Raw genomic sequence first — 57671 nt, 5'->3', positions numbered from 1 at the left:
CCGAGTGCATTTTAAGAAAATTTAAAAAGTAATTATTCATGCTTGTTTTATTGAATTTCTTGCCAATAGTATATGCAGTAATAGTTTTTAGTCTAATAATTCTTTTGCTTTCTTTCATGCTTATAGCAGCTCGCAAAAGATTAGTACCCCAAGGGGATGTAAATATAGTTGTCAATGGTGATAAAGAGAACCCCATAAAAGTACAACCCGGTACGTCACTATTATCTGCTTTGTCTGATAAAAGCGTTTTTTTACCTTCTGCTTGTGGTGGTGGTGGAACATGTGCTATGTGCCGCTGTAAAATTTATGAAGGTGGTGGGGACGCCCTTCCTACCGAGTTAAACCATTTGTCAAAAAAGGAAGTGAAAAATCACGAAAGATTGGCATGCCAGGTAAAAGTAAGAGACAACATGGATATAGGAATTCCCGAAGAGATTTTTGGTATAAAGAAATGGGAATGTGAAGTTGTTTCAAATTATAATGTGGCTACTTTTATTAAAGAGTTCGTAGTTAAATTACCGGAAGGTGAGACTTTGGATTTTGAGCCCGGTGGTTATATTCAAATTGACGTTCCTAAAACTACAATCGATTTTAAAAATTTTGATATTGCACCTCATCCTGATGATCCGGCTGGCAAAGAAAAGTTTAAAAGTGAGTGGGACGATTGGAAATTATGGGACCTAAAAATGGTAAATGATGAGGAAGAGTTCCGTGCTTATTCTATGGCCAACCATCCTGCTGAAGGTAATATTGTGATGTTGAATATTCGTATTGCTACACCGCCATGGGATAGAAATGCTAATAAATGGAAAGATGTAAATCCCGGAGTGTGTTCTTCTTATGTTTTTGATAAAAAGCCCGGAGATAAGGTAACGATTTCAGGTCCATATGGAGAATTTTTTATTAAGGATACAAAGAAGGAAATGATTTATATAGGTGGTGGTGCTGGTATGGCTCCTTTGCGATCGCACCTGTTTCATCTATTTCACACCAAACATACAAGGGATAGAAAAGTATCATATTGGTATGGTGGGCGGTCAAAGCGTGAATTATTCTACACGGACCATTTTAGAGAACTAGAGAAAGAATATGATAATTTTGCTTATAATATAGCATTATCTGCTGCATTAGAAGAAGATAATTGGAAAGTGAAAAAGTCCCTGGATGATCCTGAAGGAGACGGATTTACTGGATTTATCCATCAGGCTTTATATGATAATTATTTGAAATTCCATAAAGAACCTGAAGAGATTGAATATTACTTATGTGGCCCGGGACCAATGTTGGATGCGTGTATGAAGATGTTTGATGAACTGGGAGTTCCAGAGGAGAATATAGCATTTGATGACTTCGGGTAACAACGAATCGAGATAAAAATATTTAAGCCGGAATATCATTTATTCTGGCTTTTTTTATAGCCGTAGATGAATTTCCAACGTTGAAGTGCTGAAAATTCATCACATTTCTCATTTTGGCTGAAATTTTTGAAGGGATATAATGGCTATAAATGTAATTTCTGGTTGAGTCTTGATCATTCGCCGGGGCCTGAATAGATTCAGAATGTCAAAATATGGATTGTGTTAGAAATACAATATATATGATCATTTTTCCATTTTAGATCATACCCCGGTTTAGTTGAGAAGCAATTTGTACTGGTCAATCGTGATTAGGTGAGATTGATTGTAAATTAATTATTTATCATTGATTTACACCATTATTCCTCTGAAGTCCTTTTGAATAACCATGAATTAAATGGGGTACAAGGTTAAAATACAATGGTCTTATTCCCATTTACAAATACTCTTTGTTCCAGTACTAACTGTAAAGCTCTGGCTAATACAAATTTTTCAACATCTTTTCCGGCCTTTGACATAGATTTCGCATTATAACCGTGGTTAATTTTTATTATGTCTTGCTCTATAATGGGGCCTTCATCGAGATCCTCATTAACAAAATGGGCAGTAGCACCAATTATTTTCACCCCTCTTTCAAATGCCTGATGATATGGACGAGCCCCTTTAAATGCAGGTAAAAAAGAATGATGTATGTTAATGAGCTTGTTCTTGTATGTATTGATAAATGATGGTGTGAGGATACGCATATATTTAGCCAGAATGATATAGTCACAATCGTGTTGATCTATTATTTCCTTTATCAATTTTTCGTGGTCTTCCCTTGTTTTATTTTTGTGATCAACATAATAGAATGGAATATCAAATCTTTTGGAAAGAGACTCAAGTTTTGTATGATTTGAAATGATACAGGGGATTTCAGCTTTTAGATCTTTTGAATGGCAGCGTATCATTATGTCGCTGAGACAATGATATTCTTTACTTGCCAATAATATAATCTTTTGCTTTTTGTTGCCGAAAAGTTTAACGTAGGCATTATCCGGTAATACTTTTTTAATATCAGTTAATAAATCCTTTTTATCTAATGGTGTATCAAACTCTGTTCTCATGAAGAATTTTTCGTTAGTAATGTCAACGTATTCATCATTTTTGATCACATTGAGATTATGCTGGTAAATTACACCGGTTATTCTGTGAACTAACCCCTTTTGATCGGCACAAGCTATTTTAAGAATCAATGGTTTCGGGTTTCTTGATTAGGTTCAATATTGATACAATAAAAAGAGTGTTGAAGATAATAGTTTTTACCTATTTGTGCTCTGCAAGTGTTTGCTAATTAAAAAAAATCCTGCCGGAAATTTCTTCCGACAGGATCATGTAAGATTATTCCTATTTTCCTTACACTTTGCGTAATAGTCTAAAGATTAGGGATATCACTAATAAAACCAGGAAAATGTAGAATACGATTTTTGCGATTCCCGCGGCAGCTCCTGCAATTCCTCCAAAACCCAATACAGCTGCAATTAATGCAATTACTAGAAGAAAAATTATTAGCCGTAACATAGTTAAGTGTTTTTGATTAAGTGATATCTATAAAACAAGTTTATCTAGAATAATATTTTAAATATTTTGTTAAAAATAATTTTTAATATCTTATATGTGTGTAAATTATTGCTTTCATTTTATTTTCTAACGGGTGGTTTTGTGTGTAAAAAGATCTTATAATATATGGTCTTAGATCTGAGGTGTGTGGTGTTCATTGATAAAAAAAATATATGTGTATTTTGCTGAAAAATAATAATATATAGATTAATATTTCAATAATTGTAATTGTTAGTTAACTAGCAACCTTATAGAATAAAGTAATTAGTATGAACCGGAATTGATGGTTATGAAAACCAAATGTAAAATTTGAAGTTATTATTGATTTTATCAATTAGCAAAAGCAGAAAATAGGTAAATTAGAATTACTTCGCCATTTCTTTTTTGAGAATAGTATGGTCAATATAAAAAGTCCCAAACGGAATAAATGAAGAAACTAATATTTTAAACGTTTTTGAAAAAAATTTCCATTTACGCTCTATTGCAATAAATATAGTGTAACAAATAAAAAGCAGGAATAAGAGCCCGTGTATCATACCTATTATTTCGACAAGAACAGGATTATCCCAAATGTATTTTAGAGGCATTGCAATAAATAATAAAACTAGTAGAGAAGAACCCTCCAGGAATCCTAAAATTCTAAGCCTGCCAATGTGAGTATTTATCATAATTACGACGGTATTGATGGCGTAAATATATGCTAAATCCCAGAATCTAATGAAAAATCCGGGGTGTTTTGCACCCCGGAATCCAATCTAATTTGTAACCCTAAATAAATTAAGAATGGAAATCTTTTCTAAGATTAAATAAAACAAATCAAGTTATTGACTAATGAAATATACCGTCAATTTCAATACATACGTATAGAGAGTTTAATTGGATTTTTAATGGTGATTTTTTTATCCTTTCTTTTCCTAAGATTAGAAACAGTCCTGATAATACCCTTATTAAGGATTGTAATAAATATCTGATTTTTAATAATTTAGGGTGATAGTGTCATTCTGTTTTATTATATTTAATTGCAATCGTATTTCTAATGGATTTAATTCAATCTGGTTATGAGAACTACTTTTATTTTAAATGGAAGGCATATTGAAGTGGACGCCGATGCAGATTCAAAACTTTTGTGGCTTCTGCGCGACCAATTAAAATTAACGGGGACGAAATATAGTTGTGGGTTAGCCCAATGTGGTGCTTGCACAGTCCATCTCGATGGTAATCCGGTAAGATCATGTGTAGTCCCGGTTTCATCATTAAAGGATAAAGAGGTTCTAACTATTGAGGGGTTGAGTAATGGAGAATTACACCCGGTTCAAAAAGCCTGGATTGAAGAACAAGTGCCGCAATGCGGTTATTGCCAATCCGGGCAAATTATGCAGGCTGCCGCATTACTAGAAGTAAATAAAAACCCAAGCCGAGAGGAAATTTGTAGTCATATGGACGGTGTATTGTGCAGGTGCGGTGCGTATACCCGAATTGTCACGGCCATTCAAACAGCTTCAAAAATAATGGAAGATGAATAATCCAAATTCAAATAGTCGTATTTCACGAAGATCTTTTTTGGGCAGGGCTGCAGGTTTTACTTTTATATTGGCTACTGGTGTAGTTGTCCCCAATATTGGGGACAAAAATAATGATCAGAAAAAGGGTAAAGAATTATCTATTTGGGTGCATTTGGCTCCGGATGGACGTGTAAGGATATACAATCCATCTGCTGAAATGGGGCAGGGTTCAATGACAGCATGTGCAGTGTTAATAGCTGAAGAAATGAATGTGGATTGGAAAGATGTTATTATTGAATCCAGTCCGGTAGATCCCGAAAATTACGGTCTTCAATGGGGTGGTCAATTGGGAGGACCTATGATGACGGTTGGATCGCGTACCGTCCGGGGGTATTTTAATGCCTTGAGAGAGGCTGGAGCCCGTGCTAACTATGTATTGAGATATAGTGCTTCAAGAATATGGGGGGTTCCTACAGGTCGGGTAAGTACAGAAATGTCTAAAGCCATCCATTCCGATTCAGGAAAGACCATAACATTTGGTGAATTGTCTGGTAAAATCGCTTTACCTACAAATCTCGATAATATTAAAGTTCCACTTAAGGACAACGAGGATTTTACTTTAATTGGTAAGGATATTCCCAGGTATGATATCCCGGGGAAAGTAACGGGTGAAGCCCAATATGCAATGGATATCTTTTTACCTGAAATGTTATATGGGGTAATGCAACGTGCACCTGTAAACAAAGGACGTCCGGTGCTGAATAATAAGGAAGAAGTTTTAAAAGGTCACGGAGTAGTCGATGTATTGGTAATGGATTATGGGGTGGGAGTGGTAGCCGATTCTACTGAAACTGCATTAAAAGCAAAGGCCCGGTTGGACATAAGTTGGTCTGATGCTGAATCGTCTGATTATGATAGTATCCTTGCTTACCAGGAATATGAACGTTTAGCAAAATCAGATCAAAAAGGACGTTCGATTTCAAGTAAAGGTAATGTCCTCCGGGCATTTGAAACAGCAACTGAGGCGATGGTTTGTGAGTACAAGAACGATTTTGCCTATCATGCGCAGATGGAACCATTAAATGCTGTAATATCCGTATCTCCGGATGGGAAAAGAGCTGAGGCATGGGTGGGGTCTCAATCCCCTGATAATGCACGACGGACAATTGCGAATGTATTGGGTATAGACTTTTACGATGTAAATTACCACGTATGTTATTTGGGCGGCGGTTTTGGAAGAAGGTCAATGTCTGATTATGTGGAAGAAGCCACCATTTTAGCTAATCACATTCGTAAACCACTAAAATTTATCTGGACGCGCGAAGATGATGTGGGATATGGTGCTTTTCGGCCGATTAGTTTACAACGAATGGAAGCGGCAATAGGAGGTAATGGAAATATCATGGGTTGGAAGCATATTATTGCCGGAACCGGTGGAGGGCTTTTGGCTTCAGGTGCTGAAATTTCTTATTATGATATTCCCACTCAGCTAATTGAGGTCCGGAGTATTGACCACGGAGTTCGTACAAAGCATTGGAGATCAGTAGGACATGGTCCTAATAAATTTGCAATTGAGTCTTTTTTGGATGAAATTGCCTACGCCCAAAAAGAGGATCCTTATTTGTTAAGAAGAAAACTAATGCATAAAAGTCCAAGAGAATTGGCTGTTTTGGACAAAGTTGCTGAAATGGCTGATTGGGGAAATAATTCTAGTAATGGCCGCGCCAAAGGAATAGCTTTTGCAGAAAGGAGTGGAGCGTTGACTGCTGCAGTAGGTGAAATATCCCTTGATTCATCGACAGGGCGGATCAAAGTACACAGGTTTTGGGTTGTTATGGATGCCGGCCTGGTGGTACAACCAAATAATGCAATTGCCCAATTGGAAGGAGGAATAAATTTTGGATTGAGTAATGTTTTGCATGAAAGTATAACCTTTAAAAGTGGGCAGGTACAACAATCCAATTTTCATGACTACCGCTTACTGCGAATTTCGGAGGCACCAGAGAGTATAGAATGTTTTATCATGCCTTCGGCTGAAGAACCGGCAGGGGTTGGGGAGGCGAGTACCCCGATTGTAGGAGGTGCAATTGCGAATGCATTTTTGAAATTGACAGGGAAGCCATTGCGGCATATGCCATTTACGGCAGAAAAAGTAAAGGAAGTACTGGACCAAAGTATGTAATATGGGGATTAAGTATTTCGCCAATCCCATACTACGATATGCCAGGTATTTTTATCGTCGGTATAGGTGTGAATTCTTTTAAATCCCAGATTTTTATGCGCCTTTAATGAACGGACATTACCAGCCTCAATTTCGGTAATACAAAGATCATATAGTCCTTTCCATTCATCCCGCATGCAATAATATAGTCTTTTCAACAGTCCTTGGCCACGGTAGTATTTTGCAACACATGCCTGACCGCATACAATGTATCGATATTTGGCTAAAATAATTTCTTCATATTGTATTTTTTCTAATGTTTCGAACATTGAAACGAGTACCGGAATATCTTTTTTGGAGTTGCTGGTCATGGATAATATATAACCCACCACTTCCCGTTGATGGATAGCAACAAACTGTGGGGCATGCTGAACAAATTTTTTCAGTTGTTCGATCGTATGTACTACAGTAACAAAGCCTTGTTCTTCTTTTTCTTGGGGAGTTATATTTTGGGCTAGATTCTTTTGTTGTAATTGCAATATTCCACGAAGGTGGTTAATTGATGTAGTGGGCGTATTGGTTATAGCATTAAAGTCCATGTGATTTCATTTTGAAAATTCATTTTACGCATTTCTATGAGGCATGATTTTACTTTTTTGATGATAAGTTACTTTCCGATACAGAAATCCCTGAAAATCCGATCTAATAAGTCATCTGTAGACACTTCTCCAGTGATTTCACCTAGGGCAATCAATGTATGCCGGATATCCATAGCTACAAAATCTCCGGTAATACCGGATTGTAAATTGCTAAGCGCCTGGCTAAGATGGTGTTCGGCAGTGACTAAAGCTTCAAAATGACGGGAATTAGATACGATGACATCGGATTCCAAAGAAGATGATTTTACTGCCTTACGGACCATCGTGTCCTTTAGATGGGGAATATTCATTTCGTTAATGGCAGACAGTGTTACAAAATTGTCCGTGTCAATTTGTGGAGAATAATAGGCTGACGGTTTTGCATATGGATTTGTATCCATTTTATTCGCCACGACGATAATATTCTTATCTATTAAGTCAAATTTTTTGAGATCTTCCCAGACTTCTTCAGGTGAAAGTTTATTGATATCAAACATGTAAATAATGAGTGCTGAGCTTGTCAGCTCTTTCATAGTTCGTTCTACTCCAATTTTTTCAATTACATCCCTGGCATCTCTAATTCCGGCTGTATCGATGAGACGGAACCTCACCCGGTCAATATTAATATAGGACTCGATGGTATCACGGGTAGTGCCTTCTATATCACTGACAATTGCCCTATCTTCCTTGAGAATAGCATTTAACAAAGTAGATTTACCGGCATTGGGTCTACCTACTATTGCCGTGGCAATCCCGTTTTTCATAACATTCCCCAGTTGAAAAGACTCTTTTAATCCCCGGATAAACACCAATATTTTGCGGATGAGATCTTTGAGATCATCCCGGTCAGCAAATTCTACATCCTCTTCGGAAAAATCCAATTCCAGTTCAATCAAACTGGCAAAATGAATTAATTGTTCCCTAAGTCTTGCAATTTCCTGGGAGAATCCACCACGCATTTGCTTGATAGCTAAATCGTGTGCGCCTTTTGATTCGGATGCAATTAAATCTGCAACGGCCTCTGCCTGGGTAAGATCCATTTTACCGTTGAGAAAGGCCCTAAGCGTAAACTCCCCGGCCTTCGCCATTCTTGCACCGTATTGGATACATACTTCCAGCACTTTTTGCAGAATGTAGGAAGAACCATGACAACTTAATTCTATGACTTCCTCCCCGGTATAAGAGTTTGGTGCCCTAAATACACTAACCACCCCTTCATCAATAATTTCTCCCGAAAGGTCTGTAAAACACCCGTAGTGTAAGGTATGTGAATTTACATTTTGAAGATTTTTATTTTTAAAAATTTTGTTAGCAATTGAAATTGCCTCTCTTCCACTTAGTCTAATGATCCCAAGTGCGCCTTCTCCTTGAGGTGTGGCTATTGCCACAATTGTATCCTGATTATCAAAATTCATTTAGCACATTTAAAAATTCAGTGCAAAAATACACATGAAATAATAATTACTCAATAATGATAAGGTGGTATTTAGAGGAGAGGTGTACATGAAAGTAAGTCCGGAATACTATTATGGGGTATTTATATTAATTTATTGTAATTTCATCTTTTGCGATATGTTTTTAGAATGTAAGCTTTGACTATGAGAATATATATTGTTTTGGTCTTATCGGGGATTATACTCAGTTCGTGTTCTACTTCTCATGAACCTGATGCACCCAGTGGACATATTTCTGAAGATTCTTTGCGACAGTATACCAAAATGTTGTCTTCTGATGAGTTTATGGGAAGGATGCCTTTTACAGAAGGGGAAGAGATTACAGTTAACTACCTGGTTAATAAAATGAAGGAATTTGGACTGAGTCCAGGAAATGGTAATAGTTTTACCCAGGATGTACCACTAGTCGATATTACCGGAGAGCCCGATCAAAAAATGAATATCCAAACCAAGAAAGGGGATATGGATTTGCAACTCGGTAACGATTTTGTAGCATATTCTCAGCGAGAGGTGAATGAAGTGGGGCTTGAAAACAGTGACTTGGTATTTTGTGGTTATGGTATTAATGCACCTGAATATAATTGGAATGATTTTGAAGGATTGGACCTGGAGGGGAAAACCATAATAGTTTTGGTTAATGATCCGGGGTTGAGTAGTAATGATTCTGCTTTTTTCAAAGGTAATACCATGACGTATTACGGACGATGGACTTACAAGTACGAAGAAGCTGCACGGCAGGGAGCAGCGGGAGTATTTATCGTTCACGAAACTAATATGGCCGGATATCCCTGGTTTGTCGTGAGAAATTCATGGGCTGGCTCTCAACAGGGATTGCAGTCGGAAAATAAAGGAGCTGATAAATGTGCGGTTCAGGGATGGTTGTCTTTTGATGCTGCTCGGGAATTATTTGAATATTCGGGCTTAAATTTTTCAGAAGTTTTTAAATCGGCAGCAAAACCTGGGTTCCAACCCATTGCCCTGGAAGCTCAGGCATCAGTGGCTGTTAAAAATACAATGAAATATAATGAGAGCAGAAATGTGGTTGCTAAAATTCCAGGGACGTCTGACCGGGAAAATATCATTTATTCAGCTCACTGGGATCATTTTGGGATCAGTACTCCAGTAGATGGAGACAGTATTTACAATGGTGCGGTAGATAATGCAACGGGGACTGCGACATTAATGGAAATTGCAAGGACTTACCAGAAAAATAATTTTACTCCACAAAGATCAATAATATTTTTATTTGTGACCGCAGAGGAACAAGGATTGTTAGGCTCGCAATATTATGCGGAAAACCCTCTGTATCCACCTTCTTCTACCGTGGCAAATCTCAATCTGGATGCACTGGAACCCATTGGTCCCATGAAAGATATTACAATGATAGGTTATGGACATGCTACATTTGATGAAATTGCTGAAGAGGAAGCGAAAGGTCAAAATCGTTATGTGATACCGGACCAGGAACCAGAAAAAGGATATTTTTTCAGGAGTGATCATTTTAACTTTGCAAAAGTCGGTATCCCGGCTTTCTATGCAAAAGGAGCTTATGAACACAGGGATAAGGGGGTAGATTATGCAAAAGAGAAGATGGACTCCTATACATCCGGTCGATACCATCAACCTTCTGATGAGTATTCTGATTCTATGGATTTTGGGGGAATAGTATTGGATGCGCAATTGTACTATAATATTGGTTGGAAGATTGCTTCGGGAGCAGTAACACCTGAATGGAAGCCCACATCAGAATTTGCCAAATAAAAAAATGAGACTACCTTCATGTAAGATAGTCTCACCGATTATATATGGAAATGGTTGAAAAGATGATCTTATAGATTGATTATATTTTTTATTTCTGAAGGTTTGTTATTTCTAAGAATAGACTTATGAGATTTTATATCCAGTTTTGGATTTTTAATTTGAAAATCAAGGTCGTCGTATTCATAAATAGTCCATTCACCATCGAAGTATTCCAGGGATGTTAAATTTTCTACCCAGTCACCTGCATTCATATAAATGGTTTTTCCTTTGGAGGTAGAAATGTTTTTGATAACAGGGTGATGGATGTGCCCGCAGATGACATAATGATATCCTTGCTGTATGGCCTTGCTGATAATGATTTTTTCAAAATCATTGATAAATGTAATGGCTCTTTTCACTCCGGATTTTACAGATTTTGATAGGGAAATACGCCCTTTTCCCATTTTAAGGCGCCATTTATTAACCAATCTATTGAATTTGATTAGCCAATCATAGCTTATTCCTCCAATTTTAGCAAGAAGTGGTGTTATGGTAATGGAAGTGTCAAATACATCTCCATGGAAAATCCAATACTTTTTTTGATCTACATTTAGGATTAATTTGTCCCGGAGGTTAATGTTCCCCATCGAAAAGCTTGACAATTGTCGAAGTACATCATCGTGGTTCCCGGTTATATAGTAAATTTTTGTCCCTTCATATGCCATTTGAATAAGAGTGTCTAATATCCTAATGTGTGATTGCGGAAAGGTACTTTTTTTCAGTGACCAAAAGTCAATAATGTCACCATTGAGTATTAAAGTTTCTGGTTCAATACTTTCCAGGTAATTTTGAAGTTCACGTGCATGACATCCGTATGTTCCGAGATGGATATCTGAAAGTACAACGATTTCGGGTTTCCTTTTATACATATATTTGAATACTTGTATATAAGTACAAATATGTAAAAGGCAAATTATTAGCTTGTTAAGTGATTGTTATTAAAATATTAATTCCTATCACTGCTACCCTGTTGACTAGCCGGATCATCTTCAGGAAGGGTGTACTCTTTTTGTTTTTTCCCAAATACACTGACATTGACATATCTTTTGGGATTGAGTCGGAAGTCCTGGAGCAACAAATCCAGGTTTCTCATGGTAGAATTTAATTCTGAGTAAAGAGAATCGTTTTTAATGAGGCGTCCCATAGTCCCATTCCCTTCTTTTATATTATCCAGTATACTGTTTAATTTTTCTGTAGTTTGGTCAAAACGGGAGAGAGAAAGAGTAATCTGTTCGCTTGTTTCACCTAAATTAGCAATGGTTTTATTGGTTGATGAAATGGTACTGTCCAGTGCCGATCCAGCTACCTGGGAAGTAATGGATTCTATGTTTTGGATAGTCTTATTGAGACTTTCCTGATTGGTAGCGATTCCACCGGTTATTTCATTGAGGTTGGATATCATTTGATTCATTGCCTTTGAATTCATCATTATCATGGTGTTGAGATGATTGGTAGCACTCTCCAGATTCGAAATGGTATTTTTAATATTCATGGTTACTTTACCCAATTCAGAATCTTTGTACTCTTCAGAGGACATTAAATTATTTACCGTATCGAGAACACCACCTACACCTTGCTTGAGAGCAATCATGTATTCATCCAACTCATTCGGCCTGAAGAAAGAATTAATAAAGCTCAGTTTTTCTGCTTTCAAAAAACTACCGTTGGTGATACAATCAGCATCACATACCCCAGTGTATTCCAGACGGATAGCCATATCGCCCATAACTCCATCAGAGTACAATTGAGCCACCGTGTTTTGGGGGAGCTTTACCTTGGGGTCTACTTCCAGTCCAACTATGATATTTTGTAGGTTCGCAGGGTCAATTTCGATAGTTTGAACATTGCCTACCTGATATCCATTTATATAGACAGGGGAAGAAACCTCAAGGTTTTGGATATTATCGTATTTAACGTAATACGTAGTTTGGCTTTTAAATATATTTTCTCCTTTCAAAAAATTGTACCCCCAAATCAACAATCCGAGACCTACGATTGTCAATATACCAATTTTAATTTCTTTACTCATCTACCGGTTAGGTTTTCAAGGTTATATTATGAGCACAAATATATAATTTAATGGGACATGCTCACTGCTTCTGAGATATTTACTCGATCTCCATTGCTGTATGCAACAATAAATGCCCCGTTAAACCCCCTGGCTCTCATTTGTTTTTTAATATCTGAAGCTTCATTATAGCTTTCGATAGCTGTAACTTGATATTTATACATATTGTTTTCAAAACGTATGGATAAATTTTTAATATTTTTCCATTGGCCCGATTTTATATTTTCTTTTTTTGGTGTTGCCGCTAATTGGACGCAAAATTCTAGTCCTGATTTTACTTGGCTGGTTGAAATTTGGGAAGTGGGCATTTGTTTTTCCTGAATCGCTGGTTTAGAATCCGTGGCGTGAGAAGTTTTGGCAATTTCAGGTGCTTTTTCCTCAACTTTCTTTTCGACCATTGATGCTGAAGTTTTTTGCAGTTCCGGATTTTTTTCTAACTTCTTTTTGTAGTCTTTAATAGCCAGGATTAAACTTTCTACTATTTCATTTTGTCCTTTTTCGGATAGTAAATACTTTTCCTCGGTTGGATTTGAAATAAATCCTGCTTCGAATAATACACTTGGCATAAATGTATTTCTCAGAACCAAGAATCCAGCCTGTTTTACTCCTCTGCTTTTTCTTTGATTTCTTGTTCTTAAGTTGGTTTCAAAACTATTCGCCAATGCGAGACTATTATCAAGATAAGCATTCTGATACATGTTCAGGATTATATGAGAGGCTTCCGAGTTGGGGTCAAAACCATTGTAATTTTCCTTATAATTTTCTTCCAGGAGAATTACACCATTTTCCCTTTTTGCTACTTCCAAATTTGATTGGTTTCGAGCTAGACCCATTACATACGTTTCCGATCCATAAGGGCTTGAACTGTTTACGGCATTACAATGTAGGGAAATAAATAAATCTGCATTTGCATTATTGGCTATTCGAGCTCGTTCGTGTAAATCAATTTTAACATCAGTTTTTCTCGTATAGATAACTTCAATTTCAGGAAAGTTCTGGCTGATTGAATTACCTAATTTGAGAGTCAATGACAATGCAATGTCTTTTTCTTTAGATCGTTTTCCAATAGCTCCAGGGTCAATTCCTCCGTGCCCGGCATCCAGTACGATTTTTTTTACTTTATTTGCATCACCAATGGGATCACCACCATTAATCATATTAGTAGAAAATGATAAATTTGTGAACAGGCATAAAGACAAGAAGGTGAAAAAAATCGTTTTAAGTCTGATGTAACCGTTTGTAGTAACCATGATGTTTCGTTTAATGTTTTGAACTAATTAGTATTATTATTAATATGTAGCAAAAATCAAGCCAATTTAGATTTGAAGTCAAGTAAATATATAGTACTATTTTTTTTAATATTTAAGGCGGTATATCTTTTCAGCCAGGATACTACTTCTATAAACGCTACTGATACTATCCCTGGTACAATGGATACTATTAAAGCACCGGATATTCTTTCAAAAGTAAAAGTTTCTGAAGATGCTTTCTCGACGGGTGTGAATTACGGTGCTGATTTCAAGACCTTTTTTGACCGCAAAAAGAACTTGGTATATCTATATGGGAATGCTTTTGTAGAATATGAAGAGTATTCAATTCGGGAAGCGGACTATATAGAAGTAGACCTTGATAAAAATATTGCTACCGCCCGCCTCCTTCCCGATAGTATGAAGCATCTGATAGGTAATACCGTATACGATACTGTGGTCGTAGTCGACACTGTGAACCGGGAAGAAGAGGTTGAGGAAGAAAACCTATTTGAAGAAGAAGGTATTATTGGACAGACACAAATCGATCCCGTCACCGGAGAACCAATTGAAAATAACCGGGAGCGGAACGCTGAACCGGTCAATCCCGACGGTACTTTACCGGGTAAAGAACCAGGTACCCCATTGTTTAGTGATGGTACCAACGAATTTTCTGCCCGGGCTATGCGGTATAATTTCAATACAAAAAAGGGAAAGGTGTACAATGCTGTGACCTTTCAGAATAATCTCTATATCCATGGTACTCAAACTAAATTCATTGAGAAGCTAAAACCACAGGATACACTGCAGACTATTTACAATCAAGGGGCTCTGTTTACAACTTGTAATGCTCCCGTCCCGCATTTTGGTATCAGGAGCAATAAGCAAAAGATTGTACCAAATAAAGAACTGATTATTGGTCCTTCGAACCTGGAAATAATGGGTATCCCTACGCCGTTGGTTTTGCCGTTCGGATTTTATCCCATTGTGCCTGAAGCCAAGGCAGGGCTAGTAGTTCCGAGCTACGAGTATTCTCAGAATTGGGGGTTTGGATTACGTGGATTGGGGTATTATACTCCCGTAAGCGATAATATGAACCTGACGGTTAAAGGGGATATTTACTTTAATGGTAGTTGGATGGTGAACGGGCAATCGAGATATACCAAAAGATATAAATTTAACGGAGGGTTTTCGATGAGCTTTTCCAATCGATTACAAGCCATTGATGGTGAAATTGGTAAGAGAAGTAATAAATCTTTTTCTTTACGGTGGAATCATTCCCAGGACCGGTCCGCACATCCTTTTCAAAATTTTGGAGCTAGTGTTAGTTTTACCACTGGTGGATTTGATAAAATCAATTACAATCAAGCTGATCGCGTGTTGAATAATAATACGAGTTCGAATATTAGTTACCGGCACGAGTTACCGGGAACTCCTTTTAGTTTATCGGCCAATGTATCGCATTCTCAAAACTCTAATACCCGATCCGTAAGTTTGAATATGCCTTCGCTCGATATCAGAATGCGTTCACTCCAACCTTTTAAGCGCAAAAATTCTACAGGGCTGGATGAGAAATGGTACGAAAAAATCCTGTTGACCTATAGCAGTCAGTTTGATTATAAAGTACAGACTACGGACACTACTGTGTTCCAACCCGATAAGTGGAAAAGCAATCGATATGGTGTCCAACATCAGGGCGCTTTGAGTTCTTCGTATCAATTGTTCCGTTATATCAATGTGACACCCAGTATAAATTTCAATGAGCGCTGGTATTTTGACCGGGTCCAGAAAAGGTTCGATGCTACCCCCCGGATAGAATATGATACGATTACTACGGTGGATGGATTGCAAAGTATCGTAGCGGATACGCTGAGTTATGGAGAAGTAATTACCGATACTATACAGGATTTTAATGCTGTGCATGGTTTCAGTGCCTCCCTGAGCATGCAGACTTCTTTGTATTTGACAAAACTTTGGAAAGGTAAAATTCGCGGATTTAGACATGTTATGAAACCATCTGTATCGGTTTCTTTTACCCCTGATTATCAAAAGCTGGGGTATGTGGATACTTTACGAACGATTAATCAAAGGGCCGAATACGAAGTGGAAAGGTACTCTTATTATGAAAACGGAATTTATGGCGCTCCTTCTACAAGCCAGGGGAATTTGAGCCTATCTTATAGTGTGAGGAACATTATGGAAGCAAAGTTTTTTAATAAGAAAGATTCTACGGAAAATAAAATTTCATTGTTCAAGACATTTGATTTTAGTGGGAATTTTAATCCGTATGCGGATTCCTTGCATTTTAGTCCGATAAACTTTAATGCGAATACTTCTCTATTCAATAATTTAACGTATTTCAGGGTGCGGGCAATGTTCAGTCCTTATGCAGCTAATGAAAGGGGGAATCCAATTGACCAATATTATTATGAAACAGGAAATGGAATATTGAGGTTTGGTGGCCTCAATGCTTCGTTAAGCACTAATTTGACAATTGGCAGAATCCGGGAATTGTTGTCAGGAAGTAATAACCAGGAAGATAATTCGTCCCGTAAAAAAGAACAAAATGCCAATTTATTTGACAATTTCAGAGTGTCTCATGAAATCCGTTTTGTTTGGGATCCTACACGGGATATTGATATCTTTCGCCTGTCAACGAATAATATCCGTCTTTCTGGAAATATAGATCTTACCAAGAACTGGGGAATTCGTGTAGGGAATTTTGGGTATGATTTTGAAAGAAAACAATTGACGTATCCTGATTTTGGATTTAGCAGGGATCTTCACTGTTGGGAGATATCGTTTAGTTGGCAACCAACCCGTAAGACTTTTTTGTTTAATATTCGTGTGAAAAATGCGCCGTTAGACTTTATAGATATACCTTACAATCGCGGAATTCAAGATAGTGGTTATTCTCCATTCTAATAGGTATTGTTCAGGGACAAGATATAATGGTTATTTGAAATCATTTTAAATTTGTTATTTTGAATGTTGACTCAGGGTTAAAATACTTATCTTAGAATTTATAAATTTTCGACCTGATTGAGTAAATTGTTAATTGTTCACCATATACAATCCTGAGAAGAAATGTCTGGAAAGGAGTTAATAAAGACCCTAAAACTAGAGAAGGTAGGGGAGAGAGCGTTCTGCGGTAGGAATTTTGATATTGGAACAAAAGCCATATTCGGAGGCCATGTTTTGGCCCAATCCATTATAGCTGCTTATAAGACGGTTCCCGAAGGCCGCTTTATTCATTCCCTTCATTCGTATTTTATTCTACCTGGTGATCCTTCTGAAGATATTATTTATCGGTTAGATGATATACGAGATGGGGGAAGTTTTAGTACCAGACGTGTATTAGCCGAGCAAAAAGGAAAGACGATTTTTATAATGGCTGCATCGTTCCAAAAGGAGGAAAAAGGGTATGATCACCAGTCTACAATGCCCGGGGTTCCCAGACCGGATACACTAAAGAGTTTTGACGAGCTAAAAAAGAATTTATTGGGTTTGTTGCCCAAACCGGCCAAGAGACTGTTGGAGGTAGAATTTCCGTTTGAGTTTAAGCCGGTTGATTTATCTAATCCCATGCTACCGGGGAAACACGATCCGGAACGTAAAATCTGGATACGGTTTCGGGAAGGAAATGATATTGACCGGGAAACATGTGAGGCTTTATTAGCATATGTCTCAGATTATAATCTATTGGCCACGGCTATTTTGCCCCATGAAAGAGCAACATTCAGCAATACTATTATTGCGACGATAGATCATGCCATGTGGTTTCACCGGCCTTTTGATATTGGAGACTGGATATTGTACGATGTTCTTAGTCCGAATGCTATTTCAGCCCGTGGATTTGCTACCGGACAATTATTTGACCGGAATGGAAAACTGGTTGGTTCTATTGCCCAGGAAGGGTTGATTCGTCCGGTAACTTAAAATGACGGAAGTTCAAAAAATAAATATCAGTAGAAAAAATTCAGCGATCAAAATTATTTTGTAACAAGTAAATTAGTAATATATTAGATTCTTTTTGTGAAAAACCACAATACTAAAAATAATAATTTATGTCTTTTCAAATAAAAGAACAAAGTAAAAAGTACGATGTGTGTATCGTAGGTTCGGGTGCCGGCGGGGGAATGGCAGCGAAAATTTTATCGGAAGCAGGGCTTAAAATAGCCTTATTGGAGGCAGGGCCTGATTTTGATCCTGCTAATCCCGATCAAATGACCCAACTCAAATGGTCCTATGAATCACCGCGGAGAGGTGCTTCAACGAAATACCGTAATTTTGGAGATTTTGATATGGCTTACGGTGGATGGCAGTTGGAAGGAGAACCTTACACTACAAAAGATGGAACGAAATTCAATTGGTTCAGATCCCGTATGCTAGGAGGGCGGACCAACCACTGGGGAAGAATTTCTTTGAGGTTTGGTGAATTGGATTTTAAGAGAAAGGATTTTGACGGGAAAGGTGATAATTGGCCCATTAGTTATAATGATATTGCTCCGTATTACGATCGGGTTGATAAATTAATTGGTGTATTTGGTACAAAGGAGGGGATCTTTAATGAACCGGATGGATATTTCCTCCCACCACCGAAACCGAGACTGCACGAATTGTATCTAAAAGATGCGACCGGGAAGTCAAAAATCCCGATGATCCCCTCACGACTTTCTATTTTGACCCAGAAAGTTAATGATAAAAGGGGGGCTTGTTTCTTTTGTAGTCAATGTAACCGATCTTGTTCTGTATATGGAGATTTTTCATCCTCTTCCGTACTCGTAAAACCCTCACTGGAAAGTAATAATGTCGATTTGTATGTCAATGCTATGGTTCGAGAGGTTTTGACAGACAACAATGGTTTGGCTACGGGAGTCTCTTACATAGATAAAACGGATTTACAAGAATATCAAGTAAAAGCTAAAGTGGTGGTATTGGCTGCAAGTGCTGCTAGTTCAGCCCGGATTTTGTTGAACTCTAAGTCTGCCAGTCATCCCAATGGATTAGCTAATTCAAGTGATCATGTAGGACATTATATACATGATTCTACAGGTGCTGGAAGATCCGCTATTGTTCCTGCTTTAATGGATCGAAAGCGTTATAATGAAGATGGCGTTGGCGGTATGCATATGTATACTCCCTGGTGGTTGAATGATGAAGTCAAAAAGAAAGATATGGGTTTTACCCGAGGATACCATATTGAATACTGGGGCGGTATGGGAATGCCTTCATATGGGTTTGGATTTGGTGTCGAAAATTATAATACCATGGCTAGTGATGATTCTTCCAAAAAGGCCGGAGGATATGGAGCCGGCCTTAAAGAAGACATTCGACGGTACTACGGGGCTACAGTAGGATTTGCCGGAAGGGGTGAATCGGTTCCACAGTGGTCGAACTATTGTGAAATTGACTCCGACGTGGTTGATAAATATGGCATCCCGGTTTTGAAATTCCACTATAAATGGACAGATGATGAAGTAAATCAAGCCAAACACATGGCTGATACTTTTGATGAGATCATTCATAATATGGGGGGAATTCCAACGGGACCAAAACCTGGACCGGAGTCCAATTACGGTCTTAAAGCACCGGGTGAAATTATTCACGAAGTAGGAACGACAAGAATGGGAAATGACAAAAATACAAGTGTAGTTAATAAGTATAATCAGGCTCATGATGTGAAGAATTTATTTGTCATGGATGGAGGTCCGTTTGTATCCCAGGCGGATAAGAACCCGACCTGGACAATTTTGGCCTTGGCCTGGAGGGCCTCAGACTACCTGGTGGATGAATTGAAAAAAATGAATATATAATAACAACATATAAAAAATAAAAAGATGGATCGGAGAGAGACAATAAAAGCACTAATGGCCGGATCGGTAGCATCTTCATTTGTTATTACCAGCTGTGGGCCTGACGAGTCTACTATGAAAAATGCAAAAGTAGGAACGGAAAATGGTGAAGGCTTTTCCACTATAGAAACAGGTGCTTTTGATTTGGATAAAGAAGGGCATGGATATGGCCGGACGCCGGAAGAAGAGGCCTATGACGTTAAATTACTATCGGATACCTTTTTCAATGAGCACGAAATGGCTACAATAGCTATATTAGCTGATATCATTATTCCCGCGGACGATGTATCAGGATCAGCTACGGATGCGGGGGTTCCCGAGTTTATAGAGTTTATTGTAAAGGATATGCCATATCATCAAATTCCCGTCAGGGGAGGTTTGATGTGGTTAGACCATGAGAGTAATAAAAGATTTAATAAGGTCTTTAAGGATTTGTCTGACCAACAACGCATTGATATTGTTGATGATATTGCTTATCCAAAGGATGTAAAACCTGAATTTACCCAGGGAACGAAATTTTTCTCACATATACGTAATTTGGTAGCTACTGGTTTCTTCTCCAGTAAAATGGGTATAGAGGATATTGGATATGTAGGGAATACTCCCAATGTGTGGGACGGTGTTCCGGAGGATGTATTGAAAAAACACAACAAATCTTACGACGAAAAATATATGGATCAGTATATAAAACCTGACCAACGCAATGAAATTGCCTCCTGGGATTGATCAATAACTTTGATTTTGTAAAGAATTAAAAAATCCGGTAGCGATTCAATTAATATTGCTACCGGATTTTGTTGTTTATAAAGGGTGTAAGTTGTTTTGAAATAACCAGTTGTGGTGGAATTAATTTATTCCTTCCCGGTTCCATTTTTTACAGCTTCCTCAGAAGGTTCTTGGCTGTCACCTGAAGAATTTCCATCACTACTATTCTTTGTGCCCAGATATTCCGGTAAATTCATTCCCGCCATATCGAATAAATCATGCATAGGGGGTACGGAACGATACAATCCTGAGATAAATTTAGAAGTTGAATTCTGACCATTTCCCTGGCTGTTTTCATTACCTCCTTCCCACACGGTTACTTTATCAATTTTGATATTTTTGATAGCCTCGACTTGCGTTTTAACTAATTCTTCCAGTTTGTCAGCAATGACCATTAAGACTGCATCCCTGGTATTACCATTTGCTGCTTTGACTATTTTATCAAATCCTTCGGACTGTTTTTCGAGGATCTCCAGCATACCGCGGGCTTCCGCCTCTTTTTTCATGAAAATAGCATCGGCTTCCCCTTTAGCTATTAGCCTTTGTCTTTCTGCTTCAGCTTCAGCAGCAATAGCGATTTTCCTTTTTTCTATTTCTGCATCTACGATTTCGTCTGCTTCTTGCTTGGCACGTTCTCGGTTTGCCCGGGCTAACTCAGCTTCCTGTTCTGCAAGGTAGGCTTCTTCAAGCGCCTTGGCTGCTTGAATTTTTTCTGAAGCCGTGGCTTTTCGCAACGCTTCAGCCTCTCTTTCGCGGCGTATGGCATCGGAGGCGGCAATTTTAATCTTAGCGTTATTCTCCCCTTCTATGGCCAGGGCATCGGCTTCAGAAATTCTGATTCTTTCCATTCTTTTGGCATCCGCTTCACCCGAAACTGCTTCGGCTTCATAAGATGAAACTTTTATCCTTTGTTCTTTTTGAGCCATGGAAGCTCCTATGGCTCCTTCCCGCTCTCTTTCCGCTACTCTTACTTTGGCCTCGTTCACTGCATGAGCAGCTGCCTCTCTTCCAAGAGCTACAATATAACCTGACTCGTCTTCAATATCAGTAATATTTACATTTATGAGAACCAGTCCTATTTTCTTTAGTTCACTGCCAACATTGGATGCTATGTTGGAAAGAAATTTATCCCTGTCGGAGTTGATTTCTTCAATATCCATTGTTGCTACGACTAGACGTAATTGTCCAAAGATAATGTCTTTGGCTATATCCCTAATTTCTCCTATTGATTTTCCCAAAAGTCTTTCAGCGGCATTGACCATGGTACCCTCATCATTGGAAACAGCGACTGTAAACCGGGAAGGAACATTAACCCGGATGTTTTGCCTACTCAAAGCATTTTTCAAATCTACATCAATAGAAATAGGGGATAGGTCCAGATAGGCATAGTCTTGTATTATCGGCCATACAAAAGCAGCTCCCCCGGCTACGCACTTGGCAGATCCACTACCGGTTTTTCCATAGATTACAAGTATTTTGTCAGATGGACAACGTTTATAGCGCGTTACAAATAAGAGTAATAGTAATATGACCAGACCAATAAGGCCTGCCATAATGATTAAAGTGACGTCTAAGTTCATTGTTAGAGATTTATTATGAATTAATAGTGTCTATTTTTTCTACAAGAAGGCTGTTGTCGTTAAGTACTTCGATGATCCGTACCTTTTCACCGCTTTGAATCGTGGGGCCTTCCGTAACAGCATTGAGCTCTCTCAGACTTTTGTTGAGCGTAATGTGTATTTTGCCTTTTCCTTGCTTAGCCGGCGGAATGGAGAGGTAAACATCGCCTTTTTCAAAGATGAGATCAAGCAGGTCAGCATTTCCCATCTCCGTCATTTTATTGAACTGCTTTACCAGGACTACTACGAGGAACATCGCAACCAGCCCTGATATGATAGAGTAGGGAAGAAGTTGCCAAAGGGATTTCCCTTCACCGAGCAACAAAACCCCGGTCCAGCTAAAAAAGGTAAAAAAAGCAGTAATTGATTTGACGCTAAATACGGGAAAGTCAATATTCCCGTCAATATCGGTATCCACATCCAGGTCAATATCCGAATCACTGTCAAAACCCAATAAACTGACGATAAATACCAATACAAATACTACCGAAAACAAAAGAGCCATTGCCCAAAAAATTTGCTCAGTACCGTTTAACGCTAACCACCAATCATTAATTGATAAAGTTATCATATTGAAAAATTAATTATGGAATATAGTTGTCCACCTGTAATTTTAACCCTAAGTAGGAAAAATTAATTCAATTATATTATTATTTTTTCGTAAATGATGTCAAATTAACGATGAATAAGGGGGTTTTATCGATAAGTGTGTTAACCGTATGCTCATTCAATGTTGTAGAGAAATATTCAATTGTAAAAAATAACTTTCAATTTTAGAAAAAATGAAACTGGCGGAAGAAGTATGCAGCTGGGACTCTGTGCAAAGCAATAACGGATTACGTCAGATTTTAACACTCAAAATAGATCTCACATATCCTTGATCACAAGTTTACCGGAAGGGGAAGGCGTATTATCTTTCCTGCAAGTTCAACAAAAAGTTCCTTCCCATCATTACTTTTACACTTTGGGTAATTTCCAATTATTGTGGTATTCAGCCTCCAGAAATTTATTGGCATTCTTTTCTGCAAACTTCCCTTTTCCCGGATCCCAATGTACTTTCTCACCGGCTTTCAGGGCAATATTCCCCAAGTGACACACTACTGCAGCATTATATCCTACCTGTAGAGGTGTATTTAAATCCGATTTATTTCGCGATTTTACGACATCGATAAAGTTCTGGGTATTCAAATCAAGGCCATTGTCTACTGACGGCATCCATTCTATAGCTTCGATTTTATCTTTTCCGTTCTCCTGTTCCGGAATAACTTTCCACCCGCCTCTATTCAGGGCAAGGGTACCGTTGTTACCAATAAAGCCAATTCCATGATTCATGCCGAAATTCCCGGAATTAATACCGGTGCCGTGCTCCCAAATAAGGGAAAAATTCCCATAGTCATAAACGGCCTGCATCGTATCAGGGGTTTCTTCAGCACTGTCGGGATATCCGTATTTGCCCCCCACGGCCATTACGCTTTCTGGATAGACCACATCCATTCCATAGATGCCATAGTCCATCAGATGAACGCCCCAGTCTGTCATTAAGCCGCCAGCGTAATCCCAAAACCATCGAAAATTAAAATGAAATCGGTTTTTATTGAATGGACGTTTTGGAGCCGGTCCGAGCCACATATCATAATCGACCCCTTGCGGAACGGGAGAGTCCGGCACAACGGGAACGGAGTTCATCCATCCCTGATATGACCAAACCTTGGAAACACGTATATCTCCCAATTTTCCTGACCTGACATATTCTATTGCATCATTGAAGTGTTTTTGACTTCTTTGCCATTGCCCAATCTGTACTATTCTGTCTGATTTATCGGCTTTGGTAAGCATAATATCGCATTCTTGTATTGAATTGGCGATAGGTTTTTCACAGTATACATCTTTCCCTGCATCGAGTGTATCTGCTAGCTGAAGGCAATGCCAATGGTCCGGAGTCCCGATAATTACAACGTCAATGTCTTTGTCTTCCAGCATCTTGCGATAATCCCCATAGGTTTTTGGTTTTTTTAAGCCCTTATCGGTCAGGTCCTTTATCCGGCTGTCAATTACATTTTTATCTATATCGCATAGGGCAACGCATTCTATTTCCGGTATTTTCAACATGGATGAAAGATCAGAAAACCCCATCCCTTTACAGCCTATCAAACCCACCTGAATTTTGTCATTTGGTGAAATACTATTTTTCCTTCTCAGAAGGTCCTTTAAAATTGATTCGGGAAAAACGGATATGCCAGCAGCATATAAACCGGATTGTTGGATAAAGCGACGTCGACTCATTTAGGTTATAGTTTTTTATAAATAATAAGTACCAAAATAGAAAAAATTAATTATTGTCTTGCTTTGGTGAAAAAGAAATTAGTTTGGAAATGAGTTGATCTTACATTTAGCTTTTTTGCCAATTCACCAAATAGTTGTGTATCATATGGGTTGGTAATCCCATCACGTTACTAAAACTACCTTCGATTTTAAAAATTTTTGACCATCCGATCCATTCCTGAATCCCATATGCGCCGGCTTTATCTAACGGTTTATATTTTTCTACATAATAGTGAATCTCCTGTTTACTCAATGGTTCAAAGTAAACCTTTGTCTCTGCTGAAAATGTGGATAGTTTATTTGGTATACCCATAGTGACACCTGTAATTACAGAGTGGCTGGTGTCACTTAATTTTGTGAGAAATTCAAATGCTTCATTTTGATTACGAGGCTTAACCAGGATTTCATTCCCTTTACACACTATGGTATCGGCAGTTAAAAGGATTTCGTCGTTTTTTATATGAGTTATAGCTTGTTTCGCTTTGTAATAAGAAATTTCCTCAGCAATTTTATTGGAGGATAGCCTCCGGTTTATTTTTTCAGTGAAAGGTAGTTTCTTTTGTCGCACATTTAAGTCCAGATTTTTCAATAGTTCCAGTCTGCGGGGAGAACCGGACGCCAGAAATATGGTAGGCATTGTATATTGCATAATTTAAAATAATAAGGTTTATTGCCAAAATACCAATAGCAAAAGGCCCAAAAGTATATAGACTTTTATCAGTTTGGATAAAAATGAAAAAGTATGTTTTTTTACCGTAGAATTTATGATTGCCAGTAGGGGGACGAGGGGTGTAAAAAGAATGAGAATTCCCAAATTAATATTTTGTTGGTCCAGAAATTCAGCAAGTAGATAAATTCCGTATGCATTAGAAATAGCTAAAATAAAGACGATACCATTGATGAGTATACGAACGGTTTTCAAAGGAAGGAATCCTGTAGTCTTTAATCCGGCCTGCTTATCATATTCCCAGTCTTGCTGGTCTTTAATTATTTCACGGATGAAATTAACCAGAAAAGCATTAAGAATATATCCCCAGAATATTATTCCCGCTTTTTTACTAAAATCAAAGGGAACCATACATGTTTTAATCGCGAGGGGGACTACCCAAACAGAAGCTGCACATAACAAAGCGACCAAAAGATTACCATAAATAATGGTGTTTTTTACATAGGCGGAGTATAAAAATAATGATAGGGTTACTATGATTACAGCAAGGGGTAAGTACAATGACCATCCCACATATAAACCTACAATTATTAAAATACCGGTAGCAATCAAAAGATTTTTATAGAGATTGAAAGCACTTGAAATATCGGGGAAGATTTCAAGTATAGATAGTTTAGTGGGTTTGAGATTATCCGTTCGCCGGTCGTAAATATCATTGACAATATTGCCTGCACCCAGTGTAATAGCCGTAGTAAAAAGTAACAATACTATTTGAGCAAAAGTACTCTGGGAATTACTGCATAATGGTTTGATATAACAATAATACAATACAATTTGCATTAACCAGACGAGGATTATATTTTTCCAACGAATCAGGTAAAGGAAGGTAGAAATACTCATAGTATACGGATTTTTTACCAGAGGTCCTTACTTTTTAGAATTCTTTCTATCAGATCCCGGACACACCCTGCTCCTCCATTGTTGCTGGAGACAAATTGGCTTATACTCAAAACTTCACGTGTGGCATCTGCCGGACAACATCCTAATCCCACTTCCTGAATACATTGCATATCCAGGATATCATCTCCCATATAAGCAATATTCTTTAACGGAATAGAAGTTTCCCGGACAATTTCTTTTAAAACTTCCCACTTATTGTGAATCCCAGTATAGATCTTTTTAGCTCCGACATTGGAAAGACGGTTTACTACGCCCTTGCTACTTCCTCCCGTAATAATCATGATATCTATTCCTGCAGCTATCAATCTTTTCATGGCATAACCATCCCGGGTATTCATGGTTCGCAAAAGTTCCCCTTTTTCTGTTATCAATATTTCTGTATTGGTCAGCACTCCGTCTACATCTAGTATCAACAGTTCTATATTTTTAAATATCTGAAGGTCCATATTTTTTAACTTTAGTCTTTCAATCTAATCTTCCAGGGTTTATATTTCTGGGGAATGAGAATTCTGTGTTCAGGTTTTGAGTTTTCAGGTTTAAAAAACAATATTCCTAGCTGAAAGAGATCAACACTTGAACGGACCAACGGGTCGTTTTTCAGTTCTTCCCACGCTTTTTCCATTTCTGTACTCCAATGGATATCATCTAAAATTGCTATTGTTGTGGGCTTGAAATGAGGTTTTAGTTTTTGAAAATAAGTTTTAGTAGCCTTATAGTTATGATGGCCGTCGAGAAAAACCAAATCAAAATCCTGATCGGGGGAGATATCCTCCAGAAAGGAATGAAATGTATTATTTATAGAATCAATTTCTAGGTTTAATTGAGAGAAATTTTTATTGGCAATTTTAAATACTTCGGAGTCTCCTTCTACGGTAGTAATTTTAGATCCTGGACTACCTTTGGCCAAATACGCGGAAGAGATTCCAAGTGAAGTACCAAATTCAAGAATTTCTTTGGGTTGGAAAAATGAAGATATACGGTATAGCCATTGGCAAACCAATGGATGAGAAATTGAGGATTTGGCAATATTAGCAATAGTAGTAATTGTACGTAATTGTTTGGAGCCGGCACCAAAATCGGTCCGATGAATGGTAGAGCTATCGGCCTTTAATTTATTTCGGAGCGTTTCTATATCGGGAAATCGCTTTACGGGTTTTTCCATTACAGCTTCTGCAAATTTATATAAAAATGGTGAGTGGACTTGGTAAATGGTATCAGCCGATCGATAGTATTTAAAAAAAGCTTTATTCATCAACAAAAATATTGAAAAGAGCAAATGGTTGTTCTATAAGAGGAAGAGTCTGATATTTTCTTCAATTAGTTTTCAGTTAATTTGGTAATTATACCATCCTCCATGTAGGCAATCCTGTCGCATTTTTTAGCAAAGCCAACATCGTGTGTTACTACAACAATGGTTTGGTTTAATTCCTTTTGCAACTTTTTAAATAACGCTAAAATTTGTTGGCTATTTTCAGAGTCCAGATTTCCGGTGGGTTCATCGGCTAATAGGTAACTGGGATCGTTGACCAGTGCACGGGCAATAGCGACTCTTTGCTGTTCTCCTCCTGATAACTCTTTGGGATAGTGTTTTTTACGTTGTCCTAACCCAATAAAATCAAGTAGTTCCTCAGATTTATTAACAATTTCTTCTTTTCTTAATTTTCCCCCGATCATGGCAGGTATGCCTACATTTTCTACTGCTGTAAACTCATCCAATAAATGGTGAAATTGAAATACAAACCCCAGATTTGTATTTCTAAACTTTGCCAAATCCTTTTGACTTTTATTAAAAATATTTTCACCTTCATAAAGTATTTCTCCGGAATTGGGATAATCGAGTGAACCTAAAATCTGGAGGAAAGTACTTTTACCTGCACCTGATTTTCCCTGGATAGAAATTATTTCTCCCGTATTTACTTGTAAATCAACTCCTTTTAGTACTTCAAGATCGTCGTAACTTTTGTATATTTTTTTAGCTATCAATATTTTTTAATTTTAACGTTAGTCACCGGGAATAATAATACAGGTTTTTCCGTTTTTTTTATATTTTAGGTTCCTATAATATGAAAATATTACAACTTTGTAAGAAATTTCCATGGCCATTGAAAGACGGTGAATCGGTAGCCGTTAATTCCTTAAGCAAGGGATTGGTTTCTCAGGGAGTTGAGATGGATCTATTGGCCATGAATACTTCAAAACATTTTACAGTTGTAGATTCCGAAGTACTCAGTGCCATTGGTCATTATTCAACCGTTAAATGGGTTCCCCTTAATAATTCAATAAATATTTTTCAAGCTTTATGGAGCCTTTTTGAGGATAATTCTTACCACATTAAGCGATTTATTAATAAGGAATATTCAATGAAATTGGTCAATATGCTTCAATCGGGCACAAAATATGATTTTGTACTTTTGGAGAGCTTGTATATGATCCCTTATTTGCATATTATTAAAAAGAATACAAATGCTAAAATCTTGCTTAGGTCACATAACGTTGAATTCGAAATATGGGATCGGTTGGCCAATAATAAGAGAAACCCGATAATAAAATGGTACCTGAAGCGATTGGCTGGTCAACTTAAGGATTTTGAAGTGAGAAGTTTGGGGGATATTTCTTATTTACTTCCTATATCCCAAAAGGATGGAGAAAAGTATGCAGGTTTTGGATACCGGGGAAACTTATTTCACTTGCCGGTGGGAATGGACCTGAATCAATATCCAATGAAGAAGATGGAACAAAGTGACAAGGTAGAACTTGGTTTTATAGGCTCGCTGGATTGGATGCCAAATATTGAAGGATTGATGTGGTTTTTGCGGGAAGTTTGGCCCGCAGTGGAAAATAAATACGGAGAAAAATGTGTACTACATATAGCCGGAAGGAATATGCCTCGTAATTTACTAAGTATACATAAGAAATCAGTGGTAATTCATGGAGAAGTAGATGATGCAATAGCGTTTATTAATCAATTTCCTTATTTTATAGTACCTCTTTTTTCCGGTAGTGGTATGAGAGTAAAAATATTAGAAGCGATGGCTTTAGGCAAAATTGTATTGAGTACAAAAGTAGGGATTGAGGGCATTCCAGCTACAGCCGATAAGGAATATTTATTGACGGATTCTAAAGAGCAGTATTTATCAGCAATTGACAACTTAATGGAAAATAAATATTCTACTTCCATTATCGGAAGAAACGCAAGATCTTTTCTGGAAGATAATTATAGTCTTACCGGCGTTTCTGAAAAGTTTTTTGAATACTTGGAAATGGTAAATATGGGTAAAAAACCTCTTGAAAAAAAGGTTCGATAATCATCGGAATGTTGAAATCCTAAATGGCAGTGCTCTTTTGATTTAATTACCGGGGAACGTTTATTCAATTGAAATGATAATAGTACTTTTGCGATTGAATGAAAAATAATTTTCCAAGATTAGCAATATTATCTTCCAGATTTCCATTTCCAGTCGAAAAGGGTGATAAATTAAGGCTCTATCACCAAATCAGGTATTTATCTGATTTTTATGATATCTACTTATTTTCACTATCGGAAGCTGAAATCCCGGATCCTGATTACCAGGAAATTAAACAGTACTGCCAATCTATATTTACCTATGTTGAAGGGAAAAGAAACAGAGAATTCAGGGTCTTTCTAAAGTATTTTGATGGTGTTCCCTCCCAGGTAAATTATTTTTATTCTAAAAAAATTGGTCGGAATATGTGGAAGGATTTGATTATGACTAATCCCGATGTAGTATATTGCCAATTATTTAGAATGGCACCGTATGTGGAAAAATTGCCAGCTCCTAAAGTGTTGGATATTATGGATGCTTTTGGGAATATTGCCCAGCTTCAAGCGGCATCTTCCAGAGGAATTTCTGAAAAAATATTTTGGTCTAAAGAATCGCAATTATTAAAAAACTATGAGCATATCCTCAAGGAGCGATTTTCATCTTTTACGATTATTTCCGAAAGAGATGCCGATGAATTAAAAGTTATAAACAAGCAGGATATTCATATAGTGAGAAATGGAATAGATGTGGATTACTTTGATTCTTATGATGGGACCCTTCCGAAAAATCGATTTGACATCTCATTTATTGGAAATTTGGAATATAGACCCAATCAGGAGGCTGCTTATTATATTGCCAATAAAATGTATCCGTACTTCGCAGAAATGGGAATAAACTTGAAGGTTTTGATTGGAGGAAAAGGGGCCGAGAAGCTGAAATCAAAAATAACCAATGACAACATTTATCTTCATGGCTGGTACGATGATATAAGGGAAGCATATTATTCGGCACCAATATTTGTAGCGCCTATTTTTTTGGGTAGTGGAATGCAAAATAAGGTGCTTGAAGCAATGGCATGTTCACGTGATGTAATCTGTAGTAGTCATGTAATGGAGGCTATGCCAATGTTGAAAGGATATGCCAAAATTGCCGATACACTGGATGATTATTTTAATTCGTATATGGATATCCGCGATCGAAGTGAAAAGAATAACGAACAAAATTCCCCACTCGATGTTTTGAAGGAGACATTGACTTGGGATAAACAATGTAATAATTTAAGAAAAGTATTAGAAGATGCAAGAAAATACCATAAATGGGATATTGATCAATACCATTGAAGAAGCACTGGAAGACATCCGTAATGGAAAAGTCGTAATTGTCGTTGATGACGAAGACCGAGAGAATGAAGGGGACTTTATATGCGCAGCAGAGAAAATTTCTCCTGAAATTATAAACTTTATGGCGACATACGGAAGAGGTCTTATCTGTGCACCTATTACAGAACAGCGGGCATTTGAACTTGATTTATACCCGATGGTTGGAAATAATACGTCAATGCACGAAACAGCTTTTACTGTTTCTATAGATTTGAAGGGTTTTGGATGTACTACGGGAATATCCGCCTATGATAGATCTACAGGAATCAGGAAATTAGTCGACCCTGAAACAAAACCTACGGATTATGCCAAACCCGGGCATATATTCCCCCTTAAAGCCAAAAATGGTGGAGTACTTCGACGTACGGGACATACTGAGGCTGCGATCGATTTGGCGCGACTGGCAGGATTTTATCCCGCGGGTGTGCTGGTGGAAATATTGAATGACGATGGTACAATGGCCAGGTTACCGCATTTAAGTGAAATTGCAGAGAAACATGATTTGAAATTAATCACCATCAAAGATTTGGTTTCTTATCGACTACAAAAGGAACAACTTGTTACAAAAATACACTCGGAGATATTGAAGACACCCTATGGTGTTTTGACTTTCAGTGTGTATAATCAAATTACTACAGACGATCAACATTTGGTTATTAGTAAAGGCCAGTGGGATGAATCAGAATCTGTTATGGTCCGGGTACAATCTTATGTTGACTGGGAAGATGGAGTTTTTGATTATGTATTTAAAGAAAATACGCATGAAGTAAAAAAAGCATTGGATCATATGGAAAATGTTGATAATGGGCTTTTGCTGATTATGCATCACAAAGAAAAAATGAAAGATCCTGTATCATTAATACATCAATTTACGCAAGGTAATTCCGTCAAGAAGGAAATGGACCAACAACGTGATTTTGGGATTGGGGCTCAAATATTATTGGATATGGGTATACGTAAAATGAAATTGTTGACAGAACATCCCAAAAAGAGAATTGCCCTGGATGGATATGGACTTACCATAGAGGAATTTTTGCCTTTATAAATTAAAGTTCACCATTTATAAAACGGGTTTATAAACTCTGACTGCAGTGGTGTTCTCATATTAACACAGGTGCCCGGGAAGAAAAGAACGATGAGGGCCCCTAACGTTTAGACATTTCTGTCGTTTCTATCCCGGTATAATCAGTTTTGAGATAGACTGAATAATGCGGATAAAATAGATTGGAACGGGTGTTTTATGAGTTTCGAAGCAGGCCTCTTCTAGCTAATCACAAGTTCGGAGTCTCGATACCGTTTCTCTCATTCGTTAAAATACTGCTTCTGCAATTTTGCTAATGGTTTTAGAGTCACCCATGGTATAGAAATGAATTCCAGGTACTCCGGCTTCCTTTAACTCTTTGCATTGCTGGATACACCATTCTATTCCTACTTCTTTTACTTTTTTCTTACTATCCTTTACTTTGAGCATTTCTTTTGACAGCTCATTAGGAATATTGGTGAAGAAAAATCTGGGAATTGAATTTAACTGATATAATTTCGTCAATGGTTTTATGCCGGGAACAATAGGAACTTTTATGCCATTTGCCCTGCATTTATCACGATACTTAAAGAAAGCTTTGTTGTCAAAGAACATCTGGGTGACAATATAATCGCCACCTGCATCTATTTTATCTTTTGTAAATTGAATATCAATTTCTTCATTTGGCGCTTCAAAATGCTTTTCCGGATACCCGGCAACCCCGATGCAGAAATTGGTTTTTTGTCCGTTCTCAATATTGGCATCAAGATAAATTCCGTTATTCATTCTTTCCACCTGTTTTACCAGGTCAATGGCATATTCATGTCCTCCTTCGGTTGGTACGAACCTGGATTCGAATTTTCGGGCATCTCCTCTTAAGGTCAGGATGTTTTTAATTCCAAGAAAATTCAAGTCTATAAGTACATCTTCTGTTTCTTCGATTGTAAATCCTCCACACAATAAATGTGGAACAGATTCTACACCATATCGATGCATAATGGCGGTACATATACCAACCGTCCCAGGGCGTTTTCTAATGGAAGTCTTTTCGTAAAACCCATTTTTGTTTTCCTTATATACGTATTCTTCACGGTGGTAAGTGACGTCTATAAAGGGAGGTTTAAATTCCATTAAAGGATCTAGTGTTTTAAAAATTGATTCGATACCACCACCTTTAATCGGGGGTAATACTTCAAATGAAGCCAGGCATCTCCCTTGAGCCTTTTCAAAATATTCAGTCACTTTCATTTATCTTCAATTTTTGATTCCTGAATGGTAGAAAAAATTTATTCCATTCAAGAACACCCATAAACTTACCTTCATCATTTCCCATGTAAATGTTGATTAAATAAATTTATGTTCATTTCATAAAATCAAATCTTCATTTCTTTCATTGAGAAAATATGCGGGGCAAATTTGCCACGACAGGACCGCAAAGGTAATCATTCATTTGATTATACCATATTTATTAAAATATTATGATAAATGGAATACAGGATTTTATTGTTTGGACTTACTCTTAAAATCACCGTTTTTTAAACTCTTAATAAACTTTGCCCAGGCAATAGGACTTAGAATGTTCATAGGGGGTGTTTGACCCATATAATAATAGGTTTTAGCTTGTTGTTGAAGGTAAAATGCGGAGGTTTCTTCTCCGGATCGCGGAGTGAATTTTTGAAGTGCCTGAAGCTTTTCAGGGGATAAATTTTCCTCGGCAAGGTCCATTAACTCCTGATCTGGCACTTCCAAAGCCAAAAACTCTTGTTTGAAATGTTCTTTACTTGGCCAGGGATAAATGGTAGCTTGTGGCAATACGATTGAATCCTTGGACATTAACTGTATTATCGAATATCTATTCGTAGATAAAGTATCGGGGATAACATATTCGATTGTTTTATAACCTAGTGCTGAAAATTCGATCGTTTGTCCTTTTTGAGCTACTATTGAAAAGAAACCATCGAGATTAGAATAAGTACCCCTTCCAGTTCCCGGGATAAATATATTCGCAAAAGGAATTGGGGAAATAGTATCTTTTTCTTCAGCGACCACTACACCTGAGAATTGAACAAGCAGGGAATCAGAAATTGATTTTTGTCCATTTGTCCGGGTAATGGCAATGGCCAACAAAAGCATTGGGAATAATATGTAGGAAAAATTTAATTTCATCTTGAATTCTTTAAAATAAAGATCTTATAGTGAAAATAACGAATTTTAATTAAAATGAAGCTTGATCCTTCAATGATTTTAACCGCTATTTAACGATTTTTATATCCATGTTTTTCCTGAATGTGTCTTCCCTTACTTAAAAATACCCGTTAAAATCTATTTTTTCGTAAAGATTTGAATACCATATTGGTTTAATAATTAATTTTTCTCGGGTTTTTGTTCAAGCGCAATTTCAATTACCTGTTTCATTTCGGATACATAGTGGATGGTCAATCCCTCTATGTATGTGTCATCAATTTCTTTAATATTTTTCTCGTTTTTATTACATAGAATTATCTCTTTTATTCCTGCTCTTTTTGCTGCCAGTACTTTTTCTTTTATTCCACCTACCGGAAGTACTTTTCCTCGTAGGGTGATTTCGCCCGTCATGGCCAAAAATGGTTTGACCGGAATCCCGGTTAATAGTGACACCAATGAGGTAAGCATAGTCACTCCCGCAGAAGGTCCATCTTTGGGGATTGCACCTTCAGGAACATGTATATGTATATCCTTTTCAGAGAATACTTTTGGTGGAATTCCAAGTTCATCTGCATTAGATTTGATATAACTTAAGGCTGTAGAAGCAGATTCTTTCATTACATCACCTAGATTCCCGGTTAGTGTAAGCTTTCCTTTACCGTTTGAAGATGAAGATTCTATGAATAATATGTCGCCACCTACCGAAGTCCATGCCAGCCCAACGGCCACACCTGCAACATTCACCTCTTTATACATATCATTTGTGAATCTTCCCGGTCCCAGAATATCGGTTAACTCCTTAATCTTTATTCCCACTGACTTGGCATTATCCATTGCAATTTCTTTGGCTGCATGTCTCATCAGTCCAGCAATTTGTCTATTGAGATTTCTCACCCCAGATTCCCGTGTATATTTGCTGATAACTTCCTTTATAACACCATCACTAATTCTAATATTTTTTGCCTTAAGCCCGTGTTCTTTTCTTTGGTCTGGGATGAGGTGCCGTTTGGTAATTTCCAATTTTTCTTCCTGGGAGTAACCGCTAACATTGATGATTTCCATCCGATCACGTAACGCTGGCTGTATTCCGTTTAAGGTATTAGCGGTCGCGATAAACATTACTTTGGACAAATCATACTCCTGTTCCAGGTAATTATCGTAAAATGTGCTGTTTTGCTCCGGATCCAGAACTTCCAATAGGGCAGAGGATGGATCACCTCGAAAGTCGCTACCTATTTTATCTATTTCATCAAGAATAAAAACGGGATTTGAAGATTTAGCTTTTTTTAGCGATTGCAGGATTCTACCTGGCATGGCGCCTATGTAAGTTTTTCGGTGTCCTCTTATTTCTGATTCATCGTGTAGGCCACCTAAAGACATGCGTATATATTTTCTTCCTATGGCATCAGCTACACTTTTTCCCAATGAAGTCTTACCTACACCAGGAGGGCCAACTAAGCACAAAATAGGGGCTTTCATGTCTCCCTTTAATTTCAAAACGGCCAGGTGTTCTATAATACGATCTTTGATTTTATCTAATCCATAGTGGTCTTCATCTAGTTTCTCCCTCACTTTTTTCAGGTCAAAATTATCATTGGTATATTCACCCCAGGGTAAATCGAGCATAAGTTCCAGATGGCTCAAAGTTATTCCGTATTCTGCTACCTGGGGATTTAACCGTTGAAGTTTGGAAATTTCCTTGTCAAATGCCTTCCCTATTTTTTCGGGCCAATTTTTGCTTTTTGCCCGCTCTTTCATTTTATTAATGTCCTCCATTTGCGGATTATCCCCGAGTTCTTCTTGAATGGTCTTTAACTGTTGATTCAGGAAATAATCTCTTTGTTGCTTTTCTATATCTACCTTGACCTTATTTTCAATTTGATTTTTTAATTCGAGAACCTTAAGTTCATTATTAAGCAGATTGAGGACATTTTTGGCCTTTTTGAGGAGGTCTGTTTCCTCCAGAATTTGCTGTTTAACATCAACCTTTAAGTTAAGATTGGAAGAAATAAAATCGATGAGAAATATAGGACTGTCAATATTTCTTAACATCATTATGGCCTCTGTAGGGATTTGAGGAGAGAGATCGATAATCTGCTTGGATGTGTCGTTAATGGATGAGATTAAGGCCTGAAGTTCCAGATCATCTTTATCAAATGTCACACTACCAAGGTAGTTTACCTTGCCGTAAAGAAAGGGGTGATCCGATACAAGTTCTTCAAGCTCAAAACGATATCTTCCCTGAAGAATAGCCGTTAGGCTACCGTCATTGGTATGTATCAGTTTTACGATACGGGCAACGGTACCGATAGGATATAATTCTTCTGGTAAAGGATCCTCTGTTTCCGTCTTTTTTTGAGACAAAACACCAATTAACTGAGATTTGTCATAGGCTTCCTTTACCGCTCTCATTGATTTGTCACGTCCTACAGTAATGGGAATAACTACGCCTGGAAATAATACAGTATTTCGCAAAGCTACTATTGGAAGGTGTTCTAACTTTTCATCACCTTCATTGGAGAAATCGGATTCCGCCATAGGATTGATCTTCAAAAAATCCCCTTTATCACTTATACCGTCAAGAAACATCAAGTTGTCAAACATATATATCTTCTAATTAATTGTCAATTTACTACGTACACTATTCATTTATTTCAACTATTGTGCCACGGTGTTTTACACCGTATTTATAGACATTATGGCAAATTTTTGCCATAATGTCATTTGTTAATACTCGTATCCTGGATCCGACAATTAGCCAAGGTTTCGAATGTAGAGGAAGGTGAATTAGGTTGATCTGATTAGTCATTCGTGGAATTGATCCGTCCTGGATTAGTGTGGTTTCTTCCATGGATCTCCTCCTGAAGGTGAGGAAATAGGGTAATCCGGGTTAGGTAGTAACGACTGTATAAGTGGTTTTGCCTGATGAAGGGTTGTCTTATTGCCAAGCCATTAGACTCAAAAGATTTTCAATGGAAAACCCGGCTATCAGTGTAAATTTATTTTTCTGGCCTACCTTATCATGGATGCCTTGGGCAGGGGAACAGGGCAAGATCATTCCAGAACGGAATACGTTGTTATCACTCGTTAGTGGACAGTGGTGAGATATGCAGACAATTCAACTTTTTCTTAATTATATAGTGCATTTTACTGTATTTCAGACATGGTATATTTTGAAAAAAGAAGTTTTCATTCTTGAAAATTCAAAATTGTCCTGCATGAATTATCCTTTGCATTACAGTTACAATATTTTCAATCGGACTGAATGATAAATATGGATGGAATACAGATTTTCAATTTAGCCGTAAGCGGAGAACAATAAATGCCAACGTGTTTATCCTACAGACTCTAGTTTTTTACTTTTTGTAAATGTTTCTTCTTCTACGATTTCGTCGAGTTCAAACCTAAGGTTTTCAATAATAAACTCTTGTCGGTCCATAGTGTTTTTCCCCATATAATAGGTCAGTAATTCTTCAATTTTTATTTTGTTGCTTAATCTTACCGGAGCCAGTCTGATATTTTCATTAATGAAATTTTCGAACTCGCCGGGTGAAATTTCCCCTAACCCTTTAAACCTTGTTATTTCTGCATTTTTTCCTATTTTATCAACGGCTGCTTTTCTTTCTTCTTCAGAATAACAATAGATCGTTTCTTTTTTATTACGAACCCTAAAAAGAGGGGTTTCTAAAATATAAAGATGTCCTTCGCGAACCAGATCAGGAAAGAATTGTAGGAAAAATGTTAGGATAAGAAGTCGAATATGCATGCCATCGACATCAGCATCGGAAGCTATTACTACATTATTATAGCGAAGTCCTTCCAATCCATCTTCAATTTTCAAAGCGTGCTGTAAGAGGTTAAGCTCTTCATTTTGGTAAACCACTTTTTTACTCATACCAAAACAATTTAGTGGTTTTCCCCTTAAACTAAAGATTGCCTGGTACCTTACATCGCGTGCCTGGGTTATGGAACCACTTGCAGAATCTCCTTCTGTGATAAAAATGGTAGACTTGCGTTTGTCTTCTTGATTGCCCTTTTTGTCACTTAAATGAACTTTGCAATCTCTGAGTTTTTTGTTGTGGACATTGGCAACTTTGGCCTTTTCTTTGGCAATTTTTTTTATACCTGCTATTTCTTTACGTTCCTTTTCGGATTGTTTTATTTTTTTGAGGATGATGTCTGATACATCCGTATTCCTATAAAGGAAGTTTTCGAGTTTTGTGGATAAAAAATCATTGAGGAATGTTCTAATGGTCGGGCCATCTGCCCCTACATGGGTAGATCCTAATTTAGTTTTGGTTTGGGATTCGAAAACGGGCTCTTCAACTTTGACGCTAATGGCTGCTACAATGGATGTGCGAATATCTCTTACATCAAAATTTTTGTTATAGAAGTTACGAATTACACCGACTAATGCTTCACGAAATGCAGCTAAATGCGTTCCGCCCTGTGTCGTGTGTTGACCGTTAACAAATGAATAATATTCCTCTCCATATTGGTTACTGTGGGACATTGCCATTTCAATGTCGTCATCTTTTATATGGATGATCGGATACAAAAGTTGTTCTGATTTGGTTTGATTCTCCAATAAATCCCTAAGCCCATTATCCGACCTTATTTTTTTCCCGTTAAAATGAATGGTTAGTCCTGCGTTTAAATAGGCGTAGTTCCAAAGTTGTTCCTCTACGTATTCGTGGTTATAGAGGTAATTCTTGAAAATACTTTCATCGGGGTGAAATTCAATAAAAGTGCCATTCCTTTCATTACATTGTTCAACTTTTCGGTCCTCTACCAATGCACCTCTTTCAAATATTGCCTCCTTTTTTTCTCCTTCTCGGACAGAATAAACCCGAAATTGGTCAGATAACGCATTAACTGCTTTGGTACCAACTCCATTTAAACCAACAGATTTTTTAAAGGCTTTGGAATCATATTTACCGCCGGTATTTATTTTCGAAACACAATCAATCACTTTTCCCAGGGGAATGCCTCGTCCATAGTCCCGTATTTTTACAGAGCCCTCATCAGAAATGGATACTTCTATTTTTTTTCCATTGCCCATGACATATTCATCGATGGAATTGTCAATGATTTCTTTGATAAGAACATATATTCCATCGTCTTTTGTTTTTCCATCACCTAATTTCCCAATGTACATTCCCGGACGGATTCGGATATGTTCGCGCCAATCAAGTGATTTTATATTGTCTTCAGTGTAATTATGTTCGGCCATACATTATTTAAAGTTATACCATTGAAAGATTAACTACAAATATATGATATATATCTGTAATGTGAATGTTTAAATTCACCTAACGTAGAACAGGAAGAACCTTATTGTCCATTCGGTTTTTTGGCTTCAAGCCTGGTTTTGCCAAAAGTAGGGAAACCTGCACTCCCGGAGTGGTTAAATTTACCTTCCGCCGTAATTGGCATTTTGTATTCTTTGATAAAAGAATTAAAAAATGCCTTTAACTCCTTCTCATCTATATTTTTGGAATAGGGTTTTTTATGAAATTGCAGGAAATCAATACTTCCATCTTCATTAAAAAACACATTCAACCAAACTTTCAAACCATTGAGGTCAAAGTCTAGTGTGTTCGAATGCTCCTCCATTGCATAAATCATATTGAGCCATTTCTCGAACGCAGCATTCATATTATTACCGGTCTCACTCAACAGAAAACCGGGGTACTCTGCATATAAGTTTTTATAAAAAGATTCATACTCTCCAATCTGGAAAACGCCTGGCAACTCAGAAATAGTTCTGGGGAATTTATCTACGGATTCCTGCCCGATGGCAAAGATGCCTGAACTGAAAAAAAACAATGTGGTTATTATTAACTGCTTCATTTTGTGGGTTATTCAATGACTAAAGCTATACTAAGATAATAATTTATAAGCAAATGTAGTTCCGATTTATGGAATATTTATAATTTACATCTTACATTTGAATATAATGATACTAGATGTGGTTTTGATATTTTCGTCATTATTAGCCTTGATAATGGCTTGGAAAGTCAGTGTGCAATTGAACTTTCTCAGGTTTATTCTTTTCTTAATTTTTTGTGTAGTATTGTTATTTTTAACACCTTATTTTTTAACTTTTATAGAAAGAAGTTCAGTCAATATAGCGAATGTTATTTGGTACATTTTCGGTATTGGGTCGTTTTTGTTAATTTTCGGGGGATTTTGGGTAGCTGTGAAGAAAAAAACAGCACCTTCCAGGACATTTAATCGAATTTTTGGAAGCATAATATTCGGAGTTATCGTTTTTACTTCCATAGTAATTATTGTATTGTCTTTACGGGATGCCGGAATATTGGATGTATCTACCAGCAGGATAATAAACTTGCTACATTTAAATTGATTTGTATGATTCGAATGTATATTATTTTTATTTTTTCACTTTTCTTCCTTACAAGAGGAACTATAGGTTTTTCCCAGGATGCTGACACTCTTTTAACAGATGTTTTCCAGGAACTGAAAGTGGTGGGCTATGATTCTGATCGTGAATTGATGCAAACACCCGGAGCGGTATCGAAAATTTCGAAATTGCAGTTAGAGTCTTTTAATGTTGATAATGTGTTGACGGGAATGAATACTGTACCCGGAGTGAGAATGGAAGAAAGGGCCCCCGGTAGTTACAGAATAGCAATAAGAGGGAGCACACTTAGATCCCCTTTTGGCGTAAGGAATATTAAAGTATATTGGAATAATATTCCTTTTACAGATCCTACCGGAAGTACAGCATTTAATTTACTTGACAATAGAAATATTTCTCATATTGATTTAATACGCGGTCCAGCCGGTAGCATTTATGGAGCAGGAACAGGTGGGGTATTGCAAATGAAAAGTTGGGGTGAAAGTGATTCTACCAATGCTATATCCGGGGAAATAATGGGAGGATCATACGGAACCTTGAAGTATGGTGTGGATTATAGAAAATCGACTAAAACAGGGGTAGCCCTGGCGCGATTTTCGCACCAAAGGTCGGATGGTTACAGGGACCATTCAAACTTTGATCGGAAAACAATGGAGTTGAACGGAAGGTTTGCCGAAAGTAATAAAAGAAAGCTGGAATTTAATATGCTTTATTCGGACTTGAATTATGAAATTCCAGGTGGATTAAACGCTGCGCAAGTTTCAGAAAACAGAATTCAGGCCAGGCCTGGTAATCCATTCGCCCTTGGCAGTGAAGAATCTGAAGCTGGAATCAAACAGGAATATGTATTGTTTGGTGTGACCCAAAAATATAATTGGTCTGCGGCACTTACTAATTTAACAACTTTATATGCTGACCATACCAATTTCGTAAACCCTTTTAACCTGGATTATAAAAGAGATATACGCACGTCATTGGGAGGAAGAACAAGATTTAATTATTCAAAGAAGGTGTGGGGCAACGAAATGCGTTTTACCTTGGGAGGAGAATTTCAATCGGGAGCGAATGTAGCCAGGAATTTTGAGAATGATTATGGAAATCCCGGAGCGCTTAATTTTGATGATGAGATTCGTAGCCATCAGTTTTTTGTGTTTGGCCGGGCAGAAATTGACTTTGAAGACCGGTATTTTTTGTCCATTGGAATGAGTCAAAATAGTCTCAGATATGATATCAATCGTCTGGTAGATAATAATTTGGATTCTTCATTCCAGGTTATCAAGTCTTTTGATCCCGTCTGGGTACCCAGGATTGGTATATCCAAAAGATTTGATTATTTTTCTTTACACGGAAGTGTTAGTTATGGTTTTTCTCCTCCTACCATAGAAGATGTCCGGACAAATGAAGGAAGCATTAATTTGGATTTGGATCCCGAACGTGGTACTAATTTTGAACTGGGTGCACGCGCTCATTTGTTTGGGAATCGTTGGTATTTAGATGGTAGTGTTTTTTATTTTATTCTTGATGAAACTATTGTCCAGCAGCAATCTGACAGGGGGACGGTTTTGTTTGAAAATACTGGTGCCACACGCCAGCTAGGAGTTGAATTTCATTCTTCATATGATGTAATAAAGAACGGAGATCATTTGGTTCGCAATTTGAAACTTGAGGTATCGTATACTCACCATGATTTTAGTTTTCGGGATTATAAAAAATATACGGATGATGGACTTCAGAATTATTCCGGAAATGATCTGACAGGGGTAGCTCCGAATATACTTGTTTTAAATTCCCGTATTGAACTGAATAATGGTATTTATGTAAGAGCCTCTGTTAATCATACAGATCCTATTCCTCTTGACGATGCTAATACGGTGTATTCCCGTGGATATCAAAATTTGTTGGCAAGAGCAGGTGTACTTATCCCTGTGAAAAGTCATAAGACTCTGGAAGTTTACGCAGGTGGTAATAATTTATTAAACCAAAAATTTAGTTTGGGAAATGATTTAAATGCTTTTGGTGGTCGATTTTATCAACCTGCCCCTGAAATTAATTTTTACGGTGGAATAAAAATTTCAATATAGAGATAGTTATTCCTCTTCTTCGAATGCAGTCCCTTTTAAGCTGGGGTTGAGATTGATTAGCTTCCAGATTTCATCCTTTAATGGTCCGATTCCTTGTTGCGTTGCAGAAGAGAAAAATAAAAATGGAACATCAATATTAATTTCCTGCGATATGAGGACCTTTAGTTCTTCGTCAATAAGGTCAGATTTGGAGATTGCCAGGATTCGGGGTTTGTGAAGTAGTTCGGCGTTATATTTCCCCAGTTCGTTTAGCAATGTATTGTATTCGCGATTGATATTATCAGAATCCGCAGGAACTAAAAAAAGTAAAGCAGCATTTCGCTCAATGTGCCTTAAAAAACGAATCCCCAAACCTTTTCCTTCACCAGCTCCTTCAATAATTCCCGGAATATCGGCCATCACGAATGATTGATCATCTCTATAGGAGACCATTCCCAGGTTGGGGGTCAGGGTAGTGAAGGCATAACTGGCAATTTTGGGTTTAGCCGCCGAAATAACGGATAATAAGGTTGATTTCCCAGCATTTGGAAATCCAACAAGCCCGACATCAGCCAATATTTTTAATTCCAGAATGATTTCCCGGTTTTGTCCTGTCTCTCCCGGTTGTGCATAACGGGGTGCCTGATTAGTGGAAGATTTGAAGTGAGAGTTTCCCAAGCCACCACGACCACCATTTAATAATATTTCTTTTTGTTCATGGTGTGTTATTTCATTGAGTACTTCTCCGGTTTCTGCGTCTTTGGCAATGGTCCCGAGTGGAACCTCGAGGATAATATCTTCTCCGCTGGCTCCTGATTTTCTACTACCACCACCTGCCATTCCATGACCTGCTTTGATATGCTTGCGATATTTTAAGTGAAGCAGGGTCCATTTGTGTTGGTTGCCTTGAAGGATGATATGTCCTCCGCGACCACCGTCCCCACCATCGGGACCTCCTTTAGGTTCAAATTTCTCTCTTCGGAAATGAGCAGACCCTGCACCACCATTACCACTTTGTGCGTATATTTTTACATAGTCAATGAAATTTTGAATACTCATGCAGTCTATACTTCTTCGGTAGTTACACGGTCGATAACATCACAAAGTCTATCAAAAATTTCATCAATGTTCCCTATTCCATTTACTGTCAATGCCTTATCCAGGGCATCATAATATGCATATACGGGTTGTGTTTCATTTTTATAGACATTGATCCGACTTTGGATAATTTCTTTATTTTGGTCATCGGCCCTTCCAGAAACTTTACCTCTTTGAATTATTCGATCAATGATTTCCTGATCATCTACTTTAAGGGAAATGAGAATATCGATTTCATCTTCTCTTTCTGCCAGAAAATGATCCAAAGCTTTTGCCTGGTCAACATTACGTGGGAATCCATCATATATTACACCATGTGAAGACCCGTGCTGGTCCAACGCAGATTTTAGCATTCCTATCGTTACTTCATCGGGAACCAATTCACCTTTTTCTATATAGCTGGTGGCTAATTTACCCAGTTCTGTTTTTTCTCCGATTTCTTTTCGAAAAAGATCACCTGTGCTTATGTGAAGAAGGCCGTATTTTTCAGCTAATTTTTTGGCTTGAGTGCCTTTACCCGATCCTGGAGGACCAAATAATATTAAATTTATCATTTTTTAATTTGTTAAAAATAGTGATTAATATGGATTTGAAATTTGATTTCCAAAAGTAACTAATTCGATTCATTCCCCAAAATTGTGAATTCATCCCTGTCATTTAAAAATGGATATTTTGCCCTGAAACGATTGAGATGTGTCTTATTAATTTCAATGGAGAAAAGACCGGTTTTCTCTTTAGTGTCTAATAAAACTTCCCCGTCCGGACCAATGCAAAGAGAATGACCAGAATAATAAATCCCATTGTGATCACTGCCCATTCCATTTACACCCATTAAATAACATTGATTTTCAATGGCCCGTGCAATACAAAGGCTTTTCCAGGCCGTGATCCTCGCATGAGGGAAGTTGGAGACACCCAACAGGAGATCGTAGTTATTATCGTTTCTTAACCATACGGGAAACCGAACATCATAACAAATAAAGGGACGTACATTCCAATTTGCCCTGATAAGGAAATTTTCTCTTTTTTTTCCAGGGGTCATTAACCTGGATTCATCGGCAAATGAAAATAAGTGTTTTTTGTCGTATCGATGTATAATTTTTCCGTTGGAAACAAATAAAAATGTATTGGTATAATTTCCATCCGTATTTTGCACACAGATGCTTCCGCAAATGGAAGCTTTATATTGGCAAGAAATTGATTTCATCCATTGCACAGTAGGATCGGAAATTGATTCAGCTATTTCATCCGGAACAGTATGAAAACCCGTATTGAACATTTCCGGAAGTACTATAATATCGGAATCCTCATAATCTTCTTTGAGAATATTTTCAATGGAATTGAGGTTTTGCTCTTTCTCTAGCCAAACTATTGGGTATTGAATTATGGATGCTTTAAGGGTCCCGTTAGAATTATGCATGGCATTAAAATAGAAAAAGGTTGCGATGAATCACAACCTTTTTACAATGTATCTTTATAAAAACTTTTTAATTATGCCTCTGAATCAGCTGTTTCAGGCGTTTCTTCTGTTTCTCCTTCTTCCAGTTCTTCTTCAGGAAGTGGAGCAGCAGCTTTCAGTACTCTTGGTGTAACGACTGAGGCAACGGGAACATTAGGTGCAATTAAAACATTTACTTCATCGTTATTGACCGCTATGTCTCTGATCCTTTTTGTACCTCCCAGGTTTAAATCTGAAATATCAACCGTAAGTTCCTCTACCAAATGCTCAGGGGTTGTCCTAATTAGTACTTCTCGTACTTTTTGAATTAATTTACCACCTTCTTTCACTCCGGGGGCTTTCCCGACGCAGCGCAAAGGGATATTAACTTTTACTTTTACACCATCTGTTAATAGCAAAAAGTCAAGATGTTCAATTTCATCACTAACAGGATGAAACTGGTAATCTTTTACAATACAGGTATGTGTTTCTCCCTCTATTTCAATTTCGGCTAATTTAAAATCAGCCGTAAAGATTAATGGCCTTACATCCAATGGGTCAACAGAGAAATGAAAGTTTTTATCTCCACCATACAATACACAAGGGATTTTCCCTTCAGTTCGCAATTGTTTGGTATGTTTTTTGCCTAACCCTGCTCTAGGTGTACCGGTTATATTTACTTTTTGCATAATATACTTATTTATAACGGAGCGCAAATATACGATTATTATTTATAAAGACAAGCAGGAAGTTTTATTTTTCAAAGATTTGTGTGAAAAGAAGTCGTTTTTAAAAGTATGCGACCTTATGAATTTGATAATTATTCAAAAGGTTCCGGTGATGGGGATATCCAATATAAAATTATATTAATTATTTAAGATTTTCAATTTCTGGATTTATAAATCTTTATCTAATATTGTGACGTTTAATTAATGGTTTGAAATCAGCATGGGCGGGTATTATAAGAAAAATATGAAAGTAGGATTTGCTTGTTTTATTTTTTGTGTATTATACATTTTCGTTTCTTGTACCAAAGACAAGGTTCCTCCTCGAGAGAAATGTACGGATGAAGTATCATATGAAGAGATAAAATTTTTAATAGACCGCAAATGTGCAAGTAGTGGTTGCCATGATGGTTCAAGTGGATATGGTGATTACAGGAGTTATGCGGATATGAAGACAGAAATTGCAAACGGAAGTATTGAGGAAGAAGTTATTTTGAAAGGCACAATGCCTCAAGAAGATACATTATCAGAAATGGAATTCCGGTTAATTCAATGTTGGATAGATAATGGATATATAGAATAGGTTATGAAATATATTTTAATGTTCTTTTTTGCACTTTCTTTGGCTTCATTGTATTCCCAGGATGGGCAATTATTTGCTTATAAAGATCGTAGGATTATTAATTCCTGGTCTACAGAGGTATTGCCAAAACGAGTGCTTGATTTTAGAGTGGGACATCGATTTGGAGATATAGCTGGAGCTGGGGGTGGCTGGGAAACTTTCTATGGCCTGGAGAATTCTTCAGATGTTCAAATTGGATTTGACTATGGACTTTTGAATAATGTAACTATTGGAGTAAATCGTTCTAAAGGAGCCGGACCACTGGGGCAATTGGTGAATTCCCATGTATTGTGGCAGATTGCCCGGCGAGGGGATGAACGGCCCGCTACATTAGGATTTATGGGTATGGCGACAATGTCAACTATGCCCAAAAGTGATAATCCTTCTTCCTTGAGTCATTTTCCAAAATTTGCCCATCGGTTTATTTATTATTCTGAATTAGTGGCGGCTAAGCGTTTTAGCCAGCGAATTTCGGGTTCTGTAGGCTTAAATTATATTCATCATAATTATGCACGGATGGATACTGAAACGGACCTTTTTGCGGTAACAGTGGCTGGAAGGTTGCAAATAAGCCGTTCTTTTGCTTTGTTAGCAGAAGCTACCTATCCGATTTCTGTAAATAAAAATCCCGAGAACAATTATTATTTCCCGTTAGGGTTTGGATTGGAATGGGAGACTGGTGGAGGTCATATTTTTCAAATTAACCTGGTTAATTCAAAGGGAATGGTGGAAACTGATTATATTCCTTATTCAACATCGGATTGGGGGGCAGGAGGCTTTAGACTGGGATTTACGATATCTAGAAAATTTAGGACATAATGAAGCGGTGGCTTATCGGTTTGACTCTCTCTCTTTCCTTGTTTTCGATCTCATTTTTTGATGAGGCCAGGGTTTTTCCTGTCGATGGAAAAACATCATTAGCGGATGTAATTGAAACACTTGAAGGTAAACCAAATCCTAATCGGCCGGATATTTCGGGAGGAGAGATTTCGGCCCAAAAGGGTAAAGAATTGTTTTTTACCGGTACGACCCAAGAGCCCGGTAGTTTTTTTGACACACGAAGGATCAGCAAATTCTTTACTTGCGATGCATGTCACAATTCGGTCCGGGAAGATCCTGATATTTCAAATTTGAACCCGGAGGATCGTCTGGAATTTGCTATTGAAAATAATATTCCATTTTTGCCAGGTACCACATTTTTTGGGGTCGTAAATAGAGAATCTTATTACAACGGTGATTATTTCAAGAAGTACGGACAGTTAGTCTATCCGGCTCGAGAAAGTTTAAGAGAATCTATTCAATTATGCGCGACAGAATGTTCTCAGGGGCGTCGCTTGGAACCATGGGAAGTGGAATCTATTGTCGCCTATTTTTGGGAGTTGGAAATTGAAATGGAAGATTTAGAACTCAGTAGTGAAGAGATGGAACTTGTAGAGAATGCATTGGCATCGGGCGTAGGTAATGAATTAAGCAATTCCGCATTAACCATGTTGAAAAGCAAATATCCTCTAAAATCTCCTGCGACTTTCCTGGATCCACCGGGTACAAGGGAAGAGCGTATTCATGTGACAGGGGATCCCATTAAGGGTGAACATTTGTTTGATGCATCCTGTCAATATTGTCATTACGATAATAATTTTAGTTATTTTCTTTTGAATGAAAGTAAGATGACTATGAAATACTTATACCGACATTTAGCTGATTACGATATTCAATCAGTTTACCAGGTTGCGCGCTACGGGACACCCCCTAAATCAGGTAAAAGAGCCTATATGCCACAGTATACGGAAGAGCGAATGAGCAAGTCCCAAATGGTAGATTTAATTACTTTCATTAGGAGAGAAGCAGGAAAATTGTAATTTATGAGTGTTAATATCCGGAAAGGAGAACAAAGGGATCTGGAGTCCGTATTTAATCTTGTGCAGGAGTTAGCCATGTATGAAAAGGCACCTGAAGAAGTAACCGCTACCCTGGATGATTATTATGAGAACTATAAAGATGAGATTTTTGATTTCATTGTGGCAGAAGTGGAGCAGAGTATAGTAGGGATTTCTTTATTTTATTATTCTTATTCTACCTGGAAAGGCAAAATGTTGTTTTTAGAAGACTTTGTAGTGAGGGAAGAACTCCGTGGAAAAGGGATTGGTCAATTATTATTTGATGCTACAGTCGATCATGCTAAGGATACTGAATGCAAATTAATGAAGTGGGAAGTCCTTGACTGGAATGAGCCAGCGATACAATTTTATCAAAAAAATAATGCTGTAATTGAAAAGAATTGGTGGGATGGGAAACTGTTTTTTTAAGTAACATTAAGTCCATCGATTTTAGATCAGGATCAATGTATATTTTTGTATATAATTAGTTTCTATATGCCAATTTCCTTTGTTTTTCGCAAGGTACTTTAATGAAAAGACTTCTGATTTTGGGTTTAATGGTCCCGATCCATTAAATCATGGGCAAAGTCAAACAATTCCCTGGTATTTTCATTGCTGGTCTCAACTTTTTTCAGGCTATTAATTGCTTTTCTAAAAAGTTTTTTCTCCATATCAAGTGCATATGACTTAACATCACATTTGTGAAACCATTCCATTACGTCATTTACTTTAGTTTCGGATTGACTATTGTAGAGTTGTTCAAATATAGCCTGATCCTCCGGAGGAAGGCAATTCCAGGCTCTAATATATAAAATTGTTTTTTTGCCTTGTAAAATATCTCCTCCTTTTAATTTTCCTACCTTCTTTTTATCTCCGTAGCAGTCCAAAATATCATCTCGAATTTGGAAAGCGATTCCAAGATCTACTCCAAATTCATAAAGATGTCCGGCATCCTTTTCACTGGCCCCACCGCATTTGGCTCCAATATACAGTGCTGATCCAAGAAGCACTGCTGTTTTTTTGCGTATCATTTCAAGATATGAATCCATTTGGACTGAAGGCAGACTTTCAAAGTCCATATCCAATTGCTGACCTTCACATACTTCTCTGCCTGTTTTACTGAAATTGGAAAGTACGGCCTGGAGTGATTCCTGCGGACACTTTAGCAGGTATTCATATGCTAAAATAAGCATCACATCACCACTTAAAATGGCAGTGTTTATATCCCATTTTTTGTGAATGCTATCCAATCCCCGCCTGGTATCTGCATTATCCATGACATCGTCATGAACCAATGTGAAGTTGTGGAATATTTCAATTGCTGTAGCGGCATCCAGTGCATTTTGGTTATTATCAGAAAAGAGTTTACATCCGAGTAAAGTTAGTTGATATCTAATTTTCTTCCCTGGTTGATCTAGTATATATTTTACCGGATCGTAGAGATTACGGGGGGTGTATTTCCCTGAAAAATCAGGTGTCGAAAAAGGATTGTTCTCCTTCAAAAATCTAGATTCCATTTTAGTATTCCACTTTTGGCCAAAGATAGTCATTTATTGACTCCGTAATGTCTCTTTCCTTTTAATTTGATGTTTCGGAAAAGAATTTAAACAAATTCCAAAGACTCATATAAATTAGTATTTTAGCTTCACGATTAGCTTAGTGTTTAATTAAATGAATATTTAAATTAAAATAGAATGAGATTTTTACAATTTGCCGTTTTTTATTTGGGGATTATTTCTTTTGCCATGGCTCAGGACCAAAATCCAGAATTAAAGCGAGTCATGCGATTCGAGAGTGCGGTAAATAAAATTGAAGAGAAAGCTACCCATATGGATGTGTCTGCAGTACATACGGTATTTGTGGGGAGTAGCAGTTTTACGAGGTGGGTCGATTTTGAATCTGATTTCAATTCGGAAGAGGTTGTAAATAATGGGTTTGGAGGCTCGCGTTTATCTGATGTTATTTTTTATTTTGATAAAGTAATTACGCCGTTTTCCCCAAAGCAAATAATTGTATACGAAGGTGACAATGATATTGCTTCCGGCATGTCAGCAAAGGACTATTTGAAAGACGTAAAAACATTTATCCGGATGGTTGAAATAAAACATCCGGGAACCCATATATCATTTTTGTCCCCGAAGCCAAGTCCTTCGAGAAGGGAACTAACTGAAGAATTTGTTAAAGCCAGCCAGGGATTGGCCATGTTGGCATCAAGGACGCCCGGAGTTGATTTTATTGATGTAGGGCAAGTGATGTATGATATTGAAGGTGAAATATTAAAAGAAATCTGGGTTTCTGATTCCCTTCATATGAACAGGGCCGGGTATAATTTATGGGCCCCGATTGTCCGGTCGTATATCCGCCGGTAATCAAGTTTTGATGTAGAGAATAGATTTGTAATTCTCTTGAGTGATATATGTTTCAGAACTCTAATAATTCATTATACCTAAAACACGACATTTCATGATCGTTTACCATACCGGTAGCCTGCATGTGAGCATATACTACTGTGGGGCCTACAAATTTGAAGCCCTTTTTTTTGAGGTCTTTACTAATTATTTCTGAAAGGGGTGTTTTTGCTGGAGCTTTCCGGTAATCGCTAATATTATTTTGGATAGTTTTGCCATCAGTAAAACTCCAAATGTAATTGCTAAAGCTTCCGTAGTTTTCGCGAACATTAATAAATGCCTGGGCATTGGATACGGTAGCTCGAACTTTAAGTTTATTCCGAATGATACCTTCGTCCATTAAAAGGGATTGAATCTTACTCTCACCATATCCTGCAATTATCTGATAAGCAAAATCATCCAGTGCTTTTTGGAAGTTGGCTCTTTTTCTGAGGATAGTAATCCAGCTCAATCCTGCCTGGAAGGTTTCTAAAATCAAAAATTCAAAGAGTTTGTCATCATCAAAAACCGGAACCCCCCATTCTTTGTCGTGATAATCTTCGTACAATTTATCTCCTTTACACCATCCACATCGGTGTTTTTGATCGCCCATATTTAAATACTTTCTTTCAATTAAAAATAAACTATCAAGATACGAAAATGAAATGGTTAAAGAACTATTTTTGGCTATATTTTTATTAGATCAAACAGAATCTAAATAGATGAATTGGGTGAAATGTAAAATATTAGTTGTGTATTTATTTGTATTTTAGTCTGAACAAAATTTTATCATGTAGAAACGGTAGTGTTTATGGATGACTTTTTAGCTGCAAGATTACAAATGGCGTTTTCTTTGGGTTGGCATATTGTCTTTGCTTGCATAGGAATGGCGATGCCATTTTTTATGGCATATGCCGAATGGAAGTGGATGAAGACAGGGGATATATTGTATATGGATTTGGCTAAATCGTGGTCCAAAGGAGTGGCCATATTTTTTGCTGTTGGAGCTGTATCCGGTACACTTCTGTCTTTTGAATTGGGATTATTGTGGCCTGAATTTATGGAGCATGCCGGACCTATAATCGGGATGCCATTTTCCCTGGAAGGAACAGCATTTTTTTTGGAAGCAATTGCCCTGGGGGTTTTTCTTTATGGTTGGGACCGGGTTTCCCCTCGTATTCACTGGATCAGTGGCTTGGTTGTGGGTGTTTCAGGTATATTTTCAGGTATTTTCGTAGTAGCTGCGAATGGATGGATGAATAGTCCTACTGGGTTTGAGTATGCCAACGGGGTATTTTCAAATATAGATCCTGTCCATGCAATGTTTAATGAAGCGTGGATACCCCAGGCTTTGCATATGACCTTTGCCGCCTTTGCGAGTACGGGATTTGCAGTGGCGGGGATACATGCAGTCTATATAATGAGAAACAAGAAAATACGGTTTCATTATGAAGCGGCCAAAATTGCCTTATTGTTTGGGTGCATTGCTGCTTTTGCCATGCCTGTTACTGGGGATATTGCTGCCAAAAGTGTGGCGGAAAGGCAACCGGCTAAATTAGCAGCTATGGAGGCGCATTTCCATACTGAAGAAAAGGCAAGTTTGATAATTGGGGGGATTCCCGATGAAGAGAATAAAGAAGTGAACTATGCCATTGAAATACCGGGGGCATTGAGTTTTTTAGCCCATGGAAATTTCAATGAAGAAGTGATCGGACTGGACCGTATTCCCGAGGAGGAGCATCCTCCGGTGACAATTACCCATTTTGCTTTTCAGATTATGGTGGGTTTTGGAATGTTGATGATGTTGATAGGTGTGGTCTATTTTTGGAAACGTTGGAAAGGGAAATCTATTCTTGATTATAAATGGGGGCTTTGGACGATAGTTCTGGCTATGCCGATTGGGTTTGTAGCCCTTGAGGCGGGTTGGATTGTCACTGAAGTAGGGCGTCAGCCCTGGATTATTTATGGTATTATGAAAACGAAGGATGCCCTGACTTCCATGCCGGGCATACAGTATTCCCTGTTGACAGTTATGGTTGTTTATACCTTTCTGACCAGTGTGATTATCTGGTTGATGCGAAGGCAAATTACTTCTATACATAAAAAATACGGGGTATGATCTATACAGAATTAGTAGTGTTTATCTTAGGAGTCAGCGTTTTGTTTTATGTCGTTTTTGGGGGTGCTGATTTTGGGGCTGGGATCCTCGAAATTTTTACCGGTCAGAAAGGTGTATCCACCATAAGCAAAGCTATTGCACCTGTTTGGGAAGCCAATCATATCTGGTTGATTATAGCAGTTGTGATTCTTTTTAACGGTTTTCCAAAGGTGTACAGCACTGTGTCTATTGTTTTGCATATCCCGGTATTCCTCGCTTTGATCGGTATTATATTCCGCGGGGCGGCCTTTACTTTCCGGCACTATGATGCGGTGAAGGATTCTTCCCAGCAAATATATTCGGTTGTATTCAGGTATTCAAGTCTGTTTTCAACGATATTTTTAGGTATTATATTGGGAGCTTTGGTTTCAGGAACGCTCCCTGAACAAGACTATTCATTATCAAATCTATCTTTTTACCAATATTTTGTAGCGCCGTGGTTCAATCCGTTTTGTTTTTCAATTGGATTATTTGTCAGCGTGCTGTCCGCTTATATAGCTTCGATCTTCTTACTGGGAGAAGTGGAGACAGACTACGGGTATGGTCTTATTGCAAAATTTATTAAGAGATTGTTTTGGGCATCCGTGGTAACGGGTAGTTTAATTTTTGTGAGTTCCTATTATCAGGGGCTGGATTTCCATTTGCGGTTTTTGGATCATTCGATATCCATAGGATGTGCTATAATTGCTTCTGCTATTGTTCCATTTATTTGGATCTTCATCAATCGCCGGGAAATTTGGAGTTTGCGGATTTTGGGAGGGGTACAGGTAGTTCTCATAGTTTTGGGTTGGTTAGCGAATCAATGGCCCAATTTATTGTATTATCACGGTGGGGGAATATTGTCTATCCATGATGCTTCAGCGGAGCAAACAGTCATGAAGGTATTGTTAATTGCATTGATTGTAGGGATTCTGTTGATTTTTCCGGCACTGTATTTTTTGTTTAGGGTTTTTAAGGTGGAGAAATGAATAATGTCTTCTTCCGTACTATCTATGATGTAAAAGGGAAACACCAAGGCGTTGAGTGCACAAGGATGAGTGAGAGGAAGTTCCTGCGTGTTTCTAAGTGAACTGTGTTCTAAGTGGTAAAAAAAGTGTATAGCTTTGGTTATCATTTAACTGGCGGTTTAGCGAAAATAAGTATTGTAGCCCCGGTATCATCGGTGTTATTCATTATTTCTTTAAGTTGATCATCAAATTCCAATTTGTTTAGGCTGTTTAATAAATAGTTAAATGATGTTGATCAGCGTTTTCAATGCGTTAAAGAACGTCGATTATTGAGTTCTGTATTATACATTAGCAGAGGTGAAAGCTATTTCAAGAATATCAACGGTTTTATTAATTGGTGCTGCCTGGGTTTTTATTATTATCCAGGTAGCGGGCCCATTGCTTCCCAAAACGGATATTTGTAAGCGAAAGGCTTTGACGTCGGTACCCGTTGATAGGCAAGACCAACCTTTAACCAATTGGCCTTTTGACTCCGTTCCTGCTTCAGCTTGTCAAATTTCTATTGACATACCTGTCGAGCAGAGACTTTTAAATTCTCTTCGGAAGTTGTTTGAGTTCAAGACTCCCAAAGTAGATACTTCCTATTATTCCTTTATTATTATCGAAAACCCGGGCGAACCCACAACTCCTCCGCCCGATTCAATAAGCTGATACTTTTTTTAGAACCCCGTTTTTGGGGATTTTTCCGGCTAACTATGTATTGGCATGTGGTACCCGTATGTTTTGTAAGGTAGTTAGTGAGTAATCCTGTTATAATTATAATTTTTATCCGGTCAGGATGGGAATGGAATTCAGTATGGCTTCTGCCATCGGGTAGAAGATACCCGGATTTGGTGACATCCCTTTCGCCGGGTATACGAACAAAAAAACTATTTAAAATATGATAAACTATTCAAAGGCAGAGAATGCCTCAATTATCCTTCGTTTGATCGTAGGATGGACCTATTTCTCAGCTTTATGGCGTCGTGTAGCCCTCAGTGATAAACTGGATATGGAAAGTGCGGGATGGATTGGTATAAAATTCAACTATTTCTTACCCAATGCTCTGGGGATAAAGCCTATTATAGAATTTCTGGTAGAGAACCCGGATCTTCTGCAGGTTAATATGATTGCCTTTACCATTATTGAAGGGGTGGTCGGACTGGCACTAATGGTAGGGTTTATGTCCCGTTTTATGAGTTTGGCTGCTTCCGGGCTGGCATTTGGGATTTTGCTGGGTAGTGGTTGGCTGGGATCTACCTGCCTGGATGAATGGCAGATCGGGGTACTGGGAATTTCCGGAGGACTGATGCTGGCTATATTGGGGCCGGGGCGTTATTCTGTAGATTCACTCTTTTTGCGCAGCAATAATGTATTTCACCGAATTGATAGGTTTATGTGGAAAATGTTAAGTGGGAAAAAAGTGACGATCGGATTGGCTGGTCTGGCTTTCTTTATAACCTTGGCAACGAATCAAATTTACCATGGGGGATTGTGGGGCCCTTTGCACAATTTGAGTAAAATGCCTGAAATACAGGTATCGGAAGCAACTTTGAAAGGAGATGATTTGACCTTCGGGATAACGCGTGTGGAGGGTATCGATGTGTATGGTAATTTTATTGTAGGTATCCGGATTAGCGATGATTCTGGCAACGAGGTTGTTTTTGAAAATGGTGAATTACAGCGGCGTCTTGAAATCAAGAACTTCAGGCCCGCGAAGATAGGATTTACTCCCTATGCTATGACGGTGGAATTAGGGAGCAGGGGAGAGGTACGAATCCCTGATCTGGATTCGATAAAGGGTGATAATCCTCAAATAACTTTGATAGATGTAAATGGAAAGGAATGGCGTTTTGATGTGGAAAAGGAATAATAGCCTGAGTAGGTAGGGGTGAATCCCGGAAGAGTGTAACCCGGAGATAGGATACCACTTTGGTCTCAAAGATACAATAGGGCGATACCGAAGTTCTTATGTGGATTGGAGGCATTGTAATTATTGGTATGTTTTAAGCTGACTGCTCAATGAAGGTCTGGCTAGGAGATAAGTTGTTAAATTAACTAATTGATTAGTTTTGCAACTAAAAAATTAGTTATATTGGGGCATAAATGTAACGATCATGGAGAAATTAACAACAAAAGAAGAAGCTATTATGCTGATTTTATGGCGCCTGGGAAACGCTTTCGTCAAGGACATTATCAGGGAAATGGATGAGCCCAAACCCCATTATAATACCGTCTCCACTACTGTGCGTATACTGGAGGACAAGGGATTTATCGGGCATGAAAGTTTTGGGAATACACATCGTTACTACCCACAGGTAAGTGAAGACCGTTACAAGCGTCATTTTGTAAGCGGGATCGTTGACAATTATTTCAACCGTTCATTCAAAAATATGGTGACTTTTTTCGCGGAAAAAGAACACCTGAGTAAGAAGGATCTTGAAGATATTTTACGAATGATTGAAAATGAGGATGATGAGTGAGTTTATTCCCTACATGGTAAAATTCAGTATTATCTTCGCCGTATTATTGACGTTTTTTGCCTTTGCGTTGCGGAAGGAGACACTACATTACCTTAAGCGGCTGGTCCTATTGACCATTCCGGTATTATCTTTCTTTTTGCCGTTAATTAATTTTAAAGTCGAAGAACAGACAATAATGCACAGGGTAATGGTATCGGTACCCGAGATGCCCTTACGATCGGGAGGTATTGCCATGGAAAGCCGGTGGGACTGGCAAAGCCCTGTACTTGTTGTAATTGGGCTGGTCGGCATTGTATTGCTCGTTGTCACCCTAAATGACATGGTGAAAATCTTCCGGATCATTCGATCATCTCGAAAAAAGCAATTACGCATAGGTGTTCTGTGTGATTCTGAACGACCGGTGTCTCCTTTTAGTTTTTTTGATTTTATTGTACTGCATAGCCCGGCATACAGTGATGAAACCCTGTGTCAGGTCATTGAACACGAACAGGTTCACGTGTATCAGAAGCACTCCGTGGATATGTTGACCGCCCAGTTAATTTGCATAGTATTTTGGTGGAATCCGCTTGTATGGATTTATCGTCATTTGGTGATCGAGAACCTGGAATTTATTGTTGACCGGGCAGTGCTTAAAGCCGGAATGAATAAAAAGAAATACCAGCTTTCAATATTATCTGCGAGTGTATATGCTTCCCCTACTGCATTTGCCAATCATTTTAATTATTCACTAATCAAAAAACGTATTCAAATGATGAACAAGAAATTAAGTAGACCGGCAAATATGTGGAAAACGGTACTTATACTTCCCCTTGCCTTCTTGTTGTGGATCTGCTTTGGGCAAGCTACAGTGCTTACACAGAGTCCATCGGAAAGAATTACAACGGGGAAAATTGAATATCCGTTATTCTATGAAAATGACTTTATGACAATTGAATTGACCCGGACAAAACAAGAAGGAAATGATTTGTTTGAAATGAATGTGAATAGCGAAAAAGGTAGTTTGTATGCAAGGAAATCTTCCACTAAAGATGTAGTTGTTGATTTTATTTACAATGACAGGGATGTCACTGCAGAGGAATTTATGGAAATTCCCCGGGACTCCGTAGATGCAATAGGGACCCTGCCGGACAACAGAATTAATGAAAATATAATATTATACGTTTATTCTGATGAATTTTCGACACAAAAGGGAGCGAGTATTTTTGGTCAGGATTTTGATATCGGTAATCTTGATATCCCAAATGAAATTTGGCTCGATGAGAATGCAGAGTATTACGTAAATATGGTAAGGAAAAGCAGGGGACATGCTCAGAAATACCTGGCTATTTTTGGGGAAAGTGCATCCGTGGGGATTGCAAGGGAGAAAGGTGTCAATCGCGTTTATATTACTCTCGATGTAAAAGATCTTACACCAGGTGAACAGAGAAAAATGAGGATACTTAATATAATACCGCCGCCACCTCCTCCCGTACCTGCATCACCGGAAGAATCAAAGATACCGCCGCCACCTCCTCCCGTACCTGCATCACCGGAAGAATCAAAGATACCGCCGCCACCTCCTCCCGTACCTGC

At 37.9% G+C, this 57671-nt stretch carries 51 protein-coding genes (1 of these 51 cut by a window edge); 24 read left to right on the top strand and 27 right to left on the bottom strand.

What is annotated here, in order from left to right:
* Both nqrE and nqrF read left to right on the top strand, forming a co-directional pair.
* A protein-coding gene (gene nqrE / locus LVD47_RS09840; RefSeq protein ID WP_236975623.1) for an NADH:ubiquinone reductase (Na(+)-transporting) subunit E crosses the window boundary here: on the top strand, nt 1-15 show its end. It extends 585 nt beyond the left edge of the window; only the last 15 of its 600 coding nucleotides appear in the window; its start codon lies beyond the left edge, outside the window; the stop codon is at nt 13-15.
* A 23-nt stretch (nt 16-38) separates the two neighbouring features.
* Complete coding sequence (gene nqrF / locus LVD47_RS09835; protein WP_236975621.1) at nt 39-1358, top strand: NADH:ubiquinone reductase (Na(+)-transporting) subunit F; 1320 nt, start codon at nt 39-41, stop codon at nt 1356-1358.
* Between the two features lie 407 nt (nt 1359-1765).
* On the opposite strand, the gene purU is transcribed toward nqrF, so the two are convergent.
* The 3 genes from purU to LVD47_RS24065 all read right to left on the bottom strand — a co-directional run bounded on the left by purU (nt 1766) and on the right by LVD47_RS24065 (nt 3622).
* The gene (gene purU / locus LVD47_RS09830) at nt 1766-2590 is read right to left on the bottom strand and encodes a formyltetrahydrofolate deformylase (RefSeq protein ID WP_236975619.1); all 825 of its coding nucleotides are present in this window, start codon (nt 2588-2590) and stop codon (nt 1766-1768) included.
* A 160-nt stretch (nt 2591-2750) separates the two neighbouring features.
* Nucleotides 2751-2915: a DUF1328 family protein gene (locus LVD47_RS09825; protein WP_236975618.1), complete on the bottom strand. Its 165-nt coding sequence runs from the start codon at nt 2913-2915 to the stop codon at nt 2751-2753.
* A gap of 404 nt (nt 2916-3319) precedes the next feature.
* Entirely contained in the window at nt 3320-3622 is a 303-nt protein-coding gene (locus LVD47_RS24065) for a DUF3817 domain-containing protein (RefSeq protein ID WP_369427769.1), read from the bottom strand.
* A gap of 390 nt (nt 3623-4012) precedes the next feature.
* Here LVD47_RS24065 and LVD47_RS09820 point away from each other — a divergent pair, with 390 nt between their 5' ends.
* Both LVD47_RS09820 and LVD47_RS09815 read left to right on the top strand, forming a co-directional pair.
* Entirely contained in the window at nt 4013-4477 is a 465-nt protein-coding gene (locus tag LVD47_RS09820; protein ID WP_236975616.1) for a (2Fe-2S)-binding protein, read from the top strand.
* On the top strand, nt 4470-6638 hold the full coding sequence (locus LVD47_RS09815) for a xanthine dehydrogenase family protein molybdopterin-binding subunit (protein ID WP_236975614.1): 2169 nt from the start codon (nt 4470-4472) through the stop codon (nt 6636-6638). Before LVD47_RS09820 ends, LVD47_RS09815 begins: the two co-directional genes overlap by 8 nt.
* An 8-nt stretch (nt 6639-6646) precedes the next feature.
* Here LVD47_RS09815 and LVD47_RS09810 read toward each other — a convergent pair whose 3' ends face one another.
* Together LVD47_RS09810 and mnmE are read right to left on the bottom strand one after the other, a co-directional pair.
* Nucleotides 6647-7216, bottom strand: a complete 570-nt coding sequence (locus LVD47_RS09810; RefSeq protein WP_236975613.1) for a GNAT family N-acetyltransferase — start codon at nt 7214-7216, stop codon at nt 6647-6649.
* 68 nt (nt 7217-7284) lie between these two features.
* Nucleotides 7285-8670 (bottom strand): tRNA uridine-5-carboxymethylaminomethyl(34) synthesis GTPase MnmE, encoded by a 1386-nt coding sequence (gene mnmE / locus LVD47_RS09805; protein WP_236975612.1) that lies wholly within the window; start codon nt 8668-8670, stop codon nt 7285-7287.
* Nucleotides 8671-8853: 183 nt separating this feature from the next.
* Between mnmE and LVD47_RS09800 the strand changes: the two genes are divergently transcribed.
* The gene (locus tag LVD47_RS09800; protein ID WP_236975611.1) at nt 8854-10470 is read left to right on the top strand and encodes a M28 family metallopeptidase; all 1617 of its coding nucleotides are present in this window, start codon (nt 8854-8856) and stop codon (nt 10468-10470) included.
* Between the two features lie 68 nt (nt 10471-10538).
* Here LVD47_RS09800 and LVD47_RS09795 read toward each other — a convergent pair whose 3' ends face one another.
* The 3 genes from LVD47_RS09795 to LVD47_RS09785 all read right to left on the bottom strand — a co-directional run bounded on the left by LVD47_RS09795 (nt 10539) and on the right by LVD47_RS09785 (nt 13827).
* The gene (locus tag LVD47_RS09795; protein WP_236975610.1) at nt 10539-11378 is read right to left on the bottom strand and encodes a UDP-2,3-diacylglucosamine diphosphatase; all 840 of its coding nucleotides are present in this window, start codon (nt 11376-11378) and stop codon (nt 10539-10541) included.
* 77 nt (nt 11379-11455) lie between these two features.
* Nucleotides 11456-12538 carry an MlaD family protein gene (locus tag LVD47_RS09790; protein WP_236975609.1) on the bottom strand — a complete coding sequence of 361 codons (1083 nt, stop codon included), beginning with the start codon at nt 12536-12538 and terminating at the stop codon, nt 11456-11458.
* A 47-nt stretch (nt 12539-12585) separates the two neighbouring features.
* Nucleotides 12586-13827: an N-acetylmuramoyl-L-alanine amidase gene (locus tag LVD47_RS09785; RefSeq protein ID WP_236975608.1), complete on the bottom strand. Its 1242-nt coding sequence runs from the start codon at nt 13825-13827 to the stop codon at nt 12586-12588.
* Nucleotides 13828-14007: 180 nt separating this feature from the next.
* Between LVD47_RS09785 and LVD47_RS09780 the strand changes: the two genes are divergently transcribed.
* The 4 genes from LVD47_RS09780 (at nt 14008) to LVD47_RS09765 (ending at nt 20405) form a co-directional block, all read left to right on the top strand.
* On the top strand, nt 14008-16749 hold the full coding sequence (locus LVD47_RS09780; protein WP_236975607.1) for a putative LPS assembly protein LptD: 2742 nt from the start codon (nt 14008-14010) through the stop codon (nt 16747-16749).
* A 162-nt stretch (nt 16750-16911) separates the two neighbouring features.
* The gene (locus LVD47_RS09775) at nt 16912-17763 is read left to right on the top strand and encodes an acyl-CoA thioesterase (RefSeq protein WP_236975606.1); all 852 of its coding nucleotides are present in this window, start codon (nt 16912-16914) and stop codon (nt 17761-17763) included.
* Nucleotides 17764-17891: 128 nt separating this feature from the next.
* Nucleotides 17892-19640, top strand: coding sequence for a GMC oxidoreductase (locus LVD47_RS09770; protein WP_236975604.1), 1749 nt, complete (start codon nt 17892-17894; stop codon nt 19638-19640).
* Nucleotides 19641-19664: 24 nt separating this feature from the next.
* Nucleotides 19665-20405, top strand: a complete 741-nt coding sequence (locus LVD47_RS09765) for a gluconate 2-dehydrogenase subunit 3 family protein (protein WP_236975602.1) — start codon at nt 19665-19667, stop codon at nt 20403-20405.
* A gap of 125 nt (nt 20406-20530) precedes the next feature.
* Here LVD47_RS09765 and LVD47_RS09760 read toward each other — a convergent pair whose 3' ends face one another.
* The 8 genes from LVD47_RS09760 to LVD47_RS09725 form a co-directional block, all read right to left on the bottom strand.
* Nucleotides 20531-22024, bottom strand: coding sequence for a flotillin family protein (locus LVD47_RS09760; protein ID WP_236975600.1), 1494 nt, complete (start codon nt 22022-22024; stop codon nt 20531-20533).
* 13 nt (nt 22025-22037) lie between these two features.
* A complete protein-coding gene (locus tag LVD47_RS09755) occupies nt 22038-22634 on the bottom strand; it encodes a hypothetical protein (protein WP_236975598.1) in 597 nt (198 codons plus the stop codon).
* A gap of 386 nt (nt 22635-23020) precedes the next feature.
* The gene (locus LVD47_RS09750) at nt 23021-24346 is read right to left on the bottom strand and encodes a Gfo/Idh/MocA family protein (RefSeq protein ID WP_236975597.1); all 1326 of its coding nucleotides are present in this window, start codon (nt 24344-24346) and stop codon (nt 23021-23023) included.
* 106 nt (nt 24347-24452) lie between these two features.
* Nucleotides 24453-25034: a Maf family nucleotide pyrophosphatase gene (locus LVD47_RS09745; RefSeq protein ID WP_236975596.1), complete on the bottom strand. Its 582-nt coding sequence runs from the start codon at nt 25032-25034 to the stop codon at nt 24453-24455.
* Between the two features lie 18 nt (nt 25035-25052).
* Nucleotides 25053-25952 (bottom strand): UbiA family prenyltransferase, encoded by a 900-nt coding sequence (locus LVD47_RS09740; RefSeq protein WP_236975595.1) that lies wholly within the window; start codon nt 25950-25952, stop codon nt 25053-25055.
* 14 nt (nt 25953-25966) lie between these two features.
* The gene (locus tag LVD47_RS09735; protein ID WP_236975594.1) at nt 25967-26458 is read right to left on the bottom strand and encodes a KdsC family phosphatase; all 492 of its coding nucleotides are present in this window, start codon (nt 26456-26458) and stop codon (nt 25967-25969) included.
* Nucleotides 26459-26469: 11 nt separating this feature from the next.
* Nucleotides 26470-27264, bottom strand: a complete 795-nt coding sequence (locus LVD47_RS09730) for an O-methyltransferase (protein ID WP_236975593.1) — start codon at nt 27262-27264, stop codon at nt 26470-26472.
* A 65-nt stretch (nt 27265-27329) separates the two neighbouring features.
* Nucleotides 27330-27998: an ABC transporter ATP-binding protein gene (locus LVD47_RS09725; protein WP_439652000.1), complete on the bottom strand. Its 669-nt coding sequence runs from the start codon at nt 27996-27998 to the stop codon at nt 27330-27332.
* Nucleotides 27999-28075: 77 nt separating this feature from the next.
* On the opposite strand from LVD47_RS09725, the gene LVD47_RS09720 reads away from it, so the two are divergent.
* The 3 genes from LVD47_RS09720 to ribB all read left to right on the top strand — a co-directional run bounded on the left by LVD47_RS09720 (nt 28076) and on the right by ribB (nt 31720).
* Nucleotides 28076-29317 (top strand): glycosyltransferase family 4 protein, encoded by a 1242-nt coding sequence (locus tag LVD47_RS09720; protein ID WP_236975591.1) that lies wholly within the window; start codon nt 28076-28078, stop codon nt 29315-29317.
* 98 nt (nt 29318-29415) lie between these two features.
* Nucleotides 29416-30636, top strand: a complete 1221-nt coding sequence (locus tag LVD47_RS09715; RefSeq protein ID WP_236975590.1) for a glycosyltransferase — start codon at nt 29416-29418, stop codon at nt 30634-30636.
* Nucleotides 30593-31720: a 3,4-dihydroxy-2-butanone-4-phosphate synthase gene (gene ribB, locus LVD47_RS09710; RefSeq protein WP_236975589.1), complete on the top strand. Its 1128-nt coding sequence runs from the start codon at nt 30593-30595 to the stop codon at nt 31718-31720. Before LVD47_RS09715 ends, ribB begins: the two co-directional genes overlap by 44 nt.
* A gap of 264 nt (nt 31721-31984) precedes the next feature.
* Here the strand turns inward: ribB and metF are convergent, their stop codons facing one another.
* The 5 genes from metF to LVD47_RS09685 form a co-directional block, all read right to left on the bottom strand.
* Nucleotides 31985-32944: a methylenetetrahydrofolate reductase [NAD(P)H] gene (gene metF, locus LVD47_RS09705; protein WP_236975588.1), complete on the bottom strand. Its 960-nt coding sequence runs from the start codon at nt 32942-32944 to the stop codon at nt 31985-31987.
* 252 nt (nt 32945-33196) lie between these two features.
* A complete protein-coding gene (locus LVD47_RS09700) occupies nt 33197-33862 on the bottom strand; it encodes a carboxypeptidase-like regulatory domain-containing protein (protein WP_236975587.1) in 666 nt (221 codons plus the stop codon).
* Between the two features lie 198 nt (nt 33863-34060).
* Complete coding sequence (gene lon, locus LVD47_RS09695) at nt 34061-36484, bottom strand: endopeptidase La (RefSeq protein WP_236975586.1); 2424 nt, start codon at nt 36482-36484, stop codon at nt 34061-34063.
* A 730-nt stretch (nt 36485-37214) separates the two neighbouring features.
* Nucleotides 37215-39113, bottom strand: coding sequence for a DNA topoisomerase IV subunit B (locus LVD47_RS09690; protein ID WP_236975585.1), 1899 nt, complete (start codon nt 39111-39113; stop codon nt 37215-37217).
* A gap of 101 nt (nt 39114-39214) precedes the next feature.
* On the bottom strand, nt 39215-39733 hold the full coding sequence (locus tag LVD47_RS09685) for a hypothetical protein (RefSeq protein ID WP_236975584.1): 519 nt from the start codon (nt 39731-39733) through the stop codon (nt 39215-39217).
* 522 nt (nt 39734-40255) lie between these two features.
* On the opposite strand from LVD47_RS09685, the gene LVD47_RS09680 reads away from it, so the two are divergent.
* Nucleotides 40256-42346, top strand: coding sequence for a TonB-dependent receptor (locus LVD47_RS09680; RefSeq protein ID WP_236975583.1), 2091 nt, complete (start codon nt 40256-40258; stop codon nt 42344-42346).
* 6 nt (nt 42347-42352) lie between these two features.
* Here the strand turns inward: LVD47_RS09680 and obgE are convergent, their stop codons facing one another.
* The 4 genes from obgE to LVD47_RS09660 all read right to left on the bottom strand — a co-directional run bounded on the left by obgE (nt 42353) and on the right by LVD47_RS09660 (nt 45550).
* Nucleotides 42353-43384 carry a GTPase ObgE gene (gene obgE / locus LVD47_RS09675; RefSeq protein ID WP_236975582.1) on the bottom strand — a complete coding sequence of 344 codons (1032 nt, stop codon included), beginning with the start codon at nt 43382-43384 and terminating at the stop codon, nt 42353-42355.
* 5 nt (nt 43385-43389) lie between these two features.
* Nucleotides 43390-43977, bottom strand: a complete 588-nt coding sequence (locus LVD47_RS09670; RefSeq protein ID WP_236975581.1) for an adenylate kinase — start codon at nt 43975-43977, stop codon at nt 43390-43392.
* A 59-nt stretch (nt 43978-44036) separates the two neighbouring features.
* Entirely contained in the window at nt 44037-44843 is an 807-nt protein-coding gene (locus LVD47_RS09665; protein WP_236975580.1) for a nitrilase-related carbon-nitrogen hydrolase, read from the bottom strand.
* 71 nt (nt 44844-44914) lie between these two features.
* On the bottom strand, nt 44915-45550 hold the full coding sequence (locus tag LVD47_RS09660) for a 50S ribosomal protein L25 (RefSeq protein WP_236975579.1): 636 nt from the start codon (nt 45548-45550) through the stop codon (nt 44915-44917).
* Nucleotides 45551-45833: 283 nt separating this feature from the next.
* On the opposite strand from LVD47_RS09660, the gene LVD47_RS09655 reads away from it, so the two are divergent.
* The 4 genes from LVD47_RS09655 to LVD47_RS09640 are packed head-to-tail and all read left to right on the top strand — an operon-like array spanning nt 45834 to nt 48514.
* A complete protein-coding gene (locus LVD47_RS09655) occupies nt 45834-46169 on the top strand; it encodes a hypothetical protein (protein WP_236975578.1) in 336 nt (111 codons plus the stop codon).
* Between the two features lie 3 nt (nt 46170-46172).
* Nucleotides 46173-47027, top strand: a complete 855-nt coding sequence (locus LVD47_RS09650; RefSeq protein WP_236975577.1) for a DUF5777 family beta-barrel protein — start codon at nt 46173-46175, stop codon at nt 47025-47027.
* On the top strand, nt 47027-48067 hold the full coding sequence (locus LVD47_RS09645; protein WP_236975576.1) for a cytochrome c: 1041 nt from the start codon (nt 47027-47029) through the stop codon (nt 48065-48067). The genes LVD47_RS09650 and LVD47_RS09645 overlap by 1 nt, the downstream gene beginning before the upstream one ends.
* A gap of 3 nt (nt 48068-48070) precedes the next feature.
* A complete protein-coding gene (locus tag LVD47_RS09640) occupies nt 48071-48514 on the top strand; it encodes a GNAT family N-acetyltransferase (RefSeq protein WP_236975575.1) in 444 nt (147 codons plus the stop codon).
* Nucleotides 48515-48639: 125 nt separating this feature from the next.
* Here the strand turns inward: LVD47_RS09640 and LVD47_RS09635 are convergent, their stop codons facing one another.
* A complete protein-coding gene (locus LVD47_RS09635) occupies nt 48640-49602 on the bottom strand; it encodes a polyprenyl synthetase family protein (RefSeq protein WP_236975574.1) in 963 nt (320 codons plus the stop codon).
* A 177-nt stretch (nt 49603-49779) separates the two neighbouring features.
* Here LVD47_RS09635 and LVD47_RS09630 point away from each other — a divergent pair, with 177 nt between their 5' ends.
* Nucleotides 49780-50454: a GDSL-type esterase/lipase family protein gene (locus LVD47_RS09630; RefSeq protein ID WP_236975573.1), complete on the top strand. Its 675-nt coding sequence runs from the start codon at nt 49780-49782 to the stop codon at nt 50452-50454.
* 52 nt (nt 50455-50506) lie between these two features.
* Here the strand turns inward: LVD47_RS09630 and LVD47_RS09625 are convergent, their stop codons facing one another.
* On the bottom strand, nt 50507-51085 hold the full coding sequence (locus LVD47_RS09625; protein WP_236975572.1) for a DNA-3-methyladenine glycosylase I: 579 nt from the start codon (nt 51083-51085) through the stop codon (nt 50507-50509).
* A 198-nt stretch (nt 51086-51283) separates the two neighbouring features.
* Here LVD47_RS09625 and LVD47_RS09620 point away from each other — a divergent pair, with 198 nt between their 5' ends.
* From LVD47_RS09620 to LVD47_RS09595, 6 genes are all read left to right on the top strand, one after another.
* Nucleotides 51284-52591, top strand: coding sequence for a cytochrome ubiquinol oxidase subunit I (locus LVD47_RS09620; protein ID WP_236975571.1), 1308 nt, complete (start codon nt 51284-51286; stop codon nt 52589-52591).
* On the top strand, nt 52588-53598 hold the full coding sequence (locus tag LVD47_RS09615; protein ID WP_236975570.1) for a cytochrome d ubiquinol oxidase subunit II: 1011 nt from the start codon (nt 52588-52590) through the stop codon (nt 53596-53598). Before LVD47_RS09620 ends, LVD47_RS09615 begins: the two co-directional genes overlap by 4 nt.
* Before the next feature lie 336 nt (nt 53599-53934).
* Nucleotides 53935-54288 (top strand): hypothetical protein, encoded by a 354-nt coding sequence (locus LVD47_RS09610; protein WP_236975569.1) that lies wholly within the window; start codon nt 53935-53937, stop codon nt 54286-54288.
* Nucleotides 54289-54517: 229 nt separating this feature from the next.
* Nucleotides 54518-55489, top strand: a complete 972-nt coding sequence (locus LVD47_RS09605; RefSeq protein WP_236975568.1) for a TQO small subunit DoxD — start codon at nt 54518-54520, stop codon at nt 55487-55489.
* Between the two features lie 244 nt (nt 55490-55733).
* Nucleotides 55734-56099 carry a BlaI/MecI/CopY family transcriptional regulator gene (locus LVD47_RS09600; protein WP_236975567.1) on the top strand — a complete coding sequence of 122 codons (366 nt, stop codon included), beginning with the start codon at nt 55734-55736 and terminating at the stop codon, nt 56097-56099.
* Nucleotides 56092-57671 (top strand): M56 family metallopeptidase (locus tag LVD47_RS09595; RefSeq protein WP_236975566.1); only part of this gene is annotated, 1580 nt, incomplete at its 3' end. The genes LVD47_RS09600 and LVD47_RS09595, both read left to right, overlap by 8 nt.

Source organism: Membranihabitans maritimus (assembly GCF_021729145.1).
Classification (GTDB): domain Bacteria; phylum Bacteroidota; class Bacteroidia; order Chitinophagales; family Saprospiraceae; genus Membranihabitans; species Membranihabitans maritimus.
The sequence above is the reverse complement of the archived record's forward strand: the minus strand, read 5'-3'. Positions and strand labels throughout refer to the sequence as shown.

Bases quoted from the DNA above. Each gene is read 5' to 3' on its own strand.
- nqrF (WP_236975621.1), top strand. From the start codon at position 39: ATGCTTGTTTTATTGAATTTCTTGCCAATAGTATATGCAGTAATAGTT.
- LVD47_RS09825 (WP_236975618.1), bottom strand. From the start codon at position 2,915: ATGTTACGGCTAATAATTTTTCTTCTAGTAATTGCATTAATTGCAGCT.
- LVD47_RS24065 (WP_369427769.1), bottom strand. From the start codon at position 3,622: ATGATAAATACTCACATTGGCAGGCTTAGAATTTTAGGATTCCTGGAG.
- LVD47_RS09820 (WP_236975616.1), top strand. From the start codon at position 4,013: ATGAGAACTACTTTTATTTTAAATGGAAGGCATATTGAAGTGGACGCC.
- LVD47_RS09815 (WP_236975614.1), top strand. From the start codon at position 4,470: ATGAATAATCCAAATTCAAATAGTCGTATTTCACGAAGATCTTTTTTG.
- LVD47_RS09810 (WP_236975613.1), bottom strand. From the start codon at position 7,216: ATGGACTTTAATGCTATAACCAATACGCCCACTACATCAATTAACCAC.
- mnmE (WP_236975612.1), bottom strand. From the start codon at position 8,670: ATGAATTTTGATAATCAGGATACAATTGTGGCAATAGCCACACCTCAA.
- LVD47_RS09800 (WP_236975611.1), top strand. From the start codon at position 8,854: ATGAGAATATATATTGTTTTGGTCTTATCGGGGATTATACTCAGTTCG.
- LVD47_RS09795 (WP_236975610.1), bottom strand. From the start codon at position 11,378: ATGTATAAAAGGAAACCCGAAATCGTTGTACTTTCAGATATCCATCTC.
- LVD47_RS09790 (WP_236975609.1), bottom strand. From the start codon at position 12,538: ATGAGTAAAGAAATTAAAATTGGTATATTGACAATCGTAGGTCTCGGA.
- LVD47_RS09785 (WP_236975608.1), bottom strand. From the start codon at position 13,827: ATGGTTACTACAAACGGTTACATCAGACTTAAAACGATTTTTTTCACC.
- LVD47_RS09780 (WP_236975607.1), top strand. From the start codon at position 14,008: ATGGATACTATTAAAGCACCGGATATTCTTTCAAAAGTAAAAGTTTCT.
- LVD47_RS09775 (WP_236975606.1), top strand. From the start codon at position 16,912: ATGTCTGGAAAGGAGTTAATAAAGACCCTAAAACTAGAGAAGGTAGGG.
- LVD47_RS09770 (WP_236975604.1), top strand. From the start codon at position 17,892: ATGTCTTTTCAAATAAAAGAACAAAGTAAAAAGTACGATGTGTGTATC.
- LVD47_RS09765 (WP_236975602.1), top strand. From the start codon at position 19,665: ATGGATCGGAGAGAGACAATAAAAGCACTAATGGCCGGATCGGTAGCA.
- LVD47_RS09760 (WP_236975600.1), bottom strand. From the start codon at position 22,024: ATGAACTTAGACGTCACTTTAATCATTATGGCAGGCCTTATTGGTCTG.
- LVD47_RS09755 (WP_236975598.1), bottom strand. From the start codon at position 22,634: ATGATAACTTTATCAATTAATGATTGGTGGTTAGCGTTAAACGGTACT.
- LVD47_RS09750 (WP_236975597.1), bottom strand. From the start codon at position 24,346: ATGAGTCGACGTCGCTTTATCCAACAATCCGGTTTATATGCTGCTGGC.
- LVD47_RS09745 (WP_236975596.1), bottom strand. From the start codon at position 25,034: ATGCAATATACAATGCCTACCATATTTCTGGCGTCCGGTTCTCCCCGC.
- LVD47_RS09740 (WP_236975595.1), bottom strand. From the start codon at position 25,952: ATGAGTATTTCTACCTTCCTTTACCTGATTCGTTGGAAAAATATAATC.
- LVD47_RS09735 (WP_236975594.1), bottom strand. From the start codon at position 26,458: ATGGACCTTCAGATATTTAAAAATATAGAACTGTTGATACTAGATGTA.
- LVD47_RS09730 (WP_236975593.1), bottom strand. From the start codon at position 27,264: ATGAATAAAGCTTTTTTTAAATACTATCGATCGGCTGATACCATTTAC.
- LVD47_RS09720 (WP_236975591.1), top strand. From the start codon at position 28,076: ATGAAAATATTACAACTTTGTAAGAAATTTCCATGGCCATTGAAAGAC.
- LVD47_RS09715 (WP_236975590.1), top strand. From the start codon at position 29,416: ATGAAAAATAATTTTCCAAGATTAGCAATATTATCTTCCAGATTTCCA.
- ribB (WP_236975589.1), top strand. From the start codon at position 30,593: ATGCAAGAAAATACCATAAATGGGATATTGATCAATACCATTGAAGAA.
- metF (WP_236975588.1), bottom strand. From the start codon at position 32,944: ATGAAAGTGACTGAATATTTTGAAAAGGCTCAAGGGAGATGCCTGGCT.
- LVD47_RS09700 (WP_236975587.1), bottom strand. From the start codon at position 33,862: ATGAAATTAAATTTTTCCTACATATTATTCCCAATGCTTTTGTTGGCC.
- lon (WP_236975586.1), bottom strand. From the start codon at position 36,484: ATGTTTGACAACTTGATGTTTCTTGACGGTATAAGTGATAAAGGGGAT.
- LVD47_RS09690 (WP_236975585.1), bottom strand. From the start codon at position 39,113: ATGGCCGAACATAATTACACTGAAGACAATATAAAATCACTTGATTGG.
- LVD47_RS09685 (WP_236975584.1), bottom strand. From the start codon at position 39,733: ATGAAGCAGTTAATAATAACCACATTGTTTTTTTTCAGTTCAGGCATC.
- LVD47_RS09680 (WP_236975583.1), top strand. From the start codon at position 40,256: ATGATTCGAATGTATATTATTTTTATTTTTTCACTTTTCTTCCTTACA.
- obgE (WP_236975582.1), bottom strand. From the start codon at position 43,384: ATGAGTATTCAAAATTTCATTGACTATGTAAAAATATACGCACAAAGT.
- LVD47_RS09670 (WP_236975581.1), bottom strand. From the start codon at position 43,977: ATGATAAATTTAATATTATTTGGTCCTCCAGGATCGGGTAAAGGCACT.
- LVD47_RS09665 (WP_236975580.1), bottom strand. From the start codon at position 44,843: ATGCATAATTCTAACGGGACCCTTAAAGCATCCATAATTCAATACCCA.
- LVD47_RS09660 (WP_236975579.1), bottom strand. From the start codon at position 45,550: ATGCAAAAAGTAAATATAACCGGTACACCTAGAGCAGGGTTAGGCAAA.
- LVD47_RS09655 (WP_236975578.1), top strand. From the start codon at position 45,834: ATGAAAGTAGGATTTGCTTGTTTTATTTTTTGTGTATTATACATTTTC.
- LVD47_RS09650 (WP_236975577.1), top strand. From the start codon at position 46,173: ATGAAATATATTTTAATGTTCTTTTTTGCACTTTCTTTGGCTTCATTG.
- LVD47_RS09645 (WP_236975576.1), top strand. From the start codon at position 47,027: ATGAAGCGGTGGCTTATCGGTTTGACTCTCTCTCTTTCCTTGTTTTCG.
- LVD47_RS09640 (WP_236975575.1), top strand. From the start codon at position 48,071: ATGAGTGTTAATATCCGGAAAGGAGAACAAAGGGATCTGGAGTCCGTA.
- LVD47_RS09635 (WP_236975574.1), bottom strand. From the start codon at position 49,602: ATGGAATCTAGATTTTTGAAGGAGAACAATCCTTTTTCGACACCTGAT.
- LVD47_RS09630 (WP_236975573.1), top strand. From the start codon at position 49,780: ATGAGATTTTTACAATTTGCCGTTTTTTATTTGGGGATTATTTCTTTT.
- LVD47_RS09625 (WP_236975572.1), bottom strand. From the start codon at position 51,085: ATGGGCGATCAAAAACACCGATGTGGATGGTGTAAAGGAGATAAATTG.
- LVD47_RS09620 (WP_236975571.1), top strand. From the start codon at position 51,284: ATGGATGACTTTTTAGCTGCAAGATTACAAATGGCGTTTTCTTTGGGT.
- LVD47_RS09615 (WP_236975570.1), top strand. From the start codon at position 52,588: ATGATCTATACAGAATTAGTAGTGTTTATCTTAGGAGTCAGCGTTTTG.
- LVD47_RS09605 (WP_236975568.1), top strand. From the start codon at position 54,518: ATGATAAACTATTCAAAGGCAGAGAATGCCTCAATTATCCTTCGTTTG.
- LVD47_RS09600 (WP_236975567.1), top strand. From the start codon at position 55,734: ATGGAGAAATTAACAACAAAAGAAGAAGCTATTATGCTGATTTTATGG.